Consider the following 55,423-nt stretch of genomic DNA (forward strand, 5'->3'; position numbering starts at 1 on the left):
TCGTATGATGAGTATAAAAGGAAAGATGTACCTCTGGATACTTGATGATTATTGGACGGAGGTTAAAAAGTAGATTTAAAGGGTTGGTTTTTCTTCTTTAGCGGTTGGGTGGTTTTCTGCCATGGGCTGAAGCCCATGTTTGTAGACTATGCAAACTAGCGGGCTAAAGCCCTTGTTTGCTATAAATGATATGGGCCGATGGTTTCAACCTTCGGCTCATTTTTATTGCGTTTAGTATGGCCTATTTTGTTGCTGTGGGTTTCAACCTACAGGCCCATATTATACAGGACCCTAGGGCCAAGGCCCTAGGCTAAAGGTAGAGTCACCCCCTCCAAGGAGGGGGCTTTTTGTGCTTCGGTTAATGGTTATTTTAGGGAATGTGATTAGCGGCTGGCGGGAATGCGAATCCCCTCGAATGAGGGGATGGCGATTTTTTCGATAGCCTAGGGCCTTGGCCCTAGGGTTCCTATGAAATTTATGGGGGAGACAAAAACAAAATTAAACTACCGAAGAAAAAATAATCCTTGTTCAAAGCGGTAGAGGATTTTAATCCTCTCCGCACTATAGATGTAGAATGGGGGTGTTGCATGGCTGCTGGTTTCAACCTGCAGCCACAGCTAGCAGGCGGCGAAGCCGCCGCAAAGGAGCGAAGCGACTTGGCCTAGGGGCCTGTAAGGGGGCCGCGCAGCGGCAGACCAAGGGCGAAGCCCGCAGGGCCGAGCAGCCCTGCGAGCCCTGTAAGGGCCCGGCCGCCTTAGGCGGCAGGCCCCCAAAAAAAAAGGTCCAAGACAGCAGTCTCGGACCAGATAGTTAGTGTAGTTAGGAACGTCTTATGGCCTTAATCATTTTTGTGGATATGCACATCCATTTGAGGGTAAGGGATATTGAGGCCCTCTTCATTAAAGCGGTTATAGATCTTCTCGTTCATATCAAAAGTTACGCCCCAGTAATCAGAGGATTTGACCCAAAGGCGAACAGTGAAATTGATCGAGCTATCGGCTAGTTCGGCTAGGGCGATAAAGGGGGGAGCGGGATCTTGGAGGATGCGCTCATCTTGGGCGATAATATCGTTGAGGACCGCTCTAGTTTTTTGGGTGCTATCTCCATATCCTACGCCTACGGTAAGGTCTACACGGCGGAAAGGCTCTGTAGAGAAGTTAGTCATAGAGGCATTAGAGAGGCCACCATTGGGGATGATAATTGTCTGGTTGTCAGGTGTTTTGAGGACCGTATTAAAGATTTGGATCTCTTTGACTATGCCAGTAAAGCCTTGTGCTTGGATGAGGTCGCCTACCTTAAAGGGCTTGATGATAAGGATAATCACGCCACCGGCAAAGTTTTGCAGGGTACCCGATAGGGCCATACCGACGGCTAGGCCGGCTGCACCGAGGATAGCGATAAAAGAGGTCATTTGGATACCTAGTACATTAAAGATACTGAGGACCAAAAGCACCTTGAGGGTCATATTGGTGAGCGAGACGAGGAAAGGGCGTAAAGAATCGTCGATTTTTTGTTTCTCGAGCATTTTGGCCAGCATCTTAGTGGCCTTGCCGATAATCCAGAAGCCTACAAAGGCGATTACTGCGGCGCCAAAAATCTTTGGGCTATAGGTAATAGCTAGTTCGGTAACTAGTTTGATAATTTCTTCAATACTCATCATAAACTTAAAGGTTAAGGATAAAAGGGTTAATAAATGGTATAATTAGTTGCAAGATAAAATAATAAATTGGAGTAACTTTCTCAAAAGGCAAAATAGAGAGGGGCATCTTGGCTGTAGGTCACAAGAAAGCTTAAAAAAACTTTTAGACGAGCTTTTTTTGTAAGCCAGAGCTGATTCTCTATTTTAGCCGCATTGCTTACATGTTGAACAGAGCTTACTTTGTTCTTATATAAAAACACAGCTAATATGGCCAATGCTTTTTTCAAGATTCCGACACCGAAGAATGAGCCGGTAAAAGCCTATCGCAAGGGCAGTCCGGAGCGGGCATCGCTCAAAGCCGAACTGGCGAGAATGAAAGGAGAGGAATTAGAAATTCCCATGATTATAGGGGGAAAAGAGGTGCGCACCGGCAATTTGGTGAGCATTCATCCTCCGCATGAGCTTAAACATAGATTGGGTCACTACCATAAGGGCGGGGCCAAAGAGGTAAATATGGCTATTGATGCGGCTTTGGCGGCAAGAGGTAGCTGGGAGAACACGCCCTGGCAAGAGCGGGCGGCGGTATTTCTTCGTGCGGCAGAATTATTGGCGGGTCCTTATCGGGATCGGATGAATGCGGCCACGATGTTGGCGCAATCGAAGAACGTTTTTCAGGCGGAGATTGATGCAGCTTGTGAGATGGTAGATTTTTTCCGTTTTAATGCGGCTTATTTGGAGCAGGTATATAGTGATCAGCCCAACTCTGCGGCGGGGATTTGGAACCGTTTGGAGCATCGTCCTTTAGAGGGCTTTGTCTTTGCGGTAACGCCCTTTAACTTTACCTCTATTTGTGCCAACTTATGTGCGGCCCCTGCCCAGATGGGTAATGTAGTGGTATGGAAGCCATCTGATACGCAGATTTACTCGGCCAAAGTGATTATGGACCTCTTTGTGGAGGCGGGATTGCCTGCGGGAGTAATCAATATGGTCTTTGCTGATGGTCCTGTAGCGGGAGAGGTTTGCTTTAAGCATCCGGAGCTCTCTGGCTTGCACTTTACGGGCAGCACCAAGACCTTTCAGTATATGTGGAAGACCATTGGGGAGAACATTCACAACTATCGTTCTTATCCTCGGATTGTTGGGGAGACAGGTGGAAAAGATTATATCTTGGCCTATAAGGATGCCAAGGCAGATCAGGTAGCTACGGCCCTTTTGCGTGGTGCATTTGAGTATCAGGGGCAGAAGTGTTCGGCAGCATCGAGAGCGTATATTCCGCAGAGTTTGTGGCCTGCAGTAGAAGAGAAGCTAGTTGCTGATTTGAAGACTGTAAAAATGGGGACTGTAGAAGACTTCAGTAACTTTGTCAATGCAGTAATTGATGAGCGGGCCTATGATAAGATCACGGCATATATTGAGCAAGCCAAGAAAGATGAGGGGGCAGAAATCATTGCTGGGGGCAATCATTCTAAGGAAGAGGGCTACTTTATTGAGCCTACCGTAATTGTGGTTAAAGATCCTCATTATGTGACGATGAAAGAAGAGCTTTTTGGTCCAGTAATGACCATCTTTGTCTATGAAGATGAGGAACTGGATGCAACTATTGAGGCTTTGGATACGGCTTCTCCTTATGCTTTGACGGGGGCTATTTTTGCTACAGACCGCTTGATAATTAACGAATTGATAGAAAAGCTTCGTCACACAGCGGGCAATTTCTATGTAAATGACAAGCCCACGGGCGCCGTTGTTGGTCAGCAGCCCTTTGGGGGTGGTCGTGCATCGGGAACCAATGACAAGGCGGGTTCTTACCTCAACTTGTTGCGTTGGGTTTCTCCACGTACGATTAAAGAGACCTTTGTTTCTCCTACAGACTACCGTTATCCTTTCTTGGAAGAGTAGGCTAAAGGCATAGCAAAATAAATTATGGCTCACTACAGCGCTTTGTAGTGGGCTTTTTTTGTAGCTAAAAGGCGCTTTTTATGCTGTCACTTTTAGTGCAAATAATATTTTAAGGGCTTTTTTTTGAAGCAAAACAAAACAGCTTCTGTATATTTGTTTCGCAAAAATCAATGCTAGCAAAAAAAGGACAAATTAGCTTAATGAAAATCAAACTTTATATTGCTCAATCATTGGATGGTTATATTGCTGGCCCAAATGGAGAGTTAGACTGGTTGGAGGAAATTCCGAATCCTGAGCAGGAAGACTTTGGATACACTAACTTTTACGACAGCATTGATCTTTTATTGATGGGCCAAAAAACCTATGCGGCCATTTGTTCCTTTGGGATAGACTGGCCGTATCAGGGCAAACAAACCTTTGTCTTTAGTCGGACCAAGGCACTTTCTTCTAGCCAGCCTGACTGCCGACATTTAAATACCCTAGATGCTCCCACTATAGCAAGTTTAAGGCAGCTCAGTAAAAAGGGCATTTGGTTAGTGGGCGGCGGCGCCTTGATTCGGGAGTTTTTGCGTTTAGGCGCTATTGATGAAATGATCATTTCTATTATTCCTCGTTTATTGGGGGAGGGAATCCCTTTATTTCCGGCTACTTATCCGGCTGTGGACTGGCAGATGGAGAAAACAGAAACTTTTGCCAATGGGATCGTCAACTTACACTACACTAAAATATAATTGATCACAGAAATATAGGCGCTATGAGGCCTATTTTTAATAAGCAACTAATTTTTACTACCTAATTTAACTTTGAGTATGAAACAGCTTTTACCTCTGCTGCTTTTTTGCAGCCTGAGTTTCAGTTTGTGGGCCAACAACCTACAGATTAGTAATGTAACGCTAAGCAATGACTCCACTTTGACCTTTAGTGTCAGTTGGGAGAATAGCTGGCGATTGAATGGAACACCTCCTTATAACCATGATGCCGTTTGGCTTTTTGTAAAGAAGCGAGATTGTGCTTCTAGTCAGTGGAGCCATACTGATTTGAGTGTCAATGTGGGGAATCATAGTGCTGGAAGTCCCTTAGAGGCTTATGTAGATGGCAAGGACAGCAGTTCGGTGGCCAAAGGAATTTTTATTCGACGTAAAGCGGATGGCGTAGGCAACATTAGCAATGTGAGTGTTTCTTTGCGCATGGTGGGCTTGGTCCCCGGCCAGTTTGATTTCCGTGTATTTGGGATTGAGATGGTGAATATTCCAGAAGGCGCCTTTTATTTGGGCGATGGGGGCGTTTCGGGCTCTTCTTTTAGAGAAGGTGGGGGGACCGCTCCCTATCAGGTGACCTCTGAGGGAACTCTAGCTTATGGAAATACAGCTGGCAAGTTGTATGCTTCTTCTAGAGCACTAACAGCTAGTGTTGCGGCTGATTTCCCGAAGGGCTTTGCAGAGGTATATTGCATGAAGTATGAAATTTCTCAGGGGCAGTATGTAGATTTTGTGAACTCTTTGCAGTCGGATCAAGGGAATACTCGTCGAATTACGGGAACGGTAGCTAGCCGTAATAATATTACGGGCAACTGGCCAGTAATACAGGCGAATACCCCTCATAGAGCAATGGCTAATTTAGGCTGGGCCGATTTTTTGGCTTATTTGGATTGGGCGGCTTTGCGTCCGATGACCGAATTTGAGTATGAAAAGATTTGTCGTGGCCCAGTTACTCCTGTTGCTGGAGAATATGCTTGGGGAACAGCATTGATTACAGATGCCAATACCTTAGTCACTGATGGAACGGCAACAGAAACTGCCTCGAATGCAGTAACTCCAGGTGCTGGCCTTTGTAATTATAATAATAACACGGTTCTAGGTCCTATGCGTTGTGGTTATGCAGCCAAACCAGGTACGACTCGTCAGCAGGCGGGAGCTAGCTATTATGGCGTAATGGATATGTCGGGTAACTTAATGGAGCAAGTTATTCATTCGTATGATGCAGGAGCACTATATCGAGGAGAACTAGGTGATGGAGAAATCTCTACCCCACCCAATGCAGGGCATGCCAACCAACCTACTTGGCCCAACCAAGATGCTACTTTGGCTGATGGACGAGCAAAGGGCCGCATGACTAGAGGTGGAGGGTATAGCTCTACAATTACCTACTTACGTGTTTCCGATAGATACTATGGATACACCTATGCGGATGATGGTCGTCGTTACAATTACTTTGGAGGCCGTGGCGTCCGTTAAAAAATTTATTCCTTATGCGATATATTTATCTCTTTTTATGTTGCTTCCCTTTTGCGCTTTATGGGCAATTTCTTGGGGGCAGCGGCTCTGGGGTAGACAGTTCGGGAATAGGTGGATTTACTTGTAGTAGTTTTACTAGCTCATCTGTAAATGGAGGTTCTGGGCATGCACAGGCGATGATAGCCGCAGCGGTCAATTGCATTCAGTTTACAGGAGACAGTAGCTCTGGGCAAAGCCAAGCAATGCTGGCCGCAGCGGTCAATTGTATTCAGTTTACAGGAGACAGCCTTTCTGGGCAATCAAATGCCTTTATGCCTGCCGCAATTAACTGTCTGCAGTTTTCTGGCGAACGAGCTTCTGGTGCACAGTACGCTTATTTAGACGATGGACTGTCTTGTCCTCAGTTTTTAGCTTCGGCTGCTGGGGGGAGTGGAACCTACAGCCGTTCTTATGCTGATGACCAAGGAGTTTGTGCGGTAATTACCTTACCCATAGAGGCCTCTCCGCTTTATGCAGAAAAAGAGGACCAAAAAGGGCGACTGCATTGGCAAACCTTTGCCGAAATTGCTTGTGAGGGTTTTGAAATTCAAAAGAGCCGAGATGGCTTGAATTGGGAAGCTTTAGGTTGGGTTGCTGGACAAGGCTACAGCCAACAAACGACTTCCTATGAATTTTGGGACGAGCAACTGCAGCCCGGCATTCAATACTACCGCTACAAGCAAGAAGATTTTGATGGCAGCTTTTACTATTCTAACTTAGTCGCTATAGACTATCAGGAAGGTGCGCTGAATCCAAATGTTTTTACGCTTTATCCTAATCCTAGCCGAACTGGAACCCAAATTAACATTGATGGCTGGCTAAATGAAGACATGACGATTGAATTGGCCGCCGTAAATGTACTGGGCCAAAAAATCTGGTCCGAAAAGGTGCCCTTTACTCAAGGACGATACACTTATAATTTACCCGCTGTTTTTGAAGCTGGAAATTATTGGCTGTTGCTTTCTATCCCCGAAAAGGGTTTCCGAAAGGTTTTGCCTTTTGTGGTGATTCAATAATATGTAAAAGGCGCCCAATTGGGCGCCTTTTTTTTGTCCTTCTGCCTCTAGCAGGCCCGAAGGGCCGCAGGCCTAGCGATGTGAAAGGGTGGCCGAAGGCCAGACCGAGTTTTGAGCGCAGCGAAAAACGAAGGGCCGAGCAGAGAGCGAGCCCTGAAACGTAGCGCCGAGGAGCGAAGCGAGGCGGAGGCCCCAAAAAAAAGGGACCCCAAAACTGGCGTCCCTTATCTTAAGTTATTGGCTAAGCGATCTATTTATGATCGGGTAAATAGAGCTTTCCGTTTTCTACGAAACGGCCCAAAACGATGCGCTGCACCTCTGAGGTCCCTTCATAGATTTGTGTAATTTTAGCATCGCGCATGAGGCGTTCTACATGATATTCTTTTACGAAACCATAGCCACCATGCACCTGAACCGCCTCTACAGAGATTTTCATGGCCGCTTCTGAAGCAGCAAGTTTGGCCATAGAGCTAGCCATATCGTACTCCATGCCTTGGTCTTTGAGCCAAGCCGAGCGATAGACCAACATACGGGCCGCTTCTACCTGCATGGCCATATCAGCCAATTTGAAAGAAATACCTTGGTGCTTGATAATAGGCTTGCCAAAAGCCTCTCTTTCTTTGGCATAAGCAGCAGCCAACTCATAAGAACCAGCGGCAATACCCAAGGCCTGAGAAGCAATACCAATACGTCCACCAGAAAGGGTTTTCATGGCAAACTTAAAGCCGAAACCATCCTCGCCAATGCGGTTTTCTTTGGGTACTTTCACATCATTGTACATGATCGTATGCGTATCAGAAGAGCGGATACCAAGCTTATCTTCCTTGGCGCCAACAACAACACCATCCAATTCTGTTTCTACAATAAGACAGTTGATGCCACGGTGACCCAATTCAGGATTGGTTTGGGCAATCACCAAATGGACCTGAGAGGTACCACCATTGGTAATCCAGTTTTTGGTTCCGTTCAAGATATAATGGTCGCCCATATCTACAGCAGTGGTGCGCTGAGAAGTAGCATCAGAACCCGCCTCGGGCTCAGAAAGGCAAAACGCACCAATCCATTCGCCAGTAGCCAATTTGGGCAAATACTTTTGCTTTTGCTCCTCTGTACCAAAGGTTTCAATCCCCCAGCAAACCAAAGAGTTATTAACAGACATCGCCACTGAGCAAGAGTTGTCAATTTTAGAGAACTCTTCCATGGCAATGGCATAAGAAAGCGAATCCATTCCGCCTCCCCCGTATTTGGGGTCGACCATCATGCCCAAAAAGCCCATTTCCCCCATCTTTTTCAAGATTTCTGTGGGGTGGGTCATATTGCTATCACGCTCAATAACACCGGGTAGACATTCTTGACGGGCAAAATCTCTAGCCGCCTCTCTTACAGCCAAATGCTGTTCGCTTAGTTCAAAATTCATATCTGTTGTTCAGTTTTATTTTTCGTTTCAAGACTTTTCTGTCCAATTTTCGCACAAATATAACTTCTACAGATAAGATGAACAAATAAAATTAGGATGGCTTGCTTTCCTTTGACTCATTCTAAATAAGCTTTAGCGCAGGACTTTTACATAAGTGTGAAGCCAACGATCGTAGAACATTTGTTTGTCGGCCTGCTTGCTCCCATTTACCCAAAGGATGATGCTAAAGAATATCCAAAACAAGAGGAAGATCCCAAAGTCATACGAAATATAGTCCGTAAAAATATAAGGAAAAACGAGCAGGCCCACTTTAAGGCTGTTGCGTTTTAAGCTAGTCCAAAAATCAAGTCCCTGGTTTTTTTTCATCCACTACTCTTAATCCCAATAACCATTTGACAGGGGTGGCCCGCATAGACGATTGCTCAAAAACAGTACAATAAGCTAAGCCCAAAGCCGCTTTTAGCGGCAATCCATACAGGACTTCCTTCCATAAAACAATAGTGGGGTTACCTCGGTATAGCAGAATGTCCCACTCTTCTCGGGCTAGTTTTTTAGCCGCTACCGGATCCAAAACACCATAAAAGGAGTCGTCTTCTATGCTTCTCGCTAGCCAAACTAGTAAGATAATAACCATGAAATCAATAATTAAGGCCAAGGTCCGCAGGGTGTAGCGTGCAGGATATAGTTGTGTTTTGCTCATAAATAATCAACTGTTTCGAGGCGGTAGTTATTCTTGCCTCTATGTTATAAAAAAGCGAGCAAGGACGATTAAATCCTTGACTCGCTGACGCTATTGTCGGTACCATATTATTTTTGCTTAAGCAATTATATCTTCTAGGCTAACTATTCTATAAACTTAATAAAAAAAAGGCAATTTTGTTCTTTTTATAAGATCTATTTTTTTGGGGCCTGCCGCCTGCGGCGGCCGGGCCCTTTCAGGGCTCGCAGGTCTGCTCGGCCCTTCGCTTTTTTCGCTTTGCTCAAAAAGCTCGGTCTGCCGCTGCGCGGCACCCTTGCAGGCCCCTAGGCCGTCGGCCGCTGTGCGCCCTCCTCTAGACGCAGAATTTTTCCTTAGATGCAGCCAGAACCAATGGGCTTAAACCCTTTCTCCTTTTTGCTGTTCAAAATCTGTTTAAAAAAATAATCCTTCACTCAATATGAAATATAGCATCTTCTGGCACCGCAGAGATCTTCGACTAAATGATAATGCGGCTTTGTATCAAGCGCTCAAGGCAGGCGGCCCCGTTTTGTCTATCTTTATTTTCGACCAAAATATTCTAGAGGATTTAAATAATCGCCAAGATGCTCGAGTAAGTTTTATTCATCAGGAGCTGCAGCGGCTGCAAAAGGAGCTGCAAGAACTCGGCAGCGATTTATTGGTCCTTTATGGCCGCCCAAAAGCGGTCTGGACCCAATTGCTGCAAGATTGGCCCATCAATAAGGTCTATACCAACCGAGATGATGAACCCTACGCCAAAAAAAGAGATGCAGCCGTCGCCGAACTCCTCCAAAAAGAAAATATTCCCTTGCTCACAGAAAAGGACCATGTCATTTTTGAAGCCCTAGAAGTAGAAAAGAAAACTGCTGGCCCCTATACCGTTTTTACCCCTTATAGCAAACAATGGAAGGCCAAGCTAGACAGCAAAAAAACAGCAACCGGCGAATCCTTTTATCTGCAATCTTATCCCAATGAAAACTATCAACAAAATTACGCTACTCTCCCCGGCAATTTTAAAATCCCCAGCCTAGAAAGTATGGGCTTTGCGCCCAGCCAACTAAATTTCCCTAGCCGATTGCTCAAGCAAAAACGCATCAAAAAATATGAGGAGACCCGCGATTTTCCCGCTCTAGAAGAGGGAACTTCTCGTTTGGGCCTGCATTTCCGCTTTGGGACCATCTCTATCCGGGAAAAGGCCCGAAAAGCCCGAAAACTCAATGCTACTTACCTCAATGAATTGATCTGGCGAGATTTCTATGCGCAAATCTTGGCCAATTTTCCCAAAGTGGTCGGACAGAGCTTCCGCCCCAAATACGACCTTATCGAATGGCGCAATAATGAGGAGGAATTTGAGGCTTGGTGCCAAGGAAAAACGGGCTATCCCTTGGTCGATGCCGGTATGCGAGAGCTCAATGCTACAGGCTATATGCACAACCGAGTACGGATGCTGGTGGCCAGCTTTTTGTGCAAACATTTATTGATTGATTGGCGCTGGGGCGAAGCCTATTTTGCCGAAAAATTATTAGATTTTGATTTGGCCAGCAATAATGGCGGTTGGCAATGGGCCGCAGGCTCAGGCACCGATGCCGCGCCCTATTTCCGCATTTTTAGCCCCGAAAGCCAACTCAAAAAATTTGATGCCGAGCTGAAATATGTAAAAAAATGGGTAAAAGAATATGGCAGCCGCCGCTATCCTCAGCCCATTGTAGAGCATAAATTTGCTCGGCAGCGTTGTTTGGCCACTTATAAATCTGCACTAAATCAAGATAATGCCTAACCCTTCCATTTATCAACAGCCGCTGTATTGTTTGCCTGGCTTAGGAACCGATCATCGGATTTTTGAGCAGCTCTTGCCCTTGCTCCCCTTTGAAGATGTTCGCTTTTTAGATTATCAAGAAGAATATTGCCGCCCAGGCAAGGGCTGCGATGATTATCTGGCCCATTTGCTGCCTGAATTGCAAAGTGAATTAAAAGCAGGAGAGCAACCCAATTTTATGGGCCTTTCTTTGGGGGGATTATTAGCGACTCGCTTGCAACATCATTTTCCAGATAGCCAATTGATTTTGGTCTCTACCATTAAAACCAATGATGAAGCGCCCTTTATTTTTTCTTTGGGCAAAATTTTACCGCTTTATTGGTTGGTTCCCGCCATTTTTAGTTGGGAGATGGTGCCCCGAATTAGTTATTGGGCGGGCGTGATTTCTGATAAAGCGGGTTATGAACTCTACAAAAAAATGTTGCGGACTTGGAGCCCGAAAATGCTGCGCTGGGCCCGCGATGCCGCCGTTCATTGGGCCAATAGCGCCCCTGCTGGCCCCGTTTTGCATATTCATGGCAAAAAGGACCATGTTTTTCCCCCTAGCCGAGCTCAACCAACTTATTGGGTAGAAGATGCCACACATTATATGATTGTCTCGCATGCCAAAGAAGTAGCCCAACATATTAAGGCCCATTTTGACTAAAGAAAAACAACCAGCCGAAAAAAGCGAACAAGGACTTTAGTCCGCCAGTTCGCTAAAGTCTAGAACCTTGGGCTTCAGCCCAGGGCGGTAAGCATAGCCATTGTTGACTAAGCTTAAATATTCTAGCAGCTCGTCTTTTCTGCCATGGGCTGAAGCCCTTGTTTGCTTAAAAATGGAAAAGGTTTTGAGTTTAATTATTATGGGCCGATGGTTTTAACCATCGGCCCATTTTTTTTGGAAGTAGATTGTCCTCCCTTCTTGTGGTGGGTTTTAACCCACTGGTCTAGAAAAACTTCAAAACAATAAGGAGCCAAGCACAACCGCCAAGAAAAATCCCCTCGCATGAGGGGATGACAATTTTTTTCTTAGCCTAGGGCCTTGGCCCTAGGGTTCCTATGAATTTTTTGTGGCAGAACTAATCGCAATTGTTTTTATCCCTTAATTTTTAGTGTGGAGTTTTTTGGGGCCATGGGCTAAAGCCCATGGTTGCGGGTCTATGCAAACTGGCGGGCTAAAGCCCTTGTTTGCTTAAAAATGGAAAAGGTTTTTAGTTTAATTATTATGGGCCGATGGTTTTAACCTACAGCTATGGCCGAAGGCCAAACGGCCACAACAAGCCCTTTAGGGCGCAGTTCGACGACCAAAGGGAGTAACCGATGTGCAGCTATGGCCGAAGGCCAAACGGCCTAGCGATGCGAAAGGGGGCGGCGAAGCCGCAGACCAAGGCCGTCAGGCCGCAGGGCCGAGCAGACCTGCGAGCCCTGAAGCGTAGCGCCGACGAGCGCAGCGAGGCGGAGGCCCCAAAACAGCTTCCTAATGCGCTTCCAACCAATTATCGCCTTCATCGATGCCGACCAAAATGGGCACTTGCAAATTGGGCAAAGCGGTTTTCATTTCTTCCTCCACCAATTGGCGAAGTTGGGCCAATTCTGATTTGGGCACATCAAAAAGGAGTTCATCATGCACCTGAAGGATCATTTTGCTCTGCAACCCTTCGGCTTTGAGGCGATTTTGCACCTTAATCATGGCCAGTTTAATCATATCGGCGGCGGTGCCCTGAATGGGGCTATTGATGGCATTTCGCTCGGCATGTCCGCGCACCACCGCATTTTTTGATTTGATATCGCGCAGATAGCGGCGGCGGCCCAACAAGGTTTCCACATAACCTTTTTCCTTGGCCGTTTCTACGGTTTGGTCCATATATTTTTTGAGGCCAGGATACTGCTTAAAATATTGCTCAATGAGCTCGGCGGCCTCCTTGCGCTTGATGTCCAAATTTTGCGAAAGATTAAAAGCCCCAGCGCCATAAATGATACTAAAGTTGACCGTTTTGGCATTGTAGCGCTGTTCTTTGGTCACTTCTTCAATATCCACCTCATAAATGCGGGCCGCCGTGGCCGAGTGAATATCTTGGCCCGCCTTAAATGCGGCCAACATGGCCTCATCGCCGCTAATTTCGGCAATTAGGCGCAACTCAATCTGCGAGTAATCCGCCGCCAACAAGCAGTGATTTTCGTCTCTAGCGACAAAAGCCTTGCGAATTTCTCGGCCTCTGGGCGTGCGAATCGGAATATTTTGCAAATTCGGATTATTCGAACTCAAACGGCCCGTTGTGGTTAGGGCTTGATTGAAAGAGCTATGCAAACGGCCCGTAAATTTATTGACCAAGCGGGGCAGGGCCTCCACATAAGTCGAGCGCAATTTGGCCAATTGGCGATACTCTAAAATCCAAGCAATAATTTCATATTTAGGGGCCAATTCGCTCAATTTTTCTTCATTGGTCGAGTATTGGCCAGTTTTGGTTTTTCTCCAGCGGTAGGGGATCTCCAATTTATCAAAAAGCAATTCGCCCAACTGTTTAGGCGAGTCCAAATTGAGCAAAGGAGCCTCGGCCTTTTCTAAAATCTTTTTGGCTAAAACATCGCTTTCTTGCTTGAGCTTTTCGGCATATTTATTCAAAAAGTCGCTATCCAAAGCCACCCCTTCAAACTCCAAATCCACCAAAACATAAATCAAAGGCGCTTCCATTTCATTATAGAGGGCCAATAATTCTTTGCTCAATTGGGGGCGCAATTTTTCATAAAGTTGCCAGCTAATATCGGCATCTTCGGCGGCATATTCAATGACCTTTTCTAAAGGCACATCTCGCATACTCAATTTTTTCTTGCGGCCTTTGCCCAAAAGATTTTCTATGGGAATGGGCGAATAATTGAGGTAAGTTTCCGATAAATAATCCAGACTATGTTTTTTATCGGGCTCCAACAAATAGTGCATCAGCATGCTATCCCAAAGTTTGCCCGCCACTTTTATATCGTAAAAGCGGAGCATGAGCAGGTCAAATTTTAGGTTTTGGCCCACCTTGGCAATTTCGGGATCTTCAAAGATGGGGCGAAACTCTTCGAGCAGTGTTTTTGTGGCCGCCTGATCTTCGGGCAGGGCCAAATAATAGGCCTTATGGGCCTGCAGGGCAAAAGAAAGGCCCACAATTTCGGAGCCCAATTCTAGGCCCGTCGTCTCACTATCGAAGCAAAAAATGCCTGCTTTTTGGATCTCGGCAATCAGGGCCGCTCTTTTTTGGGCGGTATCCAGCAAAATATATTCGTGCTCGGTATTGCTATGCGTATGATCGACCAATAATTCATTGGCGGCCTTGAGTTTTTTCTTGGGCGCCTCTTCGATGGCTTGTCCAAAAAGATCGACCTGTTGGGGGGCTTTGGCCGCAGCGGCTTGGCCCAAAATCCGTTTGCTCAGACTTCTAAACTCCAGCTCCTTAAAAATTTCGGATAGGGCTTCTCGATTAAATTCTTCTAGGGCATATTTTTCCGCATCAAATTGCAGGGGCACATCCAACTTGATGGTGGCCAATTCCTTAGACAAAAGCGCCTGTTCTTTATTTTCCTCTACTCGTTCTTTTTGCTTGCCTTTGAGCTCATGCGTATGCTCCAACAAATTTTCGATGCTGCCATATTTGGCCAATAATTTTTGGGCCGTTTTGGGACCAACACCCGGAATGCCTGGAATATTATCTGCCGTATCGCCTTGTAGGCCTAAAACATCAATGACTTGCTCTACTCGTTCAATTTTCCATTTCTCCAAGACCTCCGCCTTGCCCAAAACAGAGAATTTATTGCCAAAGTGAGCGGGTTTATACCAAAAAATATGATCTTCCACCAATTGCGCATAATCCTTATCGGGCGTCATCATGTATACATCAAAACCTTCTCTGGCGGCCTGTTTGGCCAAGGTCCCAATCACATCATCGGCCTCATAATTGGGCACGGCCACCACCGGAATATTAAAGGCCTCTACAATTTGCTTAATATAGGGAATCGCCAAGCGAATATCCTCCGGTTGCTCCTCCCGATTCGCTTTATAGGGGGCATACATTTCATGTCGAAAGGTCCCGCCGGGCAAATCAAAAGCCACGGCAATATGCGTAGGTTTTTCTTTGCGCAATAATTCCCAAAGGGTAGAGGTAAAGCCATTCATGGCCGATACATTCAAGCCTTTGGAGTTAATCAATGGGTTTTTGATAAAAGCAAAATGCGCCCGATAAATTAGGGCCATTGCATCGAGTAGGAATAATTTTTTTTGCATTGATCTTTTTTCTAATTCTAATTTTTTTGGGGCTGCCCCTCCCGCTAGATTGAAACCCAGCGCAAAGCGGCATCGCTTTGCGAAGCTATACAAAATGAGGGTTAAAACCCTCATGAATTATCGGTCGGGTCGGGCTGTATCGCAGCTCGCTGTTCGCTCGGCCCTGCGCAAAAAAACAAGTTTTTTGCTAGCTCTGGCCTTCGGCCCCTGCTGTCCATCCCTCAGCCGCGTCGCTTCGCTCCTTTGCGGCGGCTTCGCCGCCTGTCCCCTCCAAAAAAAAGGAGCGGAGTTTGGGCCAAAAGATAATGAATTTATTTTGAAGGGAGAGGATTTGTGGGGGGGGAAGAACTCGCCCTTTCAATTAGCCGCTTTCAAATAGCAAAAGGCCGAAAAATCTGAGTGATTTTTCGGCCTTGTGGGGGAATGGATAAGAAGTAGGCATACGATTACGAATGCACTTATTTTAAGGCATTTAATTTCCCCAAACTTTAACTATATCCCAACAATTCCCATCTATTTGTGATAAATATGACTTATATCTGTCTTGATGAATTGCTATACCTAATAAGTGAGTAGGTCTCGAAAATCCAACATAAACCATTTTTGCTGATTGTTTTACTCTTTTTCCTGCACTCTTAGTTATTGGAGTACCTAAGAATTGACCAGCAAGTCTTTGAGACTCATATGACTTGCCACCATCTTTATAAAAGTAAGTTTCTAGGTACAATGTTGCTGTATGAGTTTGCCCCTTTACGGAATGGACAGATCCAATCTCAATTTTAATTCCCTCAGAATTAAATATGTTCATTTCTAAATCGTTTTCATTCTCATTAGACGCTAAAGAAATCTCAGATTTACCTAAAATAAATTGCGTAGATAAATTTATTTCTCTATCGAAGAAGGATAAAAAAGTAGGTATGTAGTCTTTAATATTTTTGATAACATCTAACTTTTTCTCCTTTATGCAGCCCATAGACCATTCATAGAGTTTTGATTTTAGCTCTTCGTAATCATTATTTTCACGCAGCTTCAGGAAATTTAGTAGTCTTTTTTTAGAATAGTAGTTGTTTTTTTTATGTGATATTTTTTCTATGTGAAGAATTTCTAGTAGTAGGTTAATTATGTTGTTTTGTATAGGTCGTAAAGTCTTTACGTCTTTGTTAATGTAAAGGATGTAGTCTTCAAGAACTTTGAAATCTATTTGCTCTTTGGGCTTAGATTTTTTAAAATGAGGCCAATATGTAGATAAAGTTATTCTACTATCTTTAGCACTAGTATTTTGCCCCTTTCTCCAAGCAATTGCCGTAAACTTATGTCGTGGACTTTCAGGGATTAACCCGCCCTTCTGTAATTCTTTTATTTTATCAGCATATTTTGGAATAACTAATTCTATAGTATCATCCGTATAAATAAAAATTATAGGTTTAATTTCAATCGGATTATTTCCTGTTATTGGATTTCCTGTTAGCGCAAATTTTTGTACTAAATCCGCAATTTTTGAACTTAGTCTATGACTACCATTAAGATACATTACCTTTCTTTGGGTCCAGATATCCTTTGTAGGAGAAGAGTCGCTATTAAAAATAGCTTGATTTTTATCGCCTATTCTTTGAACTACGGATTGTGTGGATTCATCTGGCTTAAAAATGGTTTCAATTAAATTGTATTGGTGAATATCCATGTCTTGCATTTCATCTACAAGTACATATTTGAATCGTTTTTGAAGTAGAGTAGTTATTGTAGGGTTTTTTTTGATATAACGATTAGCTAAAAAATATGCATCGTCGTAATGTAGTATTTTTTCAGTGCATAAAATGTGAATTTTTAATTTCCTTAGCCAGGTTAGTATGTTTTTTTTGTCTTTGATTTGGACTTGCGTACCGTTTAAAGATTCTTTCAAAATGATTTTATCTTTATCAATGCCAAACCGGTACTTGTAGAACATACGTTCTGATCGTTTTATAAAACGGTAGACTTTGTTAAAATTCTCATTTGAAAGACCAAATTTATAAGCCCATGGATTATTTATTATCTCAGATAACCTTTCATTGTAAAGATTAGCATCTATTCTTAAAGGTCTTTCTTTTAAGGAGTTCATGTAGAAGGGAACTGCCAAGAATCTGTTAACAAAACTTTGAATTGTTCCAACAAAATTTGGATATGAAAAGAGTTGAGGACAATGTTTTCCAATACGTTCTTTTATTTCGTCTACTGCTGCATTAGTATGGGAAATTACAAGCACGCCATGCCCGTCTTGAAATGGCATGTACCTTTCCAATATTAGGAGTTTTGCTAGCAGTGCAGTTGTTTTTCCACTTCCAGGTACAGCTTGTAGGTCAATAGTTTTTAAACAACGAATAAAGTCTCTTCTTTCTTGATCAAACACTTTCCCTTCAGGTAAAAGTATTTTTTCAGCGTATTCGATATCTTGATCTGATATGTTAATATTTTGTGGCATATTTAATTGCTTGGATTAGGTAAGAAATACTGTCATCATTAACTTCGGTGGAAATTTTAAAGCTTTCATCTTGTACCGCATTATCTATTTGCAAGGCAAGTTCATAGGCGATATCTGTCTTCTTTAGCGTCTTATCAATCAATTTTTCAGCAAGAGTTTCCTCGAAATTAGTATCCCAATCTGTTCTTGAATGCTTGTTTTTACAGGCGGCTTTAAATTTCTCTCCTAATAGAGAAGAGCAGTATAAAGCATATTCCAATGTCCAATGAGCGCCAGTGTAATATTTTACGTTTTCTTCAGATTTTTCATTGTTTGATTTAATCTTTTTATTCGTTTCTTGGCTAAATACATTTGTTTTTTCTTTTATATAAGAGCCTTTCTCTTTTCTGTACGCTTTTATATCAGCATCTGTAATTATTGCTACTGGAATATCCATGTGGGGCTTTTCCTTTCTTAGGTAAATATTAGCATAATGGCTAAAACCAATATTTCCAATATTTACAATTGATACTCCTTTTTCAGTTAGGTTGATCCCCATCGCTTTTGCTATACTAGGAAGTAGTATTTCTTCGGCCCACCCCTCTACTAGAATAATTCCTTTAGCGAAAAAAAGGTTGGCTTTTGTTGTATCCAAAAATTTTTCAAGATATCTATAACTTTTAGAATCTAGTTTTGTATACTCTTCCCCCATGGGAAAGGCATTTTTACCATTACAGATAATTAACTCTTGAAGCTTTAATTTTGATGCTAGATTGGGACTATGAGTAGTCAAAATTAACTGAATATTTTCTTCAGCTTTTAAGGCTTCGATAATTTGCATTTGGGCTTGGGGGTGAAGATGCGCTTCAAGCTCCTCAATTAGTCCTAGTCTTAAACCCGTCCAATTTTTCTTTTGAAGATGAAGCAACTCTGAAGCCATGAATAATCTATTTAGAGTTCCTAAGCCAGGGTTTATTTCATCTTTAATAGATAAATCAAGTTTTTCTAAGATGTTTTTGAGGCTTTTACCAAGAATACCAAAATTAGATTCTTTTTTTTCTGAGTAAAATGCACCAATAAACTTATCTATTTCTTTTTTTAGTTCTTGCCCTTTTAAGTTTTCACCTGTAAGTGCTTCACCATCCTTATCCTTGCCTTCAAAGTATTGAAGAACTTCATTATTAAAGTCTTTAAATAGTTCAACTAGTAAGTGATCTTGATCCTTTCCTTTGAACGCTTCATGTCCTTGAAGAATTTGAGTGAGCCTAGAGTTTTTACGAGGGATTAATTCTGATTTAGCATCTCGTAAGGGTTTTAGATAAGTTGTTTTTAAATATTCTCTAGCCTCTGCTGTCAGTTGATGTCCACCTTCATCAGTACCTGCTTTTATTTCAGAGGGATAGATGTATTGCTCATTTGTATTTCGTCTGGCATCATAAATTAGCCGTAGATATGATTCGGCATCATCTTTTTCACCAGTGACCCCGAGCCATTCTATGAAATTTTTAGCTTCATCATCAGATAGGTTGTTAAACTGTAATTCAATTCGTAATCTATCTGAATCATCATAGAAGTCATCCCAGTTTAGTTTTAACCATTCGTAACTATGGGTTTTTAGCGCAAGTTTTATAGAATCGATAATTGCAGTCTTACCAGAGTCATTTTCTCCAATTAGAACATTTACTCCTTTTTTAAAATTTAAATCTAAGTCAGGCTTTTCTAGGTCTAAAGGAGAGTTGCTGCCAAATTTTCGAAAATTCCAGAGTTTAAGGTTTGATAGGTACATAATTTATTCTTTAAGATAATGCGGATGAAATAGCATTTAATTTAGAGGTGGAATTCACATTTTTTAATCTACTACTATTAACTCTAATGAAAGGTAAAACCAAGCTATTTTATTTCAAAAATTTGTTAAAAAGACAAAGACTATTTTAATGATTTTGCGCGCGGCTTTCAATTAGGCTCCACTCAAAAAACGACCGCATTTTTCTGCCGAAATAAAAAAAGCGCAGTTTAGCCGGAGCGGATAAAAAAACAGCGGCCAAAACTGCCGAAGAAAAAAGCCAAAAGAAAAAAAATAGATGAGCGGCTTAGGGATGGCAGCGGGTGGCCGCAGGCCAGAGCCAGTTTTTTGAGCGCAGCGAAAAAAACGCAGGGCCGAGCGAAGAGCGAGCCCGCGAACAGCCCGGCCCGGCCAAAGGGCGGGCAAGCCCCAGAAAAAAAAGAACAGAAAAACAGCAGAGATTTTTAGTAACAGGATAAAAAAAGGGCCAAAGGTTTTACCCTTCGGCCCATACTATCAAACTATAGGGGCAAAATTAAATTTCGAAAGTGCCGACAGCCTTTTCGCAGCCTTCCCAATTGATTTGAAGGTTAGATTCATGGAGTAAATCTTCTTCAGGTACTAATGATTCGGGGAAGCCATTCCATCCTTCTCCAGAAGGGCCATAAAAATCGCCTGATTTGGCTTCTTTATCCATAGTGGCTCTAATAATTCCTGTGGCGCCATCTTCAGGGCTTTGTGCCATCTGCATAAAATCTGCATTGACATCCATGCCACCATCTGCATCGCTAGTAATTTGTAGATTAGTGGCTGCTAATCCGGGATGGGCGAGTAGTGATAATACATTAGTAATATTTTTTTCCTCCAATCGCTTTTTCAGGCCATAAGTAAATGCAAAGTTGGCGAGTTTTGTTTGATGGTAGCGTTGCCATCTTGGCCCCTGAAAACTTAGGTTTTCTTCTTCGGTACCATTTCCGCCTAAATTTCCACCATTGGGCAAGAAATACTTCAATTCAAGCGGATTGCCTAATCGCGCCATTGAGGTATGATTCACAATTCTTGCTTGCGGGCTGTTTTTTAGGATGGAAAATAATTCTTTTGTTAGTAGGAAATGTGAAAGTACATTGGTTTGCATTTGTACATCATAACCATCTGCAGTAGCTGTATCCTTTAAGGCCATTACGCCTGCGTTATTGACAAGGACATCAAGTTGGTTATATTTTTCTTTAATCGTAGCGGCTGCCTTAATTACACTATCAAAGCTTTGAAGGTCGCATTCAATAGCTTCAAATTTTCCTTGGGGAACTAATTTTTGAAGTTGAGCAAGGGCATTTACTGAACGTTCGCTTGGACGGTTTAGGAGCAAAACAGTTCCGCCTTTTTTAGCAACTTCTGTTGCTAGTACAAATCCAGTCCCACTAGTGGTGCCTGTTATCGCTACAACTTTGGTTGTCATGTCTTGGCTGTGGTTAGTAAGTACATTTTCGAGGTGAACGGTTTTCTTTAGACTTGCCATAATATTTTAATTTATGAGGTATAAAATTCTATAAAGCAAAATTAGGAGTTGTAGGATAATTATATAAACACAAATTACAGATTCACTAACAGCTATTACGGAATTTGCATTTTCTGTCTTAGTATTTATTTCTTCAATGAGTGGGAGCTAAAAAAAATAGCGTATAGGTCCAAACAAGAATCCAAAAAAAGCTCCGTTTAGATTGAGCGGATAAAAAAACAGGGGCCAAAACTGCCGAAGAAAAAAGCCAAAAGAAAAAAAATAGATGAGCGGCTTAGGGATGGCAGCGGGTGGCCGCAGGCCAGAGCCAGTTTTTTTGAGCGCAGCGAAAAAAACGCAGGGCCGAGCGAGCAGCGAGCCCGCGAACAGCCCGGCCCGGCCAAAGGGCGGGCAAGCCCCAGAAAAAAAGAAAAGAAGAGATCACTTTTGGTCCTCCAAACTTTCTAAAAAGGCAACTGGGTTTTTTAAAAAGTGGGAGAGGGTTTAAAATTTTGTGTTTCCCTTTTGCTGCCTAGGGACAAGCCCCTAGGCTAGCTTTTTCAGACAGCCCTCTAAAGAGGGCCTTTGGATTAGGCCCTTCTTTGCAATAATGACTTAGCAAAGCCGTCTATCTCAGCAGTTGAGGCCCTCAAAGAGGGCCGACTCCATTTATTAGCCTGGGGGCTTGTCCCTAGGCGATGATAGGCTGAATACTATATTGTGCAACAAAAAAAAGCCGAAGATCATCTCTTCGGCTTTTCTATTCTACTGAAACAGGTCCTCAAAAAGTTGCTCTACTTTAGAGAGCGGAACAATTTCTATATCGTAATTGGCGGGATCAATTCCTTTGGTATTGAACTTAGAAACGTAAATTTTTTCAAAGCCGAGGCGATTGGCTTCTTGTATGCGTTGGTCGATTCGTTGGACCGAGCGAATTTCTCCCGACAAACCAATTTCTCCTGCAAAACAAACATTAGACGGCATGGCCACATCTTCCAAAGAGGAGAGGAGGGCGGCCACCACGGCCATATCAATAGCGGGATCGCTCACTTTTAGTCCCCCGGCCACATTGAGAAAGACATCATTATTGCCAAACTGAAAGCCGCAGCGTTTTTCCAAAACGGCCAAAAGCATACTCAATCGGCGGAGATCGAAACCCGTGGCCGAGCGTTGGGGAGAGCTAAAAACAGAAGTAGAGACCAAGGCCTGAATTTCGATCAGCATGGGGCGAATCCCTTCTACCGTGGCGGTAATTGCCGAGCCGCTGAGGTCTTCTTCTTTTTGGGTGAGTAAAAGTTCTGAAGGGTTAGAGACTTCGCGCAAACCGCGGCCCTGCATTTCATAAATACCGAGTTCGGCGGTAGAGCCAAAGCGGTTTTTGATGGTCCGCAAAATGCGGTGGGTATAATTTCGGTCGCCTTCAAATTGCAACACCACATCCACAATATGCTCCAGCAATTTTGGTCCCGCAATTGCTCCATCTTTATTGATATGGCCAATTACAAAGACGGGAATATTGGTCTCTTTGGCAAAGCGTTGCAATTCAGAAGCGCATTCTCGCACCTGAGAAACGGAGCCCGGAGGCGATTCAACATATTGCGAGCTCAGGGTTTGGATCGAATCGACCACCAAAACATCGGGGCCTAAAGTGGCCGCCTGCATCAAGAGGTTGGTCAAATTGGTTTCGGCCATCAAAAAGCAGTCATTATCGCGCAGTCCAAGGCGTTCGGCCCGCATTTTAATCTGTTGTTCGCTTTCCTCGCCCGAAACATAAAGCACTTTGCCCGAAAAACTCAGGGCCAATTGCAGCATCAGGGTAGATTTTCCAACGCCGGGTTCTCCACCAATCAGCACAATCGATCCACTCACGATACCGCCGCCCAAAACCCGGTTCAATTCTTCATCATCGGTGGGCCTTCTCACCGTTCCATCGCCCTGCACCTTAGTAATATGTGTGGGGCGGGCATGCTCTTGTTTTCGCCCTCTTTTTTGGGTCCAAGCGCCCTGCGTCGCCTTTTTGGCCTCCTGCTTGGCACTGCCCTTTACTGTGACTTCTTCTTGCAAGCTATTCCACTCGCCACAAGCACTACAGCGGCCCTCCCATTTTAGCGAAACATTGCCGCATTCGGTACATACAAAAGTTTTTTGAGTTTTGGCCATTTCTTTAAGTTTAAAACAAATTAGTGTTATTTATTGGGTTTTGCAACTATTTGTTGGTGTTTTTTATTTTGGGGCCCGCGGCCGCCCTTTATATTGGGGCGGCCGCCGCTAGGCTTCGCCGCTCGCAGGTCTGCTCGGCCCTGCGTTTTTTTTCGCTTTGCTCAAAAAAACTGGGTCTGGCCTGCGGCCACGGCTGCGCAGCGCTGGGCCAACTGGCCCTTTGGGCCAAGCAGCTCGCTTCGCTCGCTGCTCTTTTTGGGCCTAATGCTCTTCTTGGGCCTGGAATTTATAGCCCACGCCACGGACCGAGAGAAAAAACTGGGGATTTTTGGGATCTTCTTCAAAATACTTGCGAAAAGAGAGGATAAAATTATCGATCGTGCGGGTAGAGGGGTAGACATCATAGCCCCAAACGGCCTGTAAAATCTGTTGTCGAGAAACGGCTTCTCCTGCTCGTTCTATGAGTAGCTTGAGGAGCATGCCTTCTTTTTTGGTCAGTTTAAAATCTTGGCCATCTTGGCCTTTGGCGCTTTGCTCTTGAAAATTGACATAATTTGGACCAAAATGATATTCTTCTAGGGTATTGGCGCGGTGGTTTTGGCTTCTTTTGAGCAAAATCTGAATGCGGAGCAGCAACTCCTCTAGCATAAAGGGTTTGGTAATATAATCATCGGCTCCTTTGCGTAGGCCTTGTATTTTATCGGCGCTACTATCTTTGGCGGTAAGGAAAATAATGGGGGTTTCGCTATCGTGCAGGCGAATTTGTTCGCAAACATCTAGGCCGTCCATTTCGGGTAGCATAATATCGAGCAGAATGAGGTCAAAGTGTTGGCCCAAAAAATGGGGCAGCACGCTTTTGCCATCGGCAAGGGCTAGAACCTCATAGCCCTCTAGCTCTAGATTGAGGGTCAGGGTTTCGCGAATATTTTCTTCATCTTCTACCAAAAGGATTCGAGCAATATGGTCCATATATATAGTATAAGTTTAGTACGTTGTTTTGGGCGGGCTAATTTATGGCTGAGGGATGGAAAGCAGGGCCGCCTAAGGCGGCAGACCAAAGGCTTTTGAAGCGAAGCGAAAAAGCCTGTAGGGCCGAGCAGACCTGCGAGCTGCGACAGAGCCCGACCCAAGGCCGCAGGCCGCAGGGGCAGCCCCAAAAAAACAAAAAATTATTTAATAGGCAACTTGATCGAAAAAATGCTGCCTTGGGGTTGGTTCTCTCGGATTTGGATTTGGCCATGATGGGCGGCCACCACTTTTTGGAGAATATAGAGGCCTAGGCCGGTGCCCTTGCTTTTGCGGGTGCGTTCATCGCCGATGCGATAAAACTTTTGAAAAATGGCTTGGCGTTCGGTTTTGGGAATGCCGGGCCCTTGGTCCTTAAATTCGATCAGGTAATGGTCTTTTTTTTGGCGGAGTTCTACAGCTAAAAAGGGGCTTTGGCCGGCGTATTTCAGGGCATTATCGAGTAAATTATGGAAAGCAGATTGCAGCATACTGCGGTCGCCTTGGGGCATACAATCGAGTTGATCATCTGAGGTAAATCGAATTTCTTTGGGGCTGCGGGGCTGCACCCATTGGATCACCTCTTGGAGCAATTGTTTGAGGTCGAGGCATTCAAAAATATATTGGTGGCCGCCTTCTATGCGGGCGGCCAGCAAGAGGTCTTGGACCAGCTTGTGGAGGCGTTGGTTATCTTGCAGGGCATTTTTGCTCAGTCGTTGGATTTGCTCGGGGCTAAGTTGGCGCTTTTGAAAAGTTTCTAGAATCAATTGGACCGAGGCGATGGGTGATTTGAGTTCATGGGTAATAGAGAGTAAGAAATTTTGTTGTTGTTGGGCCAGCGCCCATTGTTTGCGTTGGCTTTGCACAATTTTATAGACGCCCAATAGGAGTAGAGAGAGAAAAACCAGGCCTTCGCCCATAATCATCATGCGTTGGCGGAAGTAGTGGCTTTGGGCGGCTTGGAAACTAGGCAAAGTTTGCAACTGCTGCTCGTTAATATCTGGGTGAAGGGCTTGAATTTCTGCCTGTTGGGCGCTCCAAACTGCTTCCGTTTTTGTTTGCAACAAATAGGCCCACCAACTACCTGCTAATAGGATATAGGCCATGACCAAATAGAGCAAAATATTGATAGAACGTTGATTCATTGACTTTGTCGTTAGAATGTACAGTTGGAAAAGTACTGCTTTTTGCAGTGAAGAAAAATTTTATTGAGAAATTAGTTGCTGGTCCTAAAAGTTAAGTCCTTGCTAAAAAAAAAGGGATAAAAGGGAGAAGGCAGTGGCCTTTTGTCTTAAAAAATTCGTTTTTTTAGAGATCAGACCCCCTAAGGTCTATAAAGCAAAACCACCTACAGATAAATGCCTTAAGATGCAACCACTGAGTTCATAATAAGGGATATCTGCCCGTTAAATTGTCATACACTATGAAGCAAGCATTACTATTCTTTTTTGCCTTATTTATAATAGGGCCTGTTCTCTATGCTCAGGGAACAGTGACCATGAATAACATTAGTCACCCTGGGGCCATATTTGAGGTTTGTCCGGGAGATGCGGTGGTTTTTAACTATACCAACTTGATTTATTGGCCGGACTACTTTTATGTAGAGCATACCGATGGGACCAATTCGGCGGTGATTATTAGAGAGGGAGATTTGTATCAGGGCAATTATTCTTCAACAGATAGTGAGGCGGAAGAGGATATTGACGATTTGACGGGAGATTTGGGGGGACCTAATGCCCAAACAAGAAGATATGGGAATGGAGATGTAAATGCCCTCTTTGTTTCTGGGGCTAATGAAACTGGAGCTGGGCCGCCAAAAAATGGGACGATCCCCTTTACGATTCCCACTGACATGAAATCTTGTAAGATTGTCTTTTATGAGCATGCGGAAAATTTTTCTGGCAATAATGATGTTGCTGCTCCTATTGATAGTTTTTTCCTCATTGTGGTTCGGCCCGAGCTAGACATTGTGGGTTTGGCCAATACGGTTTGTTCTCGAGACACTATTCCGATCCAGTTGAGTCCTAGTCCGAGCAGTGGTCTTCCTACGGGCACTTCATTAACGGTACTAGATGGTGGGGGCGGATCCGTAACGGGCTCCTATTTACAAAGTCCTTCGGCACAACCTTCTTATATTGGGGCTAGCTATGATTTTATTCCCGACGGCTTGAATGCTACAACAACGCCACTTACACAGAACTTGGCTAGTCGAAATATGATATTGCGTTATATCTATACGCCCTATATGGCCACCACCGCGGCTACTTGTAATGCCATTACCTATACGGCTAGCACAAGAATTTACAACAACAGTATTGACTCTGTTCGTTTGGCTTCATTAACTAATAACTCGGATACGGTACCGATTAACATTAGCTCCAGTGATCCTACCTATTTTGCGAGCTTGATCAATTCTAATCCCCCTATTCCTGTGGGGTATTCTGGTGTTTATGTATTAAATGATCGTTTTTTGGGGGCCACGGCAGATTCTGGCCGTTATGAGATTGGTATTTTGTACGATAATAATGGCTGTACGGCCATGCTCTCGGATACGGCAGAGATTTTAGATGTTCCTCCTCGTGTATTGCCAGAGACGCATTGTCGTTTGGATCCGCCCTTAGTTTTTGGTCGAGACACAACAACTTTTCCTTGGGATCCTAGCTGGGTTGGGCCCAATGCCAACTCATCAAATATGCAGACCACACAGAGTCGAGAATATGTGATGACTGTATCGGCCAACCCTTCTTCTGCTTTAACAACCCTAAATGGAACAGCAGGACAGGAGGAGTACGCCTTGTCTCCCGCTCCTGGGGTAGATAGTGTAACCGTGACCATTTCTTATTATCGAGAAAGTAGAACACAAGTTTATAATACTACAAGTAATTCCGTTTCTAGCTCTACTCCAGATCAACAATTGGTTGTGCGCTATGAAGAAGTGGTTTATGTGGTCGACCCACCTGAAGTGGCCATAGACTCTACGATTGCCGAGAATTACTGTAATTATGAAACCTTTGTCAATTTAGGCGGCTCTAGCCCCGCTAATGGAGTACATTATATTACCGCTCGTAACGGAAATGCAGCCAATACTTCAACGACCCTAGGCTCTATTTTTAATCCTAATGCCGTTTATACGGCTACTAATGAAAGCACTGATGTCAATTACTACCTCATTTATGAGGCTGGACAAGGAAACTGTGCAGCCAGAGATACGGCCAATGTCCGCATCCTTGGAGATGTGGCCCTAGCTATTTCTGGCCGAAACTCTAGCTCTTTGGGCAACCAAAATAACCGCTATTGTACCAATGGAGGCGTAGATCTGCTTTCTGGCTTTCCTTCTCCTGCATCATATAATTCGCTAGATTCATTGATTGCTTCGCAGGCCAACTTTAGCGGACCTGGCGTTGTTGGGAACGGTCCTCTTTTTAATCCAGCTGCATCAGGAACAGGACCCAAAACGATTAGGTTTACCTATATTAGCCAGTATGGTTGTATTTCTTCTATAGACTCTACCTTTATGGTGAATTTGGCTCCTATTGCCGGATTAGAAACCGATGAAGTAGATACGACCTATTGCGCCGATGATACAATCGGTATCTTAACGGGAACGCCCTCTGGCGGAAGCTATTCCGGCCCAACGATTTCTGGACCAACAGATATCCAGTTTAATCCCTCTGTCGTCTATAGCCCCATCTTGCCCAATACCCCCGGTTATGTCAATTATGCTTATGTGTATCAAGATCCTACAACCCTTTGTAAGGATACCGTAGAAATAGAAGTAACCATCAACCCACTGCCTAGCGCTAATTTTACGATGGCTAGCTACCATTTTTGCCAAGCCGATGAACCCCAAGAGCTCTTTGGCTTGCCCACAGGCGGACGCTATTTCTTTGGAGATAGCTCTAGCGTAGGAGGAATTATGCATGGCGCCCTTATCAATGGGCAATATTGGCCCAATCCGAATTACTCGGATACGACACGCTATCCCGCTTTGGTCAAAGATACCCTTATCTATGAAACGGAAGCACTCAGTTGTACGGCCCGAGATACCCAAATTGTCCATATTCACCCGCATCCAGAGTATAGTTTCTTTGCTACTCATGATGTTCAAGGTCTGCCCGCAGATGCTACCGTAGATGCCTGCTTTGGCCGAGATACGCTCTTTTTTCAGCCTAATTTGCTTAGCGGAAATGTCCTAAATTATAGCGGCCCCGGCGTACTCTTCGAAAAAGAATTTATGATTTCTAGTATCGCTGGAGTGGGAACACACCAAATTCAAGCAGTTTTCCAAGATACTAGCAATACCTTTGTTTCTTGTCTGGATACCGCTTGGGCTAGCTTTAATGTGCATAGTTTGCCCAATGTAAAACTGAGCGCAGACAATAGCTGCTCTACAGATTCGGTTTTCTTTGAGATCGATAATGATAGTATGAATTTGGTCGGAACGATCCCCGGAACAACCACGCTCTACGATTCTATTACTACCGCCCTTTGGGATATGGGCGATGGCAACAGCTTTGCCGCTAGTTATGATAATAATAACCAGTTTCCAACTTTTAATTACCAATATAATGGACCCGGCATTTTTGAGGCCTCGCTTTTTGTCGAAAATAATAATTATTGTAGCGATTCGGATACTATTCGGGTGTTAGTGCTGCCCAATGAACAACCGAATGCCCTGGCGCCCTATAGTGAAGACTTTGATGCTAGCGCCAACGGTTGGCTAGAAGAGGCCGAAGGCCAAGCCCAATCGAGTAACCTCTGGGAGTGGGGGATGCCCGCCGATATCGACATTGCTCAGGATCATGGCCAAGTCTGGATCACCAGAACCGATAGTACTTATGGCCCAGATGAAAGTGCTTGGGTCTATAGCCCTTGTATCGACCTAACCGCCCTAGAACGCCCCATGCTCAAACTCGATTTCTTTAATGAAACCGATGAAGGAAATGACGGAACGCTGATCGAATATTTTGATCCCCAAACAGAAAAATGGTTGCCCTTAGGAAATGTCAATCGAGGGATCAATTGGTATAATCAAGCTGTAGTGGCTGGCCGCCCTGGGGTGCAAGATCTGGCCCCCAGAGGCTGGTCTGGAATAAGCAACGGCTGGCAAGATGCCCGCTATACCCTAGATGCTTTCCGCAATTTTGAGAATTTCCGCTTTAGAGTGGCCTTTGGCGCCATCGGGGCCTCACAAACGCCTCTTCGTGGCTTTGCCTTCGATAATGTTTGGATCGGGAACCGAGAACGCAATGTACTGCTCGAACATTTCTCTAATGCGGGGGTGGTCAATATGGACCCGATCAACCAATATGTCTATAATTTGGTCTATGCTACGCCTGCCGTTCGAGATGTGATTTTACTACAAATCAATAATGAAGATCCCGCTTTTGATCCCATGAATAGCCTCAATCGAGACGATCCCTCGGCTAGGACCTCTATTTATGGTATTGATGGCGTAAGCGCTAAGGCGGTAGTCGATGGTCGCCGCTATAGCAACAACCCACCTAATTCTGCCGATTTGAGACAGCAGGATTTTGAAACGGATATGCTAGAAGATGCCCGTTTTGATATCCGCCTCGAACCGATCGCCTTTATTGGCAATAATAATCTGCAAATCAATGCGACCCTGATCGCTAGAGATACCTTGGCCGCTGCAGATTATGATTTGCAGCTAGTGGTTACGGAAGATTCCGCCGTTTATTTTTCTAATGGCGTAAATTTTCATACTCACTCTTTGCTCCGTAAGATGTTGCCCGATGCCGCAGGAACTCGCTTTAGCCAATCTTGGCTGCCCGGCGATAGTGTTCAGCTTTCTGAGGTCTGGACCTACAACCCCAATAATATTGATACGGCCCAGCTAGAGGCAATTGCCTTTGTGCAGGAGGATGCCCCCACAAGCCGAACAATTTATCAGGCGGTGATGACCCGAGACATTACGGAATATGTCAATGCCCTGAGTACTACTGAACTCGCCGAGGCGCAGGCCGAAGCCCATCAGATCAATACGGCTTTGCTTTCGCCAAACCCAGCGGTAAATTATACGCAGTTGTTGTTTGCGCAGCCGCTCAGCCAAGATTTCCAATGGTCCTTAATCGATCTGCAAGGAAGAGTTTTGGCCCAAGGCCAACTAGAGGCGGGCAGCCAAAGCGCTCGCTTCGATCTGCATGATTTGCCCGCAGCCGCTTATTTCTTGCAAATTGGCAATGCCAATTTTAAAACCACCAAGAAGTTTACGGTGATTCGGCCCTAGAGCTGCACCAAAATGAAAACAGGCCCCAAGGCATTGCCTTGGGGCCTGTTTTTTTATCTACAGCAGCCTTTATTTGGCCTTCATCATCTCGACCAACTCTCCCTTAGAAAGCAAGTTATGTAATCCTTCATCTCGCCCAATCAAAGCTAAATGACTAAATAGTTTTCGCTTTTGGGGGGCTTTTATTTTTTCTAGAAACTCTTGATAAACATTTTGGTAGAGCTCCGTTTTTTCCCAATATTTTGCCCGAGGATGCTGGCCCAAAAACAACCAACTCAGTGCAATGAGCTCACTAAGTTGTTGGCTTGAATTGGTGGCATAAAGGGCTTGGCTGCTATCCTTTAGCAATTGAGCGGCCCGCAAAGGAACAATCAGCTCAAACTGTTCGGAAGTGGGGGCGGCAGTTTGCAGCGGCGAAAAATCGAGGCCAAAATTGGGCTGTTGTTCTGCCTGGGCGGCTTTTTGGGCAATTTTACAATAGTTGGCCCAATTGGGCCCCATAAGCTGCTGCTCCAAAATTTGCAAAGCGGCTTCATTATAGCTACTTTTTGGCTCTCGGACGAGGCCATAACTGGCGGCCATTACGGCCAGTTCCACCTCATTTTCTTGCAGGGCCAATTGGGCCAATTGGATAAAATCACCACCGGTGGCCTGGGGTAGCGCACAGATTTTTTCTAGGTACTTTTGCTGCGCTTTTTGGTCCTTTTCTAAACTGGCCAAATAAAAATAATTGCGCAAAAAAGCCATCTGCTCGCCTTGCAAACGAACGGCCTTATCGGTTAGGCGCTTGAGCTTTTTCGTCTCCTTTTGGTCAATGTACAAACTCGATAGCGACTGAAATGCAGAGGGCAGCAAACGTCCCCCCTTTTTGATCAGCGGCTTAAAGGCTTTTTCGGCCTTTTCATATTCTTTTAGGCGCAAATGACAATGCGCAATTTCTAGCTGAAAGAGGTCGCGGTTTTCGGCCTCCGCCTGCTTTTTTCCTTCCTGAAATTCATTGAGGGCCGCCCGATAATCGGCTTTAAAGAAGTAATCTTGGCCCAGTTTATAGTCCTTTTTGGCTTGTGGACTAAGTTCGACCTGCCCGCTTAATCCGCAGCTTAGGGCCAAAAAAAGAGATAGAAAAATTGTTCTCATAGCGTATGGTTTTCCCTTTAGATGCCACTCTTTTGGTTTTTTGGTGCATCCAGAGTGTTCTTTTTGATTTGGGCCTGCCCCGGCCTTCGGGCGGGGCAGGCTGTGTACTCCCGTTGGTTGTCGAACTGGCGCCCCTATAGGGGCTGGTTGTCGCAGCTCGCAGGTCTGCTCGGCCCTGCGGGCTTTTGAAAAAGCCCTGGGTCTGGCCCTTCAAGCCACTGCTATCCATCCCTCAGCCGACGGCCCGATGGGCCTTTTTTGTGTGGGGGGGAGTGTGGCCGATCTAGCTTTATCTGCAAAAAGCCCAGCCTCCCCAAGGGATTCCTTAGGGAATCCCGTAGAGGGGTGGGTGGGCGGGGACATATTAACGGATGAGGAGCGAAGCGACGAATGCCGCTTTAAGGGAGGGCCAAGAGAGGGCCTTTTGCCTTAAAAGACAAAGTGTTAAACTTAAAACTTAGCAACTTTGAAATGAAGCAATAAACTAAGTTGAGAACTCAGCGCAGGTTTTTCAAAAACACCTCCGTAGTAAATACTATTATTCCAGTCTAACTCTACTAAGCCAAACCTCATAATGAAGCCTATTGTGCCCGTGCCATAAACTTCAGTTTGTTTATAATTGGCCTGATAAAGTTCTTGTTTGCCGGCTCCAGCAGATAAACGAAGCCATTCACGGACCAAAAAACCAGCTTCGCATTCGTAGAAAAAATTTGTGCTCCTTTGGTCTATCCCTACTAGTTGCTGTTGCTGCTGTATTTGGTTGATAGCCATAGCGTTTAGACTTCCAAAGTCTCCAAATAAACCAAAAGCGGTAGCTCTATTATTTTTAATATCAAATCTATAGGTAAAACTAGCTGAGCTTTGCCAAGAAAGCGGTTTTTCATCCAGTTGATTAGTTGAAAACTGCTCTATTGCTCCCAATGGATAAATAATGCCAGCTCCTAATCTAATTCCAAAGCGTCCATCCAGACTTGCGTAATAATTCTTTCTATCTTTTATCTGCTGTAATTTGGCTTGCTTTAGCCGAAATTTAGCTTGCTCCAACTCTAATGTTTCATACTCCCTCTGGTTTTCAATTCTTTGTCGTTCTAGCTGAGCCTCTACTTTTTGCCTTTCCATCCGATCTTGAAACTCTTGCTCTTGCAGCTTTCTTCGTTGTTGAGCGTTAAGCTGTTCCTCCCACTTTTTATTTTCAATTTTTTGCTGTTCCAATTCTTTTTCTCGGAGAATTCGGTCTTTTTCAGCTTTTGCTTGCTCTTCTAATAATTTTTGCTGGGTTTCTTTACTTGTTCTGATCAGTTCTGCCTCTGCCTTCTTTTTCTCTTCTATACTGGCCAAATTGGCCGCCTTTGCGGCCTCTTCTTCTTCCTTACTGAGTTGACGGACAGCCGTGGTTAAATCTTGATTACTTATAGGTGGAGTCGTTTTATAACGTACTCTACCCTTTAAGAAAGAGCGTAATTGCTTAGCGTTGATGGCTAAATTCATATTCTGAATATCTCGAGCATATATATGCTCTTTCTCTATACGAGCTGCAACAACGCCAATCACTAATCCATTTTTATTAAATAATGGTCCACCACTATTTCCTGGATTTACAGGGACGTCAATTTGGGCAATGTAGTCTAGATCTTCACGTATAATAGCTTTAGAAACAATACCTTTTGTAATTGACCATTTAGACCCTTGAGGATGGCCAATTGTAGCTGCTTCGGTACCATCAGCCGCATTGTTAGTGGCTAAAATAGATAAAACAGTATGCCTATTTCGCTTAAAATTTCTAACTTTTATTAGGGCTAAATCATGTTCTTCATCAGTTGATACTATACGATATTCGTCATAAATAGATCCGTCGGGAAACTCTATTTCCATACTGTATAATTCATCTTCAATAACGTGGTAGTTTGTTACAATATGTCCTTCTTCAGAAACTAAAAAACCTGTACCTAGATTAGCCTCTCCACTAATATAAACGACTCCACTTTTACACTCTTTAGAAAGAAGAGCCGTATTCATGGTCTGAGCATTTAGCGATAGTGTAAATAAGGCTGCAAGTAAGCTGAGTAAAGTTGATTTCATGTCTATTGTTTTTAGTAAAAAATAAGTTGTCTTGATTATGCCTTAGTCTCCCTTAAGGTTTTTTAGTCAGTTTGTAACGTATTAAACCATACATCTACCCATTAAAATACAAAAACTAATAGAATTTACTAGTGAAATAAAAAGGGTTTTTTAGAATGCCTAACTACATTTAAAGTGTTAGGAGCCAGATGGGGGGGGAGAAGTTCTACTAAGAGAGGGGACAAAACTGCCAAAACTGAAAAAGAAAGATGACTGGCCCAGCGCTGCGCAGCTGTGGCCGAAGGCCAGACCTAGGAGCAAAGCGACGCAGGGCCGAGCGAATAGCGAGCGGCGGAGCATAGCGGCGGCCAGCTAGGCTTTGCCTAGCTGGCCGCGGGCCCCAAAAAAAGAATAAACTACTTATGGAGATGTTGCCCATTTTGGTCTAGGGCTTGGCCACAATAAGGGCAGAATTTAAATTTTTGACCAAACTGATCACTACAATCATTGGTCGTTTGGGCCACCGCAGGAGCAGGAGTGGGTTCAGGAGCAGTTTGGCGAGGCTCTTCGCCATCGTTTGCTTGCTCTAGGCTCATGTTGGGGTCGCGCTCTAGGCGCTCAATAAAGGCCGAAGAAAGAATACCCGCCGGCAGGGCTACAATACCAATGCCCAAAATGGCGATAATGCCCGAAAGCAACTTGCCCGCAGAAGTAATGGGAAAAACATCGCCATAGCCCACGGTGGTCAGGGTGGCAATGGCCCACCAAAAAGTAGCAATGATGTTGGGAAAAGCCCGGGGTTGCACATTGCCCTCCACATACCACATCAGGGTAGAAGAGACCAAGAGCATCACGAAAGTAACAAAGAGCGTAATGCCCAGCTCGTTGCGTTTGTCGATAAAAACATCGCCCACAATAACAATAGATCGAGTGAGCGAGCTGAGTTTGAGCACTCGCAGCAAACGAGAAATTTTGAGCGCCCGAAGAAAGCGGAAATCGACATGGGCCAACTGGAAAAGAAAAGGCGAAATGGCCAAAAAATCAATTAGGCCTCCACTAGATTTAAAGAAGCGCCAAGCCGCAGTGCGAAAAGACTGCTCTTCGGGATATTTAAAATCGGCAGTAAACAAACGAAGAAAAAACTCAGCTGTAAAAATGATCAGGGTCGTATTTTCAAAAAGAGAAAAATAATGACTGATGACTATATTTTGATCGCTTCGCTTGACCCAATCTACGATATTCCCCTCATAGCGATAGTTAATAAAAGACTCTGCAATAATGGCCAAAATACTTAGGATAATGAGAATGGTAATGCTGGTCTCAAAGATCCTAGCGGGCAGACTCGACTCCTCTTGGTCGAGATCAATGACATCAAAAATATGCCGCCGCAGGCTTTTTTTATTAGTAGATACGCTCATAGTTGGTGTTGATTTGGGCAAAAATACAAACTTATCATTGTCTTAAAGCAATAAAGCGCACATAAGCCTTTGCTGCACTAGAAAGAGTAGCCAAAATCTAGCCCTAAGGTGGGAATATAGAGCCTGTTGGGCATCCAGTTATTGCCTCCAGCATCCCGCATATAGAGGCCCGCAATATAGACCCTAAAGAAAAAGCCCTCAAACCGTTGAAGTCGATAGCCCAGCATAGGAGCCGTTATGTATATATTGTAGTAGCCATTGCCTGTATTGCGTTCGTTAATTGGAACGGCTAGGCCCGCCCCTAGCTCAAAAAACTGCGTTTTGGCCTTATTGAGATGAAAATTGAAACTCAAATGCCCATTGATATTGGTTTGCTCAATCAAACTTCCAATGCCTAGGCGGCCCGAAAAATGATAATTGCGCTCTTGGCTAATAATACGATCGTAGGAAATGCCAAGCAAAACAGAAGTGCCCCCCAAAGAAACCGAGACAGCATTTTGAGCTAGTTTTTTAGTAGGGACAAAAAAATCATTGCGATAATCAAACTCAATCTTTGTCAAATCAGACTGAGCAATGCTGTCGAGCTGCTTGGGCGGCTCCGCATGTCGGAAATAAACAAAGTTGCTGTCTGTCCTTAAAACTCGAGCCCCCAATATTTTACCGTCTTTTTTGTAAATTAAGTCTTGGGCTTGGCTAGCCAGAGCCAGAAACAAACAGGCGAAGAAGAGGAAATAGCGCATCTTTTAAAATTAGCTGGTGAATGGGATTACCTTCCTTGAACGATAACTATAATAGTTTGGTGGGAAAATAGGCCGAAAACTATGGATTTTGCCTCTTTCCTCCCAAATTTTTTTCACGGGCTTTTTTGTATCTTGCCCCCAGCTAAAATTTTTGACTATGAACTGGAAAATGCTCTTTATCGATAATCAGTTTGGCAAAGGAAAAATCCCTAGCCCTATTGCTCAAGTTTTGGGTATTTTTGGCGTTGCGCTACTCATGATGTTGGCCGGAGGCTTTTCTGATAGCGCCAATTGGAGCTGGATGGTGGCTGGCGCCATGCTGATGCTTTACGCCCTCATTAACAATCTGCTCAGCATTTTTGCCGCTCAGCGTATGCGCTATTATCAATTCTCTATTTATGGAACAATGTTCCTTTTTGTTGCCCTTGGCGGCCTAGCCCAACTGATTTCGGGCCAAAGTATCTTTGAAGGGGCAGCCAATAACCGCAGCATTTTTATTGTCCTGCTCTTGGCCTATTTTTCGCTGATGGGCTTAGCTTTTATGCTTCGTTCTCTAGCCGACTTCATGAAGGCCAAGGATGAGGAAATTCACAAGAACTAATTTAATCTATGCGCTTACTATCGCTCGCTTTTCTTCTCTTCTTTGGCCTGCAGTCGCTTTTTGCCCAAGAGGATTATGTCATCTCTGAATTGCAATATACAGACTATATTTATCGCGATTTTGTGGCCTCCTGCCGCTTTTATCCAGACGATTCTGAGGTCGATTATCCCGTCGTCCAACTCGCTAGCCCCAATAAACTTATCCTAGAGTTTGATGACCTCGAGGCCGATAACAAAGACTATAACTACAAAATTATCCATTGCAACCGCAACTGGGAACCCTCCGAGGATATTGACGCCCTAGACTATATTGATGGCTTTCAGGAAAATCGATTCTATGAAAGCCTGAGCTCTTTTGGTACCCGCACTGAGTATCTGCATTATCAGCTAGAACTCCCCAACGATGATGTCAAATGGACCAAATCTGGCAATTATTTGCTACTGGTTTATCTCAATGATGATGAGGAAGATCTGGTCCTCAGCCGCCGCTTCCTCGTCTATGAACCCCAAATGAATGTGGAGGTAACCAGCCGCCGCTCAGCAAGCCCGCCCTATGGCCAAACACATCAAGAATTTAGCTGCCAACTCCAACATGCAGGCATGAATGTGAGCAACCCCAACCAAGATATCAAACTAACCGTAATCCAAAACTGGAACTGGCCCAAAGCACTGAAAAATCTAGAACCCACTTTTGTAGAAGAAGAAGTAATCCATTTCGACCGCCAAGGCCAAATCCTTTTCCCCGGCCAAAGAGAATTTCGCCCCCTCGATATCCGCAGCTTTAGCCACCGTGGCCCGCAGGTCCAAAATCTAGCCCGTACCAATGAAGGCTTCGAACTGCTGCTCTTTCCCGAAAAAGAACGAAAATATAGCCCCTACCTCTTTACCAACGACCTCAACGGCAAGTTTATCATCGCCTCCTACGATGCCCCCAACCCCGAGGAAAGAGGCGAGTATGGCCAGCTGTTTTTCCAATTCAAAAGCCCCGAATATCCCAATGCCCGCATCTTTGTCTATGGCGGATTCTCCGATTTTCAAGCCTACCCCCAATACGAACTAAACTACAATGCCGAAAAAGGCCAATACGAAGGCATCCTCCTGTTCAAAAATGGCTTCTATGATTATGGCTACGGCCTGCTCCGAGATGGCGAAAAACAATTGGACCAAGAAGAATTGGAGGGCAATCGCTTTGAAACCGAAAATGATTACTTATTTTTAGTCTATTATCGCTCCTTCGGTGGCCGCTACGACCAATTGCTGGCCTTCCAAAAAGCAAGCTCTACACACAGATAGTCTTTTGGGGCCTCCCGCCTTCGGCGGGCGCTACGCTTTGGGGCTCGCAAGCCTGCTCGGCCCTGCGGCGGCTTCGCCGCCTTGGTCTGGCCCTTCGGGCCACCCCGCCGCATCGCTAGGCCGTTTGGCCTGCGGCCAAGGCGGCTTCGCCGCCCAATTTACCTCCCCATTTTGCCAAAATCCCTTTCCTCTTGAGAACAATTTACCAACCCAATAAAACAGCAGCCTGGCCCTATCTACTGGCTATTTTTGTAATTTGTAGTTGGTGGATTGCCCTGGGCCATTTTTATGGACCAAAAAAAACAACAGAAGGAGTTGTTCCAGCCATAGCTGATACTACTTTGGTCCAAGATAGTACGCCCACCCAAGCTCCAAAACAGTATTTTTCGCCTCCCGCCAATCCCGATTCTAGCTGGGCACTGGCCTTTAACCGCTTTCTCCAAAAAACAGCGGAAGAAAAAGAATTGGCCCATCTGCAACAGCTCCAAGATAGCGCAGACCAAGCTTGGCTAGCCGCTCAAGAAACCGCAGCCGCCCAAGAAGCCGAACGCATGCGCCTATTGGCCAAAGAAGAAGAACAGCAGGCTAAGGCCATAGAAGAGCTCGCCCAGAAAATCCTAGAAGAGGCTATCGCAGCAGAAAAAGAAGAAGTGCTGGCCGAAGAAGAATTTGATTATAGCAACTATAATAATTATATCCCTCGCTATTGGCAGTTTTTGCTGCCTAGCTGGATGTTTATTTTGTTATATTTTTGGCGCAGCCGCCGCAATCGCCGCAAAAAACAAAAGATGGCCGCCCAGTTCCCTTTGGGCCAAAGGCGCCCTTCGGGCGCCCTCAGCCGCGATTTCCAATCTAAAAGTATAGACCCCAGCTGGCGCCGCCAATTGGCCCAAGAACGCAACCGCCCTCTCCTGTCAGAAAGTAAAGAACAAGACGTACAATGGGCCGAAGGCTTTAAGGGTAGCTATACCACCACCTTCCTTAGAAGAGCTATCATTCATTTGTTGCGCTGGCGGCAACCAGAACTCGCTCGCCCCGCCGATTTTCGCTATTGGTTAGATGTCTATGATTGGACAGCCCCCCTGGCTGCTGCCTTGCAATGCAGCCTGGCCCTTTGGTTCCTAGATCAAGAACTCTGGCATTATTTACTCCTGCCTTTTGCCCTGCTCTCTATTTATTATAATGCCGCTGCCCGCCGAAAATCATGGGCCAAAAATACATACCTGATCCTAGCCTCCAGCCTAGCACTAATCGCTCATTTCTTCTTTTATAGCAGTAGTTTTGGCAGCCCAAGCCTCTTTAGTGAACAAGCCCTATTTCCAGATATTTCAGCCTGGCGCTGGCCAGTGCTGCTGGGCCTGTTTTTGGTCTTTTGGAGCTGGCTAAAAGGACGAAAGCATCTTTTTCAGAAAACCGTCTGGTTTAATGATGAGAGTTTCGTCAAAACGATCCCTTTCTTTATTGCTGGCCTATTTTTTACCATCTTTTGGCCTGGGGTTTTAGGCGAAGCCCTACCTACAGGAAGTCTACTGGCCTTGCTTTTGGCCTTTGTCCTTTGGATCAGTAGCCCCATGAAAGATGACCGCAAAGCCAAACAATGGTTGCTCTCTGGCAGTACCCTTTTTGGCCGCTTAATGGGCCTTTCTATTTTGCTGTTTATTAGCTACAATGTTTTTGGCTTAGGATTTATTAGCTACAGCCTTCTTGGCTTTCTCCTCTTAGGAAGCTGGGCCTTTTTCTTCTTTCCTAGAATGGAAGATATTCCCGAAGAACAAAAGCCTATTCCTTGGTGGGAGGACCCCCAAGCTACAATACGAGAAGAGTTGGTCATTAAGGATATGGACCTAGGGCTACAAACGGAGCACTGGAGCAGCTTCAACCAATTTCAGCGGCTAAAAACTATTCGTTTAGTCAATACAGAGCTCAAGCATTTGCCTATCCGAATTGCTAGTTTGGCTCAATTGGAAGAAATGGACCTACGCAATAACCAGATACGAACTGTCCCCTCTATCTTCTTTAAACGTTTGCCCAATTTGAAGAAAATCAATTTGGCGGACAATCCCGTTCCTGCTAAAAAACAAAAGAAACTAAGCCAAAAATATCCCCATATTGAGTTTATTTTTGAGTAGGGGGAAAGATTGTAGTTGCAATCGGCCTAGCGATGCGGCGGGGTGGCCGAAGGCCAGACCGAGTTTTTTTGAGCGTAGCGAAAAAAAACGAAGGGCCGAGCAGACCTGCGAGCCCCAAAGCGTAGCGCCTGCCGCAGGCAGGAGGCCCCAAAAAATATCAAACCAAAGCCAACTGATCTTGAAAAAACTGCAGTTCTTCTAAAAAATATTTGAGTGGGGAGGCAAGGTTGTCTTTTGCCCATTGAAGAAATATCTTTCGTTTGAAATTAGCGGCTTTGAGTGGAATAATATGGTAGCTTTTTGGCTTTTTCTCTAAAACGGGAATTAAGGAAATGCCGAGGCCTGCGCTAACTAAAGCCCTCGCCATTTCGTCTCCTTTGGCTTTAAATACAGTGTTGATTTTGATTTGGTGGCTTTGGAAGAAGTCTAGAATTTCGTCTCTCTTACTACAATTACTTCGCTCAATAAAGTTGGATTGATCTAAGAGGCGAACATCTACCTGAGGGAGTTGGGCGAAAGGGTGGTTGAGTGGAACGGCCAGCCCCAGGGGGTCTTCTCTAATGAGTTCTTGCTGAACATGCTCTAGAGAAAGAGCCGTTTTGCTGAAGAGGGCATGAATTTCATTCTTTTTTAGCGTTTCTAGCAGCTCCATAGCGCAGCTTTTTTCTACTAATTGGACCTCATATGTTGGGTAGCGTTTGTGAAATTGCTTGATGAGGGGAAGAATGGCGGTAAAGTCAAGGTCTGGGCTAAGGCCTAATTTTAGAACTTGCCGACTTGTTTTTTCTTTAAATGTTTGCATCTCCTCCCAGTTGGCCAATAGTTTTTTGGCTTTGGGCAAGAGTTCTTGCCCCTCTGTTGTAAGGAATACATTTCTTTTATCTCTGAAGAAAAGAAGGCAGTTGAGCTGCTCTTCCAATTTTTTGATGCCCGAGGAGAAGGTAGACTGCACAACATATGCTCGTTTTGCGGCCAGGGTAAAGCTCTTGCTCTCGGCTAAGAGGACAAAGTATTTGACAAACTGTAAATTCATAATCTGCTTTATCGATAACTGTTATTACAATATTCTATTTTGACGATCTAAAGGTATTGCTTTACTTTGCAACAGGCAATATTCTCTTGCCTAAATTTTATTATTTGGCCTGTGAAGGGTTTAAAAACTAGAAGCAATGAAAAGTTTTCAAGAAAAAATGGCTGCTCTCCAAAAAACTTTAGAGGGTAGAATGCCCGCAGATTATATCCAAATTATGCATAAGGCTACTGCAGATTTAGGGGCTTCGGGGATTCAGGAGGGGGTATTAAAAGTGGGGGATAAATTTCCTGCTTTCACCCTAAAGAATCAAGATGGGGCGCCTATTCAGAGTACAGAGATTTTCAAAAAAGGCCCCGTATTATTTACTTTTTATAGAGGTATTTGGTGTCCTTACTGCAATATGGATTTAGGGTATTTGCAGCAAAATGCAGAAAAGCTAGCCGAATTGGGCGTGCAACTTTTTGCTATATCTCCAGAGCTTCCAGCCTTTTTGCAAAAAACCAAACAGCAGCAAAAGCTAGATTTTGATTTGCTGCATGATTTTAAGAGTGAATTAGGGCAGGAGTTGGGACTTCGCTTTTCGGTACCCACGGAATTAAAGGCATTATATGCCAACCAATTTAAGATTGATTTGGATAAACATCAGGGGCATTCTGACTGGACGCTTCCTATGCCGGCTCGTTTTTTAGTGGATCAAGATGGAGTCATTCAATATGTTGAAAGTAACCCTGACTATACTACTCGTCCAGCTCTAGAGGCTGTATATGCATTAGATTTCCTTAAAAAATAAATGAAATTTTTTTGTTTAGAGAAGTAGGTTTTCTCTTTAGAAACAAAAAAGCCAGTAACTTTTAAGTTACTGGCTTTTTTACGTCCTCGCCCCAAAAAAGCCCCAACAGTAAACTGTTGAGGCTCAAATCAAAAGCGCTAGGCTTTATAGTTATCCACAGTAATTAATCTAACTTTTGGAGCAAGATGGCTTTTTCTTGGCCCAAACGGAGATAATAGGTTCCGCTTGGCCAATGAGCGCCAATTTCTAGCTGTTGCTCACCCGCAGTCATCTTTTGTTCTGCCATTAATTGGCCCAAACTATTGTAGACCATAATCATTTGGTCTTGGGCCAAGGGCTGCTCTAAACGAAGCATAAAAGAATGCTGACTAGGATTGGGATGTAACTGAATTTTGTTCTGGCTCAGCTGCTGAGGAGCCTCAAGGCCAGTAGGAGAGGCATCCACCACCGAAAAGAGATCAATAGCTCCCTCGGCAAGGTGGCCACCATTACGGTCAAAAGCCAAAACTTCTATCCACATATTATTGACAGGAGGCAGGTAATCGGCAATGCGGAAGCTCTGCAGGTTGGTCCAGCCGTTGGTGTTGGTATAAACCGCCAAAACAGCAGAGTTAAGGCCGTTGTGTAGCGTGACAACCATAGAATCATCGGGGCTGCCATTTCCACCGCCATTGTAGAACCAGGCATAAAAGTTAATATAAGCATCGCCATAATTCAAGACATCAAAATCGGGAGAGCGCAGAATAACGTCGCCGCCATCAATATCATCGCCGCCAACGGCCCCATTATTTTGGTCGCCAGTAATATAGCAAAGCTCTCCAAGATCAAAATTGAGGTCGCCATCAGGCGTGGCGGGGCTACCATTGTAGCTAAGGCCCTCAGAGTTGGCGCGGGCCCAATCACCAGAAGTAGCCGTAGAACTATTGGTCCAGCCCAAATCTAGGGCAAACTCATCGCGGTAACCTGGAACCAATTCTGCGGTTAATTGGCCCGTATTGGCATTGATGTTTTGGCTAATGAGCTTAGTATGATGTCCCCATTTGCCCACAAGAATCTCATAGTCATCTTGGAACATGCTAGGAACATTGAAATTCCCACTGTTGTCTGTATTCACCGTATGGCTGTAATCTGGCGATTTTAGCTCGACTATGGCGTTGGCAATAGGGTTGCCACTAAGCGAGTCAATAACTTGTCCCGAAAGGCTAAAGGCCTGCATGGGAAGCAATTCTACATCTTCCTGACTGACTTGGCCATGGGCCAAATTAACCGAAATGGTCTTGGGAAAATAGCCCGCCTTGCTAAAGGTGACGCTATAGCTCCCCGCTATGCCATAACCCGTTTTGTACTCCCCACTGATGCGAGAATCATCAAAAACAGCAGTATTATTGATTTCTACACGAGCGCCAAAAATAGGACTGCCCGTAATGCTATCACTCACCAAACCCTCTAACCAGCAGGCTCTTTGGTAGTTGGCATCAAAAACATAAAGGCCCGTATTGATGTCGGCAGCCAAGATTTTACCCGAGCTAAAGAAGGGATAAGCCCCCCAGCAGCCAAAGAAACCGCTATTTTGGCCCGTATAGCTATCGTATTTGGCCACTTCCACCAGGTTGTCGGGACGCTGGGCATCGACAACAATTAAGCCGTCGGTATAATAAGAGATAATCAAAAACTCATCTTTGACATGTACATTATGCGGAATAACGCCCTCTCCAATGGTTTCATAGGGCTGCCAGCGGTCTAGCTCTACAATATCGCTCATATCAGAAATATCATAGCTGCCAATATAGGCATTGGCCCGTTCATCGGTCGTAAAAAGGGTATTGCCATCATCAGAAATCCAGGCATTATGCGTAAAGTTATCGGGGGTAGATTGACTGCCCAAGGCAATGGGGTTGGCTTTGTTACTCACATCATAGCCAGTAAATTCCCCAACATAAATATCTGAGGTCCAAAGGGTATCGCCTCTAGCATAGACATCATGTGCATAGATAGGAGGCACAAAACCCGCTAAAGTAGGTTGGGCGGGATTGGCGTTGAGGTCCAAAAAGAAGGGCTCTCCATTAGAGATATTACTGCCCGCAATATAGGCGTAGCCCCCCTCATCAATATAGATGTTGTGCGCCCGAAGAAGGGTATCGGTATTGTTGTTTATGGTCAGTTCGGGCTTCCAAAAGTTATAGCTAATGTTGTTGGGCAGGCCCGAAAGGTCAATGATCAACAAACCGTCATTGCCTTGGTCAGTGGTCACATAGGCATAGTTGCCCCAGGTTTTAATATCGCGCCAGATGGAGTTAGAGCCGCTAATCGTCTGCACTTCTACCGGAGCGGCGGGATTGGCCAAACTCACAATAGAGGTTTTCTCTCGGGTGCCCATCAAGGCATATTCTACCCCTGTTGTGGGATGCACCCAGCCCCAAATATCATTGCCATCCTCGGCATAATCAAAATTGGAGAGTAGGTTGAGCCCATAGTTGGTCTGGGCTTGCAAGCCAAACACTAAGGCCAAAAAGGCCAGCGTCAATTTGTACTGCATAAAAAATTGCTTTTCGTTTGATGATGATACTCACTTCAGCAAGAAGCTTAAGACCCTCCGCTTTTAGCAAGTTTGTTTGTTTGTTACTGCTAGTAATCTACTAAATGCCGCTTGATTATAGCCTATTTTTATCCCCCTTTTTGATTTTGATAAGGCCAAGGGGAAGGAGAAGCATCTTGTTTTGGGGCCTCCGCTGCGGCTTCGCCTTGCGGCGCTACGTTTCGCAGCTCGCTGTTCGCTCGGCCCTGCGGCCTGACGGCCTTGGTCTGCGGCTTTGCCGCACTGCTACACATCGCTAGGCCAAATGGAAGTCCTGCGCTTCGGCCATCCTTTGATAAAAATTTGAGGCTAGTCCAGGCATTTTTTAAAGGCATAGCTGTAGCTATGGCTGAGAAAAATAACGCAGAATAGCAGGAAATTAAAGCAAAGGATAGAAGTGGCAGGGCTTTCATTTGGCCTTTGCCGTTTGGCCTTCGGCCATGGCGGCGAAGCCGCCTGCCATTCATCGCCTAGGGACAAGCCCCTAGGCTAACCCAATGGAACCAGCCCTAAAGGGCCTCAACTGCTTATATAGCAAGCCTTGCTCATCTGTTTTTGCAGAGAAGGGCCATATCCAAAGGCCCTCTTTAGAGGGCTGTCTGAAATAGCTAGCCTAGGGGCTTGTCCCTAGGCAGCAAAAAGGGCGCACACAAAATTTTAATATTAGTCCCTCAACTTTTTCTTGGAGTTTTGAGAAAAGGAGAGATAAAGAAAGCGGCTTTTAGTGGCTAGGTAGCTTTGGGCTGAAGCTTAATGGGAATCTAGAAGTAGAAAAAGCGAAGAAGGACTTTAGTCCGTCAGTTCGCTCAAGTCTACAACCCTGGGCTTCAGCCCAGGGCGCTAAGGATAGCCGCCTATTAGTCCCTCAACTTTTTCTTGGGAGTTTCGAAAAAAGGAGAGGAAAAGAAAGCGGCTTTTAGTGGATGGGCAGTTTTGCGGCCATGGGCTGAAGCCCATGGTTGTGGGGCTGAGCAAAGAGCGGGCTGAAGCCCTTCTTTGCTGATGGAGCCTAGTGGAACAGAAAATCCCCTCGAATGAGGGGATGGCGATTTTTTCGATAGCCTAGGGCCTTGGCCCTAGGGTTCCTATGAAATTTATGGGGGAGACAAAAACAAAATCAAACAACCGAAGAAAAAATAATCCTTGTTCAAAGCGGTAGAGGATTTTAATCCTCTCCGCACTATAGATGTAGAATGGGGTTGTTGCATGGCTGTAGGTTTCAACCTACAGGTATATATATCCATCCTACAGGCCCGCAGGGCCGCAGGCCTAGGGGCCTGAAAGGGGGCCGCGCAGCGGCAGACCCAGCCAGCTTGCTGGCGCAGGGCCGAGCAGACCTGCGAGCCCTGAAAGGGTCCGGCCGCCAAAGGCGGCAGGCCCCAAAAAAAATAGCTAACCCAAATCATTGAATTAGCTATTTAGCTGGGTGAAAACTGGGGTCGACTAGCGCATACCGCCAGTTACCATAATCGTATCGCCAGTCACATAAGAAGAGAGCTCAGAGGCCAAGAACAGGCAAACATTGGCAATTTCTTCGCCTTGACCAAGGCGTTGTAGGGCCGTATTCTTGATCATTTGCTCCTTGAGCTCCTCGCTGAGTTTGTCCGTCATTTCGGTAGCAATAAAGCCGGGGGCAATGGCATTGCAGCGGATACCTCTAGAGCCCATTTCGTAGGCCAAAGACTTGGTAAATCCGATCATACCCGCCTTAGAGGCGGCATAATTGGCTTGGCCGGGGTTGCCATTGACGCCCACAATAGACGTAATATTGATAATGCTGCCGCTGCGAGCCTTGAGCATAGGGCGGGCGACATGTTTGCACAAATTGAAGACCGATTTGAGGTTCGTAGTCATCACATCATCCCATTGTTGCTCATTCATACGAAGGAGCAGATTGTCGCGAGTGATGCCCGCATTATTGACCAATACATCGATTTGGCCAAACTCCTTCACAATATCCTTAATCAATTGGGCAGACTGCTCAAAATCAGAAGCATCAGATTGGTAGGCAAGGACCTTGATCCCCTCAGAAAGGGCTTCGGCCTCTTTGGCCAAGGCCTCCGCCTGCTCAGAAGAAGAGCGGTAAGTAAAGACCACATGAGCGCCTTGTTCGGCAAATTTTTTCACAATAGCGGCACCAATTCCTCTGGAACCACCAGTGACTAGAGCCACTTTTCCGGCTAGTAATTTCATAGGTTTCTATTTTTAACTTAGCGCAAAGCTAGTAATTTTTAAATCGACTATTACTGTTCGATGCGTTGAATGTTTGCTCCCAAGGCATTCAAACGCTCATCAATCCGCTCATAGCCTCGGTCAATTTGATGAATTTGATGAATTCGGCTATTTCCTTTGGCAGAAAGGGCGGCAATGAGCAAAGAAACGCCAGCTCGGATATCGGGAGAGGTCATCTCTATGCCCTTGAGCTGAGATTTTCGCTCTAGGCCAATTACGGTTGCCCGATGCGGATCGCAAAGAATAATCTGAGCGCCCATATCAATGAGTTTATCGACAAAAAAGAGGCGACTCTCAAACATTTTTTGATGAATGAGCACGCTACCTCTGGCTTGGGTGGCCACCACCAACAAAATACTCATCAGGTCGGGCGGAAAGCCGGGCCAAGGCGAGTCATAGACATTGAGGACCGAGCCATCAATAAAGTTTTGGATCTCGTAAATATCTTGGGCGGGCACATGAATGTTGTCGCCCTGAATTTCGAGTTGGATGCCAAAGCGCTCAAAAGTGGGCAAAATATTACCCAACATATCAACTCGGGCTTGCTCAATCGTAATGGCCGATTTGGTCATAGCGGCTAGGCCAATAAAACTCCCAATTTCAATCATATCGGGTAGGCAGCGATGGCCCGTACCATAAAGCTGGTCTACGCCCTCTACCACCAGGCGGTTAGAGCCCAAACCCGTAATTCTGGCCCCCATGCTATTGAGCATTTTGGCCAATTGCTGCAAATAAGGCTCGCAGGCAGCATTGTAAATGGTCGTCACGCCTTTGGCCATACTAGCGGCCATCAATACATTGGCCGTACCCGTTACCGAAATCTCTTCCATCAGAATGAAATTGCCTTTGAGGCCCTCGGTTTCTAACAAAAAGATATGCTCCTCCCGCACATAGCGGTAGTCTACATTCAAATATTGTAGGCCATTGAGGTGGGTATCCATACGGCGGCGACCAATTTTATCGCCTCCAGGTTTGGGCAAAACCGCCTTGCCAAAACGAGCCAAAAGAGGGCCCATGATCATCACAGAACCCCGAATACTACTGGCTTTTTGCACAAAATCTTGGGTCTGCAAATAATCCAGATCAATGCTTTCGGCCTTAAAGGTATAGCGGTTGTCACTCACTTTTTCTACCGCTACGCCCAAGCCTTGCAAAAGCTCAATCAAACGGACCACATCCCGAATATTCGGAATATTGCTAATGCTTACTTTTTCAGCCGTCAGCAATACGGCACAAATGACTTGTAGGGCCTCATTTTTGGCGCCTTGTGGGCGAATACTGCCCGATAGTTGGGCATTGCCCTCTACTAAAAAAGATGCTGATTTAGACATGTATATGTTTTTTAGAGGTGGCTACCTCTTTTTATAGAGTTCTTAAAATTATTTTTTGGGGCTGCCCCTCCCTTCGGTCGGGTCGGGCTGTGCCGGGCTCGCAGGTCTGCTCGGCCCTTCGCTTTTTCGCTGCGCTCAAAAGCTCGGTCTGGCGCTTTGCGCCACCCTTTCCATCCCTCAGCCGTTTGGCCCTGCGGGCCAATGGGACCAACTTAGTTGCTCTTTACCCAACGCAAGCCCGTTAAAAGCTCTGGAATGGCTCTGGCCTCCTTATTATTAGACAAAATGACCAGATTGAGGGAGAATAGGCCCGAATAATAAAAGAGGTAGAAAGGGACGTCATTCCCCTCATTTAGAAAAATAGCCAATATCCCTAAGTTGAGCAAAAAACCTTTAATAAGCAGCCGCAAAACAAGCTGCTTAGTACTGGCTTTTTCGCCCTGCATATTCACTAGGCGAAGCCTTAGTAAGCGTTTGGCCGCAGAAGCTTGCCAGCGGCCTTGCTCCAAAACAAAATGATAGCCTAAGGCAATGCCAAGATGAATGATCCAGAGCAACATAAATTCTTCATCAGATCGAGAAAACTGCCATAACCGATGAATACTCCTGTCCAAACTGGTTTCTTCGATGAGGTAAAAGCCAATACATCCAGTGAGGATAGCTATAAAGACTGTATCAAATAGGAAGGAGGCAATGCGGTGACTCGCTTCTGGAGGGTTAAGAAGGGATTGGGCCATGAGGGATTATTTTTAACTAAGTTCTTCAACGAGTTCCATCCACTGCATTTCTTTTTCGTCTAGCTCTTCTTGGATAGCATTGAGTTCTTTAGAGAGATCTACGATTTGCTCGGCGCTCAGGCTACTATCATTAAAGCCAGCAGAGAGCTTTTGTTTTTTCTCTTCCAACTTTTCGATTTGACGCTCTAGCTTTTTAATTTCCTTGCGTTCTTCCTTAGAAGGCGGGCGGCTTTTTTTGACCTCCACCTTTTGCTTTTCAGCCTTTTTTTCGGCTTCTTTTTGTAGCTGTTCGGCTTTTTTTGCTTCGGCTTGAGCTAGGCGGTAGTCGGTATAATTGCCAGGGAAATCGCGGACCCGGCTGTCTTCGCCTAGGACAAAGACATGCTCTACAATGCGGTCCATAAAATAGCGGTCGTGAGAAACCAAAAGTACGCAGCCAGGAAACTCCTGTAAAAACTCTTCAAGGACCTGCAAGCTAACAATATCTAAATCGTTGGTGGGCTCATCCAGGATCAGAAAGTTGGGGTTATCCATCAGGATGCAAAGCAAATGCAGACGGCGCAGCTCTCCACCACTCAATTTAGAAATGAAGGTTTGTTGTTTGCTGGGGTCAAATAAAAAGCGCTCCATTAACTGAGAGGCCGATAGTTTTTTGCCGCCATTCATCGGAATATAATCGGCAATATCGCGGACCAGATCTAGGGCCTTTTTATCATTTTTGATTTGCATATTGGCTTGGGTATAATAGCCAATTTTAAGGGTTTCCCCATGCACCACTTTGCCCGTATCGGAGGCCAGATTTTGGGTAATAATATTGAGTAGGGTAGACTTACCCGTACCGTTTCGGCCAATAATGCCTAGGCGGTCGCGTTTTCTGAACTTATAATCTAGCTTTTCGAAGAGAACTTGTCCGCGATAGCTTTTAGAGACATTGTGGAGTTCTAGAATTTTGGAACCTAGGCGGCTCATTTGGATATCGAGATCGAGTTCGCCTTCATCGGTTTTTTTCTTGGCCTTGGCTTCAATTTGGTAGAAATCATCTACTCTAGATTTGGCCTTAGTGCCCCGAGCTTGGGGTTGTCTGCGCATCCATTCCAGCTCTTTTTTATAGAGTTTTTTGGTTCGGGCCAAATTGGCGGCTTCATTGGCTTGGCGCAGGGCTTTTTTCTCTAAAAACTGGCTATAATTGCCACTATATTTAAAGAGCTCTTGCTGGTCCAGTTCTAGGATTTGGTTACAAACGGCATCAAGGAAATAGCGGTCGTGGGTAACGGTCAGCAAGGTAATTTTAGCTTGTTTGAGATAATCTTGCAGCCATTCGATCATCTCGAGATCGAGGTGGTTGGTGGGTTCATCTAGGATGAGGAAATCGGGTTCATCGATGAGGACTTTGGCTAGGGCCACCCGTTTTTTTTGTCCACCAGAAAGTTGGCCGAGGGGGCGGTCCAGATAATCCACTTTAAGGACCGAGAGGATCATTTTGACTTTTTGGTCATAATTCCAAGCATTTAGGCGGTCCATATCGCTAAGCGCATTTTGGAGGCGGTCGCCATCTTCTGGATGCTTCATGGCCTTTTCATAATTGGCCAGGGCTTGCATAATGGGGTTGGCGGATTGGTAGACCGCTTCAAAGACCGTGAGCAGAGGGCTCATATTGGGCTCTTGCTTGAGGAAAACGGTTTGGATATTGGGGTGCAGCCAAACTTTGCCGCCTTCGGTACTTTCTTCACCGGCAAGGGTACGGAGCAAAGAGGTTTTGCCTGTTCCATTTTTGGCCACCAAAGCTACTTTGTCGCCTTGATTGATATAGAAAGTAATATCGGTAAAGAGGACGCGGTCGCCATAGGCTTTATTCAGGCCCTCTACACTAAGGTAATTCATTTTTTATCGTAATTTTAGAGGGCCAATTTACGAAAATTAAGGGAACTTCCTGCTTTGCCAAGGGCCAAAACTATTTTGCGTCTAGAAGCGGGCGCAGCCCGCTGGCCTAGCGATGTGCAGGGGTGGCCGAAGGCCAGACCAAGCCAGCTTGCTGGCGAAGGGCCGAGCGAATAGCGAGCCCCGAAACGTAGCGCCGCAAGGCGAAGCCGCGGCGGAGGCCCCAAAAAAATAAAAATAAGATGATAAAAACAGTAAGTACCCTTTTTTTGTTGGTTATGTCTAGCTGGCTTTGGGGGCAAAAACAAGCGGCCTTAAGGGCCTTAGAAGCGGCTTATCCCGATGCTTTTTTGGAAGTAAATGAGCGGGAGGTTATTTGGAAAGACGGCAGCCGCATGCCCTTTGACGATGGGCGAAAAAAAACATTTTTGCAGTTATTGACGGAGCCGGATTTGGAGGATCAAATTGCGGCCATGCCTTATCCTAGGGGCTGGAGCAAGGCGCCTTTGCGTGGCGAAGATCCTGGTCGGGTGCGTTATGAGCCCTTTTTTAAGAAGATGTATGGGGCTTCGGCGGCGGAGGTGCGCAAAAACCTGAAGACCGTAATTTGGTTGCCTAAAACCTTGGGGATCAAGCTACAAATGACGGAGGTGAATGGGGTGGCCGATAAGTTGCAGGCCTTGTCTAATCGTTTGGATACGATGCCTCATTTGCATAAATATTTGCAAAATCCGGGGGGGACCTTCAACTGGCGAAAAATTGCGGGGACGGACCGGCAGAGCATGCATAGTTTTGGCATGACCATCGATATCAATGTGGCCTATTCGAACTACTGGCGTTGGGCCGTCAAAGGCAATGATCCGGAGGGAAAGCGGATCATTGCCTATAAAAACCGGATTCCGATGGAGTTGGTCCTTTTATTTGAGGAATACGGTTTTATTTGGGGCGGCAAATGGTATCATTATGACAGCATGCACTTTGAATATCGGCCCGAATTATTGCAAAGAATGCCTTAGAACTTGAGGTGGCGAACGGTCAAGCCATCGTTCATAATTTGCTTGAGCGAGCCAATGCCCATATCGAGATGTTCTTGGACATAATTGGCGGTCACCTTATTGTCGCTGCTATCGGTTTTTACGCCTTCTGGGGTCATGGGCATATCGGAAACGAGCAAGAGGGCGCCGGCAGAGATTTTATTTTTGAAAGCCGTAATAAAGAAGGTGGCCGTTTCCATATCGATGGCGAGGCAGCGCATTTTGCGGAGATACTCCTTAAAGTCCTCATCATACTCCCAAACGCGGCGGTTGGTGGTATATACCGTACCGGTCCAATAGTCTAGATTATGGTCTCGGATGGTGGTCGAGATCGCTTTTTGGAGGGCAAAAGAGGGGAGGGCTGGAATTTCTGGTGGAAAATAGTCATTAGAGGTACCTTCTCCACGGATAGCGGCGATGGGCAGGATCCAGTCGCCCACCTTATTTTTACGATTGCGCAAGCCTCCACATTTGCCCAAGAAAAGGCAGGCTTTGGGTTTGACGGCAGAGAGCAGGTCCATAATTGTGGCGGCATTGGGGCTACCCATTCCAAAATTGATAATCGTAATGCCGTTGGCGGTGGCGGTTTGCATGGCCTTGCCTTTTCCTCTGACCTCTACGTCGTAGCGGTCGGCAAACAGCTGCACATAATTGCTAAAGTTGGTGAGTAAAATATACTTGCTAAAATCTTCTAGTGGAGTATCGGTATATCTTGGGAGCCAGTTTTCTACAATTGCTTTTTTAGTTTTCATTAGCTATGTTTTTTAGTTGAAAAATTTAGTACATTATTTCAAACTAATAAAAAAGCTCGGTTTGCAAAAGACTTTTTGAGAAAAAAAAAGAGCCGTCCCTAATTACTTAAAAAATTAGAGACGGCTTATAAAGGATTTACTTCAGTTTGATGAGTTGGTTAGCAACTTTGTCTAGATTAGCCTCATTCAATTCGGGGGCTGGAGCGAGGGGGAAGAGTTGTGCTCCTGCTCTGCTAATAAAGGCTGTTCTCCAGTTGGCCCAGATAGCCCCGGCGATATCCCAGCCATGGGCGGCAATCAGCATACAATCTTGGGGTTGGACGCCCATTTTTCTAGCGGCCCAATCATAAGCATCTGCATGAGGCTTATACTTTCCGATATCTTCTACACTCAGGCGTTCGTCAAAGTAGTCGAGCAATTGAGCATTGGTAAATTGGGTTTTCACACCCGCATTAGAGGAGTTGGTAAAGGAGACCAGCTTAAATCCAGCTTTTTTGAGCTTAGTTAGTGCCGATTTCACTTCTGGATGAGGAGGCAAAGAGCGGAGTGGGCCAACAATGGCTTGTTTTGCTTCTTCGGCACTTATGGTTATTCCTTGATTAGCGGCCACCATTTGTAGGGCAGCAGCGCCAATAATGCCAAAATCCTGATATTGGCGAGCCGAGGTCATCACCAAAGAATACTGCAACATAGTGGTAAACCAAAGAGGAAGCAGGTCTTCACGGTTATTTAGGGCTTTAGCTACATTCTTGCGCATAGCGGTGAGGTCAAGAAGTGTTTCATTGACATCAAAGAATAAAACTTTAGGACGATTTTCGTTTTTTTCTGTTTGCATATTTTCTTCTTTTTGTTGAAACTGCTTGAGAGGAAGGCCGCCTAGAGCAAGTAAGGCAGAGGACTGTTTGATAAAATTTCTCCTGCTGTTCATTTATGCCTATATTTATATTTATGAATACATCAATTTTAGGCTAAAAATTAACCTTGCCGAAATTTTTCAAGGAGCTTACTTTTTTTTTAACAAGTCTAGATAAATTTTAACTATTTAGTTTAAATAACCGTTTAGTTAATATATTTTGTAGGGGACAAACCTTATGTTTTACGTTTAGAGACTTAATTTATGCTTAGCCGATACCCTTTGGTGTTGTTTATTTGTTTGATTAGTAGTTGTTTATGGGCACAGCCTTTATCTAAGAAAGCCATTAAGAAGTTGCCAGCCTGTGATGCGGCCGATGATTTATTATCGGCGCATCAGCCTAGAGAAGATCCTTATAAGGGCATGCGGATCCATTCTTTTTATTTATATATGCAAGATAGCACGGCTTTGGCTGTAGATCTGTATTTGCCTAAAAAGATGAAGGCGGGCGATCGTTTGCCGACCATTGTACGGCAGACACGTTATTGGCGGCGGCCGCAGTTGCGTTTTCCTTTTAGTTTGTTTTCTAAGGGCTTATTGGGCCGTACGGGCAAGATGGTACAGCGCTTTTTGGATGAGGGTTATGCGATTGTGAACGTAGATGTTCGGGGTTCTGGGGCTTCTTTTGGGCAGCGTTTGCATCCTTGGAGCCCAGAGGAGCAGGCCGATGGGGCTGAAATTCTGGATTGGATTGTGGCGCAGCCTTGGTCCAATGGCCAAATTGGAAGTTTGGGTGTTTCTTATGGGGGCACCGCCGCCGAGTTTTTGGCCATACAGCAGCACCCTAATCTCAAGGCGGTGGCCCTGATGTTTTCTCTATATGATGTGTATGCGGACAATGCTTTTCCGGGCGGTATTCATAACCGCTGGTTTACTTCTAATTGGGGCGATGCCAATGCCTTGATGGATGCCAATGAGTTGCCGCCCAATGCCGAGGCCTACAAATGGTTGATCAAAGGGGTGGCGCCTGTGCGCAAGAAAAAGAAGCAATTGGGTCGGGCGGTGAGTAGCCATGAAGAGAATAAAAATGTGCATGAAGGAGCCTTAGAGGTTGATTTCCGAGATGATCGTCCTCGGCAAGGGGCGGGCCGCAAAGTCGATTATTTTAGTCCCCACCATTATATTGATGCCCTGCGTGCTTCTGGGGTGGCGGTTTACTCTTATAGCGGCTGGCAAGATGGGGCCTATGCAGAGGCAGCCATCAAGCGGCATTTAGATTTGGGGGCCGGGGCGCACAAATTGATGTTGGGGCCTTGGGAGCATGGCGGGGCCTACAATATTAGTCCCTATTGTCCGTCTTTGGCCCAATTTGATCATGCGGGCGAGCTGCTCAAGTTCTTCGATTATCATTTGAAGGGGCAAAAAAATGCCTTGGCCCAAGAAGCGCCCATACATTATTATAGCATTGGGGCCGAGCGCTGGCGGGCGGCTCAAACTTGGCCTCCGGCGGCAGTGGTTTGGGATAGTTTATTTTTGTCGGATGCGGGTTTACAGCCTCGTTTTACCCCCTTAAGCGAGCAAAAAATAGTGGCCGACCATCAGTTTGGTACGGGGGAGGTGAATCGCTGGACCGCCGTGAATGGCAAGGTGAAAAGTCCCTACACTTATGCCGATTGGGCCCAGCGCTCCGCCTCTTTATTGCATTTTGATGGCCCCCTTTTAGCGGCTCCGCTAGAAATTGTGGGGGAGAGCAAATTGCAGTTGCAACTACAATCTACCGAAGATTTGGCCGATATCTATGTCTATCTTTCCGAGCTCAAGGCCGATGGCAGTATTCATTATATTACGGAGGGCCAATTGCGAGCCAGTCATCGCCCAAAAACCGCCTGGCAATCAACCCATTTGCGCAAGGATGCCCAGGCGGTTGTCGCCCAACAATGGCTAGAATTGCGCTTGCAGCTTTTGCCAGTGGCTTGGCAGTTGCAAAAGGGCTCTCGCCTACGCCTTTCTTTGGGCCCTAGCGATAAGGACATTTTTGAGGGCGCTTATACCGACAAACAATACGAGTTGTTGTTCCGCTCGATCCAAGAGGCCCGCTCTTTTTTGCTGCTCCCTGTTTATCAAGAGTAAAAGGACTTTGCCAGCCACACACAACTTTAATCATTATTTAGGCATCTTTTATCTACACCTATTTTTATACTAAATAGCTTAATGATGATTAGATTTAGCCTATTATTTTTAGTTTTATGTTATGTGCCCTTACCCCCAAAATTAGGACAGTAGTTTAAGGTGGAAAAATGAAAGAAAAAAGTCGTATAATGAAGCACTAAATTACAAAAGAGATGAGAAAGAAACGTCGTAATTTCAGTTCTAAATTTAAGGCAAAAGTAGCCTTAGAAGCGCTAAAAGATCAATTGACCTTGGCAGAATTAGCGACAAAATACGAGCTACATGCAAATCAAATATCGGCCTGGAAGAAAGAGCTTTTAGCCAATAGTTTTTTGCTTTATGAAAAAAAGCGAGGCCCCAAAGTGGATGCTGATGAAGAAAAAGAAGCCCGTTTATATGAGCAAATAGGCAAGTTGCAGTTTGAGCTGGACTGGCTTAAAAAAAAATATAGGGGAATGTGATGAAGCGTTAAGACTGAGCCAAATAGCAGTATTAGAAGGACTTAGCATAGCTCGG

Annotated in this window: 37 protein-coding genes; 14 read left to right on the forward strand and 23 right to left on the reverse strand. The window is 45.1% G+C overall.

Annotated features, from left to right (window positions below; genetic code table 11):
* Nucleotides 1–838: 838 nt before the first annotated feature.
* Entirely contained in the window at nucleotides 839–1,660 is an 822-nt protein-coding gene (locus tag SAPGRDRAFT_RS15725; RefSeq protein WP_002660230.1) for a mechanosensitive ion channel family protein, read from the reverse strand.
* 246 nt (nucleotides 1,661–1,906) lie between these two features.
* On the opposite strand from SAPGRDRAFT_RS15725, the gene pruA reads away from it, so the two are divergent.
* The 4 genes from pruA (at nucleotide 1,907) to SAPGRDRAFT_RS15745 (ending at nucleotide 6,824) form a co-directional block, all read left to right on the forward strand.
* A complete protein-coding gene (gene pruA, locus SAPGRDRAFT_RS15730; RefSeq protein WP_002660231.1) occupies nucleotides 1,907–3,535 on the forward strand; it encodes an L-glutamate gamma-semialdehyde dehydrogenase in 1,629 nt (542 codons plus the stop codon).
* A gap of 200 nt (nucleotides 3,536–3,735) precedes the next feature.
* The gene (locus SAPGRDRAFT_RS15735) at nucleotides 3,736–4,266 is read left to right on the forward strand and encodes a dihydrofolate reductase family protein (protein WP_037350895.1); all 531 of its coding nucleotides are present in this window, start codon (nucleotides 3,736–3,738) and stop codon (nucleotides 4,264–4,266) included.
* Between the two features lie 78 nt (nucleotides 4,267–4,344).
* Nucleotides 4,345–5,769, forward strand: a complete 1,425-nt coding sequence (locus SAPGRDRAFT_RS15740) for a formylglycine-generating enzyme family protein (protein WP_002660233.1) — start codon at nucleotides 4,345–4,347, stop codon at nucleotides 5,767–5,769.
* 14 nt (nucleotides 5,770–5,783) lie between these two features.
* Complete coding sequence (locus tag SAPGRDRAFT_RS15745) at nucleotides 5,784–6,824, forward strand: T9SS type A sorting domain-containing protein (protein ID WP_002660234.1); 1,041 nt, start codon at nucleotides 5,784–5,786, stop codon at nucleotides 6,822–6,824.
* Nucleotides 6,825–7,074: 250 nt separating this feature from the next.
* Here SAPGRDRAFT_RS15745 and SAPGRDRAFT_RS15750 read toward each other — a convergent pair whose 3' ends face one another.
* The 3 genes from SAPGRDRAFT_RS15750 to SAPGRDRAFT_RS15760 all read right to left on the reverse strand — a co-directional run bounded on the left by SAPGRDRAFT_RS15750 (nucleotide 7,075) and on the right by SAPGRDRAFT_RS15760 (nucleotide 8,941).
* Entirely contained in the window at nucleotides 7,075–8,241 is a 1,167-nt protein-coding gene (locus SAPGRDRAFT_RS15750; RefSeq protein ID WP_002660235.1) for an acyl-CoA dehydrogenase family protein, read from the reverse strand.
* A 132-nt stretch (nucleotides 8,242–8,373) separates the two neighbouring features.
* Nucleotides 8,374–8,607 (reverse strand): RDD family protein, encoded by a 234-nt coding sequence (locus SAPGRDRAFT_RS15755; protein WP_037350370.1) that lies wholly within the window; start codon nucleotides 8,605–8,607, stop codon nucleotides 8,374–8,376.
* Nucleotides 8,585–8,941 carry an RDD family protein gene (locus SAPGRDRAFT_RS15760; RefSeq protein ID WP_002660236.1) on the reverse strand — a complete coding sequence of 119 codons (357 nt, stop codon included), beginning with the start codon at nucleotides 8,939–8,941 and terminating at the stop codon, nucleotides 8,585–8,587. The genes SAPGRDRAFT_RS15755 and SAPGRDRAFT_RS15760 overlap by 23 nt, the downstream gene beginning before the upstream one ends.
* Before the next feature lie 457 nt (nucleotides 8,942–9,398).
* On the opposite strand from SAPGRDRAFT_RS15760, the gene SAPGRDRAFT_RS15765 reads away from it, so the two are divergent.
* Complete coding sequence (locus SAPGRDRAFT_RS15765) at nucleotides 9,399–10,736, forward strand: cryptochrome/photolyase family protein (protein WP_002660237.1); 1,338 nt, start codon at nucleotides 9,399–9,401, stop codon at nucleotides 10,734–10,736.
* Nucleotides 10,729–11,421: an alpha/beta fold hydrolase gene (locus SAPGRDRAFT_RS15770; protein WP_002660238.1), complete on the forward strand. Its 693-nt coding sequence runs from the start codon at nucleotides 10,729–10,731 to the stop codon at nucleotides 11,419–11,421. Before SAPGRDRAFT_RS15765 ends, SAPGRDRAFT_RS15770 begins: the two co-directional genes overlap by 8 nt.
* Before the next feature lie 813 nt (nucleotides 11,422–12,234).
* On the opposite strand, the gene polA is transcribed toward SAPGRDRAFT_RS15770, so the two are convergent.
* From polA to SAPGRDRAFT_RS15820, 7 genes are all read right to left on the reverse strand, one after another.
* Nucleotides 12,235–15,018, reverse strand: coding sequence for a DNA polymerase I (gene polA / locus SAPGRDRAFT_RS15775; RefSeq protein WP_002660239.1), 2,784 nt, complete (start codon nucleotides 15,016–15,018; stop codon nucleotides 12,235–12,237).
* A gap of 472 nt (nucleotides 15,019–15,490) precedes the next feature.
* Nucleotides 15,491–17,476, reverse strand: coding sequence for a UvrD-helicase domain-containing protein (locus SAPGRDRAFT_RS15785; protein WP_002660241.1), 1,986 nt, complete (start codon nucleotides 17,474–17,476; stop codon nucleotides 15,491–15,493).
* Nucleotides 17,460–19,241 carry an ATP-dependent nuclease gene (locus tag SAPGRDRAFT_RS15790; RefSeq protein WP_002660242.1) on the reverse strand — a complete coding sequence of 594 codons (1,782 nt, stop codon included), beginning with the start codon at nucleotides 19,239–19,241 and terminating at the stop codon, nucleotides 17,460–17,462. The genes SAPGRDRAFT_RS15785 and SAPGRDRAFT_RS15790 overlap by 17 nt, the downstream gene beginning before the upstream one ends.
* A gap of 532 nt (nucleotides 19,242–19,773) precedes the next feature.
* Complete coding sequence (locus SAPGRDRAFT_RS15800) at nucleotides 19,774–20,754, reverse strand: SDR family NAD(P)-dependent oxidoreductase (RefSeq protein WP_002660243.1); 981 nt, start codon at nucleotides 20,752–20,754, stop codon at nucleotides 19,774–19,776.
* A 744-nt stretch (nucleotides 20,755–21,498) separates the two neighbouring features.
* Entirely contained in the window at nucleotides 21,499–22,893 is a 1,395-nt protein-coding gene (gene radA, locus SAPGRDRAFT_RS15810; RefSeq protein WP_002660244.1) for a DNA repair protein RadA, read from the reverse strand.
* A gap of 261 nt (nucleotides 22,894–23,154) precedes the next feature.
* Nucleotides 23,155–23,862: a response regulator transcription factor gene (locus SAPGRDRAFT_RS15815; protein WP_002660245.1), complete on the reverse strand. Its 708-nt coding sequence runs from the start codon at nucleotides 23,860–23,862 to the stop codon at nucleotides 23,155–23,157.
* Nucleotides 23,863–24,062: 200 nt separating this feature from the next.
* Nucleotides 24,063–25,043, reverse strand: a complete 981-nt coding sequence (locus SAPGRDRAFT_RS15820; protein WP_002660247.1) for a sensor histidine kinase — start codon at nucleotides 25,041–25,043, stop codon at nucleotides 24,063–24,065.
* 278 nt (nucleotides 25,044–25,321) lie between these two features.
* On the opposite strand from SAPGRDRAFT_RS15820, the gene SAPGRDRAFT_RS15825 reads away from it, so the two are divergent.
* On the forward strand, nucleotides 25,322–30,148 hold the full coding sequence (locus tag SAPGRDRAFT_RS15825; protein WP_002660248.1) for a T9SS type A sorting domain-containing protein: 4,827 nt from the start codon (nucleotides 25,322–25,324) through the stop codon (nucleotides 30,146–30,148).
* A 69-nt stretch (nucleotides 30,149–30,217) separates the two neighbouring features.
* Here SAPGRDRAFT_RS15825 and SAPGRDRAFT_RS15830 read toward each other — a convergent pair whose 3' ends face one another.
* From SAPGRDRAFT_RS15830 to SAPGRDRAFT_RS15855, 4 genes are all read right to left on the reverse strand, one after another.
* Nucleotides 30,218–31,285 carry a tetratricopeptide repeat protein gene (locus SAPGRDRAFT_RS15830; RefSeq protein ID WP_002660249.1) on the reverse strand — a complete coding sequence of 356 codons (1,068 nt, stop codon included), beginning with the start codon at nucleotides 31,283–31,285 and terminating at the stop codon, nucleotides 30,218–30,220.
* A 450-nt stretch (nucleotides 31,286–31,735) separates the two neighbouring features.
* Nucleotides 31,736–33,364 carry a trypsin-like peptidase domain-containing protein gene (locus tag SAPGRDRAFT_RS15840; protein ID WP_002660250.1) on the reverse strand — a complete coding sequence of 543 codons (1,629 nt, stop codon included), beginning with the start codon at nucleotides 33,362–33,364 and terminating at the stop codon, nucleotides 31,736–31,738.
* A 395-nt stretch (nucleotides 33,365–33,759) separates the two neighbouring features.
* The gene (locus tag SAPGRDRAFT_RS15850; RefSeq protein ID WP_002660251.1) at nucleotides 33,760–34,761 is read right to left on the reverse strand and encodes an ion transporter; all 1,002 of its coding nucleotides are present in this window, start codon (nucleotides 34,759–34,761) and stop codon (nucleotides 33,760–33,762) included.
* A 77-nt stretch (nucleotides 34,762–34,838) separates the two neighbouring features.
* Nucleotides 34,839–35,501 (reverse strand): hypothetical protein, encoded by a 663-nt coding sequence (locus tag SAPGRDRAFT_RS15855; RefSeq protein WP_002660252.1) that lies wholly within the window; start codon nucleotides 35,499–35,501, stop codon nucleotides 34,839–34,841.
* 157 nt (nucleotides 35,502–35,658) lie between these two features.
* Here SAPGRDRAFT_RS15855 and SAPGRDRAFT_RS15860 point away from each other — a divergent pair, with 157 nt between their 5' ends.
* The 3 genes from SAPGRDRAFT_RS15860 to SAPGRDRAFT_RS15875 all read left to right on the forward strand — a co-directional run bounded on the left by SAPGRDRAFT_RS15860 (nucleotide 35,659) and on the right by SAPGRDRAFT_RS15875 (nucleotide 39,523).
* Nucleotides 35,659–36,102: a hypothetical protein gene (locus tag SAPGRDRAFT_RS15860; protein ID WP_002660253.1), complete on the forward strand. Its 444-nt coding sequence runs from the start codon at nucleotides 35,659–35,661 to the stop codon at nucleotides 36,100–36,102.
* Between the two features lie 8 nt (nucleotides 36,103–36,110).
* Nucleotides 36,111–37,394 carry a DUF5103 domain-containing protein gene (locus tag SAPGRDRAFT_RS15865; protein ID WP_002660254.1) on the forward strand — a complete coding sequence of 428 codons (1,284 nt, stop codon included), beginning with the start codon at nucleotides 36,111–36,113 and terminating at the stop codon, nucleotides 37,392–37,394.
* A 191-nt stretch (nucleotides 37,395–37,585) separates the two neighbouring features.
* Nucleotides 37,586–39,523 carry a MerC domain-containing protein gene (locus SAPGRDRAFT_RS15875; RefSeq protein WP_002660255.1) on the forward strand — a complete coding sequence of 646 codons (1,938 nt, stop codon included), beginning with the start codon at nucleotides 37,586–37,588 and terminating at the stop codon, nucleotides 39,521–39,523.
* Nucleotides 39,524–39,680: 157 nt separating this feature from the next.
* Here the strand turns inward: SAPGRDRAFT_RS15875 and SAPGRDRAFT_RS15880 are convergent, their stop codons facing one another.
* Nucleotides 39,681–40,556: a LysR family transcriptional regulator gene (locus SAPGRDRAFT_RS15880; RefSeq protein ID WP_002660256.1), complete on the reverse strand. Its 876-nt coding sequence runs from the start codon at nucleotides 40,554–40,556 to the stop codon at nucleotides 39,681–39,683.
* A gap of 136 nt (nucleotides 40,557–40,692) precedes the next feature.
* Between SAPGRDRAFT_RS15880 and SAPGRDRAFT_RS15885 the strand changes: the two genes are divergently transcribed.
* Nucleotides 40,693–41,346, forward strand: a complete 654-nt coding sequence (locus tag SAPGRDRAFT_RS15885) for a peroxiredoxin-like family protein (protein WP_002660257.1) — start codon at nucleotides 40,693–40,695, stop codon at nucleotides 41,344–41,346.
* A 163-nt stretch (nucleotides 41,347–41,509) separates the two neighbouring features.
* Here the strand turns inward: SAPGRDRAFT_RS15885 and SAPGRDRAFT_RS15890 are convergent, their stop codons facing one another.
* The 5 genes from SAPGRDRAFT_RS15890 to SAPGRDRAFT_RS15925 form a co-directional block, all read right to left on the reverse strand.
* Nucleotides 41,510–43,882, reverse strand: a complete 2,373-nt coding sequence (locus SAPGRDRAFT_RS15890) for a choice-of-anchor B family protein (RefSeq protein WP_002660258.1) — start codon at nucleotides 43,880–43,882, stop codon at nucleotides 41,510–41,512.
* A 1,482-nt stretch (nucleotides 43,883–45,364) separates the two neighbouring features.
* On the reverse strand, nucleotides 45,365–46,114 hold the full coding sequence (fabG, locus tag SAPGRDRAFT_RS15905) for a 3-oxoacyl-[acyl-carrier-protein] reductase (protein ID WP_002660260.1): 750 nt from the start codon (nucleotides 46,112–46,114) through the stop codon (nucleotides 45,365–45,367).
* A 50-nt stretch (nucleotides 46,115–46,164) separates the two neighbouring features.
* Nucleotides 46,165–47,484: a UDP-N-acetylglucosamine 1-carboxyvinyltransferase gene (murA, locus tag SAPGRDRAFT_RS15910; protein WP_002660261.1), complete on the reverse strand. Its 1,320-nt coding sequence runs from the start codon at nucleotides 47,482–47,484 to the stop codon at nucleotides 46,165–46,167.
* Between the two features lie 212 nt (nucleotides 47,485–47,696).
* Complete coding sequence (locus SAPGRDRAFT_RS15920; RefSeq protein WP_002660262.1) at nucleotides 47,697–48,221, reverse strand: RDD family protein; 525 nt, start codon at nucleotides 48,219–48,221, stop codon at nucleotides 47,697–47,699.
* 12 nt (nucleotides 48,222–48,233) lie between these two features.
* On the reverse strand, nucleotides 48,234–50,102 hold the full coding sequence (locus SAPGRDRAFT_RS15925) for an ABC-F family ATP-binding cassette domain-containing protein (protein WP_002660263.1): 1,869 nt from the start codon (nucleotides 50,100–50,102) through the stop codon (nucleotides 48,234–48,236).
* A 239-nt stretch (nucleotides 50,103–50,341) separates the two neighbouring features.
* On the opposite strand from SAPGRDRAFT_RS15925, the gene SAPGRDRAFT_RS15930 reads away from it, so the two are divergent.
* Nucleotides 50,342–51,115: a M15 family metallopeptidase gene (locus SAPGRDRAFT_RS15930; protein WP_002660264.1), complete on the forward strand. Its 774-nt coding sequence runs from the start codon at nucleotides 50,342–50,344 to the stop codon at nucleotides 51,113–51,115.
* Here SAPGRDRAFT_RS15930 and SAPGRDRAFT_RS15935 read toward each other — a convergent pair.
* Both SAPGRDRAFT_RS15935 and SAPGRDRAFT_RS15940 read right to left on the reverse strand, forming a co-directional pair.
* Complete coding sequence (locus SAPGRDRAFT_RS15935; RefSeq protein ID WP_002660265.1) at nucleotides 51,112–51,885, reverse strand: AMP nucleosidase; 774 nt, start codon at nucleotides 51,883–51,885, stop codon at nucleotides 51,112–51,114. The two genes, SAPGRDRAFT_RS15930 and SAPGRDRAFT_RS15935, sit on opposite strands and share 4 nt — an antisense overlap.
* A 136-nt stretch (nucleotides 51,886–52,021) precedes the next feature.
* On the reverse strand, nucleotides 52,022–52,813 hold the full coding sequence (locus SAPGRDRAFT_RS15940; RefSeq protein ID WP_002660266.1) for a haloacid dehalogenase type II: 792 nt from the start codon (nucleotides 52,811–52,813) through the stop codon (nucleotides 52,022–52,024).
* A 189-nt stretch (nucleotides 52,814–53,002) separates the two neighbouring features.
* Here SAPGRDRAFT_RS15940 and SAPGRDRAFT_RS15945 point away from each other — a divergent pair, with 189 nt between their 5' ends.
* On the forward strand, nucleotides 53,003–54,868 hold the full coding sequence (locus tag SAPGRDRAFT_RS15945; protein WP_002660267.1) for a CocE/NonD family hydrolase: 1,866 nt from the start codon (nucleotides 53,003–53,005) through the stop codon (nucleotides 54,866–54,868).
* Nucleotides 54,869–55,080: 212 nt separating this feature from the next.
* A complete protein-coding gene (locus SAPGRDRAFT_RS23905; RefSeq protein ID WP_037349662.1) occupies nucleotides 55,081–55,368 on the forward strand; it encodes a transposase in 288 nt (95 codons plus the stop codon).
* The last annotated feature ends 55 nt before the right edge of the window (nucleotides 55,369–55,423 follow it).

Source organism: Saprospira grandis DSM 2844 (assembly GCF_000275825.1).
GTDB lineage: Bacteria > Bacteroidota > Bacteroidia > Chitinophagales > Saprospiraceae > Saprospira > Saprospira grandis_A.

Bases quoted from the DNA above. Each gene is read 5' to 3' on its own strand.
- SAPGRDRAFT_RS15830 (WP_002660249.1), bottom strand. From the start codon at position 31,285: ATGAGAACAATTTTTCTATCTCTTTTTTTGGCCCTAAGCTGCGGATTA.
- SAPGRDRAFT_RS15735 (WP_037350895.1), top strand. From the start codon at position 3,736: ATGAAAATCAAACTTTATATTGCTCAATCATTGGATGGTTATATTGCT.
- SAPGRDRAFT_RS15840 (WP_002660250.1), bottom strand. From the start codon at position 33,364: ATGAAATCAACTTTACTCAGCTTACTTGCAGCCTTATTTACACTATCG.
- SAPGRDRAFT_RS15890 (WP_002660258.1), bottom strand. From the start codon at position 43,882: ATGCAGTACAAATTGACGCTGGCCTTTTTGGCCTTAGTGTTTGGCTTG.
- murA (WP_002660261.1), bottom strand. From the start codon at position 47,484: ATGTCTAAATCAGCATCTTTTTTAGTAGAGGGCAATGCCCAACTATCG.
- SAPGRDRAFT_RS15765 (WP_002660237.1), top strand. From the start codon at position 9,399: ATGAAATATAGCATCTTCTGGCACCGCAGAGATCTTCGACTAAATGAT.
- SAPGRDRAFT_RS15740 (WP_002660233.1), top strand. From the start codon at position 4,345: ATGAAACAGCTTTTACCTCTGCTGCTTTTTTGCAGCCTGAGTTTCAGT.
- polA (WP_002660239.1), bottom strand. From the start codon at position 15,018: ATGCAAAAAAAATTATTCCTACTCGATGCAATGGCCCTAATTTATCGG.
- SAPGRDRAFT_RS15935 (WP_002660265.1), bottom strand. From the start codon at position 51,885: ATGAAAACTAAAAAAGCAATTGTAGAAAACTGGCTCCCAAGATATACC.
- SAPGRDRAFT_RS15750 (WP_002660235.1), bottom strand. From the start codon at position 8,241: ATGAATTTTGAACTAAGCGAACAGCATTTGGCTGTAAGAGAGGCGGCT.
- SAPGRDRAFT_RS15865 (WP_002660254.1), top strand. From the start codon at position 36,111: ATGCGCTTACTATCGCTCGCTTTTCTTCTCTTCTTTGGCCTGCAGTCG.
- SAPGRDRAFT_RS15785 (WP_002660241.1), bottom strand. From the start codon at position 17,476: ATGCCACAAAATATTAACATATCAGATCAAGATATCGAATACGCTGAA.
- SAPGRDRAFT_RS15725 (WP_002660230.1), bottom strand. From the start codon at position 1,660: ATGATGAGTATTGAAGAAATTATCAAACTAGTTACCGAACTAGCTATT.
- SAPGRDRAFT_RS15925 (WP_002660263.1), bottom strand. From the start codon at position 50,102: ATGAATTACCTTAGTGTAGAGGGCCTGAATAAAGCCTATGGCGACCGC.
- SAPGRDRAFT_RS15790 (WP_002660242.1), bottom strand. From the start codon at position 19,241: ATGTACCTATCAAACCTTAAACTCTGGAATTTTCGAAAATTTGGCAGC.
- SAPGRDRAFT_RS15755 (WP_037350370.1), bottom strand. From the start codon at position 8,607: ATGAAAAAAAACCAGGGACTTGATTTTTGGACTAGCTTAAAACGCAAC.
- SAPGRDRAFT_RS15745 (WP_002660234.1), top strand. From the start codon at position 5,784: ATGCGATATATTTATCTCTTTTTATGTTGCTTCCCTTTTGCGCTTTAT.
- SAPGRDRAFT_RS15920 (WP_002660262.1), bottom strand. From the start codon at position 48,221: ATGGCCCAATCCCTTCTTAACCCTCCAGAAGCGAGTCACCGCATTGCC.
- SAPGRDRAFT_RS15770 (WP_002660238.1), top strand. From the start codon at position 10,729: ATGCCTAACCCTTCCATTTATCAACAGCCGCTGTATTGTTTGCCTGGC.
- SAPGRDRAFT_RS15815 (WP_002660245.1), bottom strand. From the start codon at position 23,862: ATGGACCATATTGCTCGAATCCTTTTGGTAGAAGATGAAGAAAATATT.
- SAPGRDRAFT_RS15880 (WP_002660256.1), bottom strand. From the start codon at position 40,556: ATGAATTTACAGTTTGTCAAATACTTTGTCCTCTTAGCCGAGAGCAAG.
- SAPGRDRAFT_RS15760 (WP_002660236.1), bottom strand. From the start codon at position 8,941: ATGAGCAAAACACAACTATATCCTGCACGCTACACCCTGCGGACCTTG.
- SAPGRDRAFT_RS23905 (WP_037349662.1), top strand. From the start codon at position 55,081: ATGAGAAAGAAACGTCGTAATTTCAGTTCTAAATTTAAGGCAAAAGTA.
- SAPGRDRAFT_RS15820 (WP_002660247.1), bottom strand. From the start codon at position 25,043: ATGAATCAACGTTCTATCAATATTTTGCTCTATTTGGTCATGGCCTAT.
- SAPGRDRAFT_RS15945 (WP_002660267.1), top strand. From the start codon at position 53,003: ATGCTTAGCCGATACCCTTTGGTGTTGTTTATTTGTTTGATTAGTAGT.
- SAPGRDRAFT_RS15885 (WP_002660257.1), top strand. From the start codon at position 40,693: ATGAAAAGTTTTCAAGAAAAAATGGCTGCTCTCCAAAAAACTTTAGAG.
- radA (WP_002660244.1), bottom strand. From the start codon at position 22,893: ATGGCCAAAACTCAAAAAACTTTTGTATGTACCGAATGCGGCAATGTT.
- pruA (WP_002660231.1), top strand. From the start codon at position 1,907: ATGGCCAATGCTTTTTTCAAGATTCCGACACCGAAGAATGAGCCGGTA.
- SAPGRDRAFT_RS15800 (WP_002660243.1), bottom strand. From the start codon at position 20,754: ATGGCAAGTCTAAAGAAAACCGTTCACCTCGAAAATGTACTTACTAAC.
- SAPGRDRAFT_RS15930 (WP_002660264.1), top strand. From the start codon at position 50,342: ATGATAAAAACAGTAAGTACCCTTTTTTTGTTGGTTATGTCTAGCTGG.
- SAPGRDRAFT_RS15855 (WP_002660252.1), bottom strand. From the start codon at position 35,501: ATGCGCTATTTCCTCTTCTTCGCCTGTTTGTTTCTGGCTCTGGCTAGC.
- SAPGRDRAFT_RS15825 (WP_002660248.1), top strand. From the start codon at position 25,322: ATGAAGCAAGCATTACTATTCTTTTTTGCCTTATTTATAATAGGGCCT.
- SAPGRDRAFT_RS15850 (WP_002660251.1), bottom strand. From the start codon at position 34,761: ATGAGCGTATCTACTAATAAAAAAAGCCTGCGGCGGCATATTTTTGAT.
- SAPGRDRAFT_RS15860 (WP_002660253.1), top strand. From the start codon at position 35,659: ATGAACTGGAAAATGCTCTTTATCGATAATCAGTTTGGCAAAGGAAAA.
- SAPGRDRAFT_RS15940 (WP_002660266.1), bottom strand. From the start codon at position 52,813: ATGAACAGCAGGAGAAATTTTATCAAACAGTCCTCTGCCTTACTTGCT.
- fabG (WP_002660260.1), bottom strand. From the start codon at position 46,114: ATGAAATTACTAGCCGGAAAAGTGGCTCTAGTCACTGGTGGTTCCAGA.